At 65.7% G+C, this 57,000-nt stretch carries 52 protein-coding genes (2 of these 52 cut by a window edge); 21 read left to right on the top strand and 31 right to left on the bottom strand.

Going from position 1 to position 57,000, the window contains the following annotated elements:
- The 7 genes from GRI47_RS09380 to GRI47_RS09350 all read left to right on the top strand — a co-directional run.
- Positions 1-245, top strand: partial view of a rod-binding protein gene (locus tag GRI47_RS09380; protein WP_160660982.1) — the 3' portion only. 61 nt of this gene lie to the left of the window's left edge; the window shows 245 of its 306 coding nt (coding positions 62-306); the start codon falls outside the window, past its left edge; the stop codon is at positions 243-245.
- On the top strand, positions 245-1,582 hold the full coding sequence (gene flgK / locus GRI47_RS09375) for a flagellar hook-associated protein FlgK (RefSeq protein WP_160660981.1): 1,338 nt from the start codon (positions 245-247) through the stop codon (positions 1,580-1,582). The genes GRI47_RS09380 and flgK overlap by 1 nt, the downstream gene beginning before the upstream one ends.
- Positions 1,579-2,490 carry a flagellin N-terminal helical domain-containing protein gene (locus tag GRI47_RS09370; RefSeq protein ID WP_160660980.1) on the top strand — a complete coding sequence of 304 codons (912 nt, stop codon included), beginning with the start codon at positions 1,579-1,581 and terminating at the stop codon, positions 2,488-2,490. The genes flgK and GRI47_RS09370 overlap by 4 nt, the downstream gene beginning before the upstream one ends.
- A 34-nt stretch (positions 2,491-2,524) precedes the next feature.
- Positions 2,525-3,388, top strand: coding sequence for a flagellar motor stator protein MotA (gene motA, locus GRI47_RS09365; protein ID WP_160660979.1), 864 nt, complete (start codon positions 2,525-2,527; stop codon positions 3,386-3,388).
- 1 nt (position 3,389) lies between these two features.
- The gene (locus GRI47_RS09360) at positions 3,390-4,217 is read left to right on the top strand and encodes a flagellar motor protein MotB (protein ID WP_160660978.1); all 828 of its coding nucleotides are present in this window, start codon (positions 3,390-3,392) and stop codon (positions 4,215-4,217) included.
- Between the two features lie 73 nt (positions 4,218-4,290).
- Positions 4,291-5,175 carry an HpcH/HpaI aldolase/citrate lyase family protein gene (locus GRI47_RS09355; RefSeq protein ID WP_160660977.1) on the top strand — a complete coding sequence of 295 codons (885 nt, stop codon included), beginning with the start codon at positions 4,291-4,293 and terminating at the stop codon, positions 5,173-5,175.
- Positions 5,176-5,230: 55 nt separating this feature from the next.
- The gene (locus tag GRI47_RS09350; RefSeq protein ID WP_160660976.1) at positions 5,231-8,563 is read left to right on the top strand and encodes an amidohydrolase family protein; all 3,333 of its coding nucleotides are present in this window, start codon (positions 5,231-5,233) and stop codon (positions 8,561-8,563) included.
- Between the two features lie 39 nt (positions 8,564-8,602).
- Here GRI47_RS09350 and GRI47_RS09345 read toward each other — a convergent pair whose 3' ends face one another.
- From GRI47_RS09345 to GRI47_RS09305, 9 genes are all read right to left on the bottom strand, one after another.
- Positions 8,603-10,027, bottom strand: a complete 1,425-nt coding sequence (locus GRI47_RS09345) for a methyl-accepting chemotaxis protein (protein WP_160660975.1) — start codon at positions 10,025-10,027, stop codon at positions 8,603-8,605.
- A 60-nt stretch (positions 10,028-10,087) separates the two neighbouring features.
- Complete coding sequence (locus GRI47_RS09340; RefSeq protein ID WP_160660974.1) at positions 10,088-11,941, bottom strand: methyl-accepting chemotaxis protein; 1,854 nt, start codon at positions 11,939-11,941, stop codon at positions 10,088-10,090.
- Positions 11,938-13,536: a putative bifunctional diguanylate cyclase/phosphodiesterase gene (locus GRI47_RS09335; RefSeq protein WP_337190671.1), complete on the bottom strand. Its 1,599-nt coding sequence runs from the start codon at positions 13,534-13,536 to the stop codon at positions 11,938-11,940. The genes GRI47_RS09340 and GRI47_RS09335 overlap by 4 nt, the downstream gene beginning before the upstream one ends.
- A 153-nt stretch (positions 13,537-13,689) precedes the next feature.
- Positions 13,690-14,550, bottom strand: coding sequence for a CheR family methyltransferase (locus GRI47_RS09330; RefSeq protein ID WP_160660973.1), 861 nt, complete (start codon positions 14,548-14,550; stop codon positions 13,690-13,692).
- A 1-nt stretch (position 14,551) separates the two neighbouring features.
- A complete protein-coding gene (gene cheB, locus GRI47_RS09325) occupies positions 14,552-15,706 on the bottom strand; it encodes a chemotaxis-specific protein-glutamate methyltransferase CheB (protein ID WP_237452660.1) in 1,155 nt (384 codons plus the stop codon).
- 22 nt (positions 15,707-15,728) lie between these two features.
- Complete coding sequence (locus tag GRI47_RS09320) at positions 15,729-16,094, bottom strand: response regulator (protein WP_160660972.1); 366 nt, start codon at positions 16,092-16,094, stop codon at positions 15,729-15,731.
- 86 nt (positions 16,095-16,180) lie between these two features.
- Positions 16,181-16,615: a chemotaxis protein CheW gene (locus GRI47_RS09315; RefSeq protein ID WP_160660971.1), complete on the bottom strand. Its 435-nt coding sequence runs from the start codon at positions 16,613-16,615 to the stop codon at positions 16,181-16,183.
- On the bottom strand, positions 16,612-19,017 hold the full coding sequence (locus GRI47_RS09310; RefSeq protein ID WP_160660970.1) for a chemotaxis protein CheA: 2,406 nt from the start codon (positions 19,015-19,017) through the stop codon (positions 16,612-16,614). The genes GRI47_RS09315 and GRI47_RS09310 overlap by 4 nt, the downstream gene beginning before the upstream one ends.
- Before the next feature lie 68 nt (positions 19,018-19,085).
- On the bottom strand, positions 19,086-20,459 hold the full coding sequence (locus GRI47_RS09305; RefSeq protein WP_160660969.1) for an MATE family efflux transporter: 1,374 nt from the start codon (positions 20,457-20,459) through the stop codon (positions 19,086-19,088).
- Between the two features lie 103 nt (positions 20,460-20,562).
- Between GRI47_RS09305 and GRI47_RS09300 the strand changes: the two genes are divergently transcribed.
- Positions 20,563-21,105 carry a 2Fe-2S iron-sulfur cluster-binding protein gene (locus GRI47_RS09300; protein WP_160660968.1) on the top strand — a complete coding sequence of 181 codons (543 nt, stop codon included), beginning with the start codon at positions 20,563-20,565 and terminating at the stop codon, positions 21,103-21,105.
- A gap of 15 nt (positions 21,106-21,120) precedes the next feature.
- Here the strand turns inward: GRI47_RS09300 and GRI47_RS09295 are convergent, their stop codons facing one another.
- A complete protein-coding gene (locus tag GRI47_RS09295; RefSeq protein WP_237452659.1) occupies positions 21,121-23,157 on the bottom strand; it encodes a TonB-dependent receptor in 2,037 nt (678 codons plus the stop codon).
- 245 nt (positions 23,158-23,402) lie between these two features.
- Between GRI47_RS09295 and GRI47_RS09290 the strand changes: the two genes are divergently transcribed.
- Positions 23,403-23,747, top strand: a complete 345-nt coding sequence (locus GRI47_RS09290; RefSeq protein ID WP_160660966.1) for an arsenate reductase family protein — start codon at positions 23,403-23,405, stop codon at positions 23,745-23,747.
- Between the two features lie 7 nt (positions 23,748-23,754).
- Here GRI47_RS09290 and GRI47_RS09285 read toward each other — a convergent pair whose 3' ends face one another.
- Complete coding sequence (locus tag GRI47_RS09285) at positions 23,755-25,110, bottom strand: MFS transporter (protein WP_202387222.1); 1,356 nt, start codon at positions 25,108-25,110, stop codon at positions 23,755-23,757.
- 107 nt (positions 25,111-25,217) lie between these two features.
- Between GRI47_RS09285 and GRI47_RS09280 the strand changes: the two genes are divergently transcribed.
- Positions 25,218-25,853 carry a class I SAM-dependent methyltransferase gene (locus tag GRI47_RS09280; protein ID WP_160660965.1) on the top strand — a complete coding sequence of 212 codons (636 nt, stop codon included), beginning with the start codon at positions 25,218-25,220 and terminating at the stop codon, positions 25,851-25,853.
- A gap of 22 nt (positions 25,854-25,875) precedes the next feature.
- Here GRI47_RS09280 and GRI47_RS09275 read toward each other — a convergent pair whose 3' ends face one another.
- The gene (locus GRI47_RS09275) at positions 25,876-26,706 is read right to left on the bottom strand and encodes a glycerophosphoryl diester phosphodiesterase membrane domain-containing protein (protein WP_160660964.1); all 831 of its coding nucleotides are present in this window, start codon (positions 26,704-26,706) and stop codon (positions 25,876-25,878) included.
- 64 nt (positions 26,707-26,770) lie between these two features.
- Here GRI47_RS09275 and lipB point away from each other — a divergent pair, with 64 nt between their 5' ends.
- Together lipB and GRI47_RS09265 are read left to right on the top strand one after the other, a co-directional pair.
- Complete coding sequence (lipB, locus tag GRI47_RS09270) at positions 26,771-27,442, top strand: lipoyl(octanoyl) transferase LipB (protein ID WP_160660963.1); 672 nt, start codon at positions 26,771-26,773, stop codon at positions 27,440-27,442.
- On the top strand, positions 27,439-27,756 hold the full coding sequence (locus GRI47_RS09265; protein ID WP_160660962.1) for a hypothetical protein: 318 nt from the start codon (positions 27,439-27,441) through the stop codon (positions 27,754-27,756). Before lipB ends, GRI47_RS09265 begins: the two co-directional genes overlap by 4 nt.
- A 63-nt stretch (positions 27,757-27,819) precedes the next feature.
- Here GRI47_RS09265 and GRI47_RS09260 read toward each other — a convergent pair whose 3' ends face one another.
- Positions 27,820-28,911, bottom strand: a complete 1,092-nt coding sequence (locus GRI47_RS09260) for an alkene reductase (RefSeq protein ID WP_160661400.1) — start codon at positions 28,909-28,911, stop codon at positions 27,820-27,822.
- 54 nt (positions 28,912-28,965) lie between these two features.
- On the opposite strand from GRI47_RS09260, the gene GRI47_RS09255 reads away from it, so the two are divergent.
- Positions 28,966-29,865 carry a DMT family transporter gene (locus tag GRI47_RS09255; RefSeq protein ID WP_160660961.1) on the top strand — a complete coding sequence of 300 codons (900 nt, stop codon included), beginning with the start codon at positions 28,966-28,968 and terminating at the stop codon, positions 29,863-29,865.
- Here the strand turns inward: GRI47_RS09255 and GRI47_RS09250 are convergent.
- Positions 29,862-31,178 (bottom strand): DUF2254 domain-containing protein, encoded by a 1,317-nt coding sequence (locus tag GRI47_RS09250; protein ID WP_160660960.1) that lies wholly within the window; start codon positions 31,176-31,178, stop codon positions 29,862-29,864. The genes GRI47_RS09255 and GRI47_RS09250 overlap by 4 nt on opposite strands.
- Positions 31,175-32,539, bottom strand: a complete 1,365-nt coding sequence (locus tag GRI47_RS09245) for a DUF2254 family protein (RefSeq protein ID WP_160660959.1) — start codon at positions 32,537-32,539, stop codon at positions 31,175-31,177. Before GRI47_RS09245 ends, GRI47_RS09250 begins: the two co-directional genes overlap by 4 nt.
- 164 nt (positions 32,540-32,703) lie before the next feature.
- On the opposite strand from GRI47_RS09245, the gene GRI47_RS09240 reads away from it, so the two are divergent.
- Together GRI47_RS09240 and GRI47_RS09235 are read left to right on the top strand one after the other, a co-directional pair.
- Positions 32,704-33,570, top strand: a complete 867-nt coding sequence (locus tag GRI47_RS09240; protein ID WP_160660958.1) for a bacteriorhodopsin — start codon at positions 32,704-32,706, stop codon at positions 33,568-33,570.
- A gap of 77 nt (positions 33,571-33,647) precedes the next feature.
- Positions 33,648-34,394: a Brp/Blh family beta-carotene 15,15'-dioxygenase gene (locus GRI47_RS09235; protein ID WP_160660957.1), complete on the top strand. Its 747-nt coding sequence runs from the start codon at positions 33,648-33,650 to the stop codon at positions 34,392-34,394.
- A 65-nt stretch (positions 34,395-34,459) separates the two neighbouring features.
- Here GRI47_RS09235 and GRI47_RS09230 read toward each other — a convergent pair whose 3' ends face one another.
- The 5 genes from GRI47_RS09230 to GRI47_RS09210 all read right to left on the bottom strand — a co-directional run bounded on the left by GRI47_RS09230 (position 34,460) and on the right by GRI47_RS09210 (position 38,317).
- On the bottom strand, positions 34,460-34,759 hold the full coding sequence (locus GRI47_RS09230) for a GIY-YIG nuclease family protein (RefSeq protein ID WP_160660956.1): 300 nt from the start codon (positions 34,757-34,759) through the stop codon (positions 34,460-34,462).
- Between the two features lie 83 nt (positions 34,760-34,842).
- Positions 34,843-35,829: a quinolinate synthase NadA gene (gene nadA, locus GRI47_RS09225; protein WP_160660955.1), complete on the bottom strand. Its 987-nt coding sequence runs from the start codon at positions 35,827-35,829 to the stop codon at positions 34,843-34,845.
- Positions 35,830-35,918: 89 nt separating this feature from the next.
- Positions 35,919-36,692 (bottom strand): hypothetical protein, encoded by a 774-nt coding sequence (locus GRI47_RS09220; RefSeq protein ID WP_160660954.1) that lies wholly within the window; start codon positions 36,690-36,692, stop codon positions 35,919-35,921.
- Positions 36,693-36,767: 75 nt separating this feature from the next.
- Complete coding sequence (locus tag GRI47_RS09215; RefSeq protein ID WP_160660953.1) at positions 36,768-37,460, bottom strand: DUF4230 domain-containing protein; 693 nt, start codon at positions 37,458-37,460, stop codon at positions 36,768-36,770.
- A complete protein-coding gene (locus GRI47_RS09210) occupies positions 37,445-38,317 on the bottom strand; it encodes an MBL fold metallo-hydrolase (RefSeq protein WP_160660952.1) in 873 nt (290 codons plus the stop codon). The genes GRI47_RS09215 and GRI47_RS09210 overlap by 16 nt, the downstream gene beginning before the upstream one ends.
- 97 nt (positions 38,318-38,414) lie before the next feature.
- Here GRI47_RS09210 and GRI47_RS09205 point away from each other — a divergent pair, with 97 nt between their 5' ends.
- A complete protein-coding gene (locus tag GRI47_RS09205) occupies positions 38,415-39,878 on the top strand; it encodes a glycerol kinase (protein WP_160660951.1) in 1,464 nt (487 codons plus the stop codon).
- Positions 39,879-39,900: 22 nt separating this feature from the next.
- Here GRI47_RS09205 and GRI47_RS09200 read toward each other — a convergent pair whose 3' ends face one another.
- On the bottom strand, positions 39,901-40,359 hold the full coding sequence (locus tag GRI47_RS09200; RefSeq protein WP_160660950.1) for a DUF1465 family protein: 459 nt from the start codon (positions 40,357-40,359) through the stop codon (positions 39,901-39,903).
- 96 nt (positions 40,360-40,455) lie between these two features.
- A complete protein-coding gene (locus GRI47_RS09195; RefSeq protein ID WP_160660949.1) occupies positions 40,456-40,653 on the bottom strand; it encodes a YdcH family protein in 198 nt (65 codons plus the stop codon).
- Between the two features lie 179 nt (positions 40,654-40,832).
- On the opposite strand from GRI47_RS09195, the gene GRI47_RS09190 reads away from it, so the two are divergent.
- From GRI47_RS09190 to tilS, 5 genes are all read left to right on the top strand, one after another.
- The gene (locus GRI47_RS09190) at positions 40,833-40,988 is read left to right on the top strand and encodes a YdcH family protein (protein WP_160660948.1); all 156 of its coding nucleotides are present in this window, start codon (positions 40,833-40,835) and stop codon (positions 40,986-40,988) included.
- Positions 40,989-41,114: 126 nt separating this feature from the next.
- Positions 41,115-43,385: a phosphoenolpyruvate--protein phosphotransferase gene (ptsP, locus tag GRI47_RS09185; RefSeq protein ID WP_160660947.1), complete on the top strand. Its 2,271-nt coding sequence runs from the start codon at positions 41,115-41,117 to the stop codon at positions 43,383-43,385.
- A gap of 98 nt (positions 43,386-43,483) precedes the next feature.
- Positions 43,484-44,410, top strand: a complete 927-nt coding sequence (locus GRI47_RS09180; RefSeq protein WP_160660946.1) for a helix-turn-helix domain-containing protein — start codon at positions 43,484-43,486, stop codon at positions 44,408-44,410.
- Positions 44,411-44,515: 105 nt separating this feature from the next.
- Positions 44,516-45,445, top strand: a complete 930-nt coding sequence (locus GRI47_RS09175) for a tetratricopeptide repeat protein (RefSeq protein ID WP_202387221.1) — start codon at positions 44,516-44,518, stop codon at positions 45,443-45,445.
- A gap of 109 nt (positions 45,446-45,554) precedes the next feature.
- Positions 45,555-46,415, top strand: coding sequence for a tRNA lysidine(34) synthetase TilS (tilS, locus tag GRI47_RS09170; protein WP_337190670.1), 861 nt, complete (start codon positions 45,555-45,557; stop codon positions 46,413-46,415).
- A 9-nt stretch (positions 46,416-46,424) separates the two neighbouring features.
- Here the strand turns inward: tilS and GRI47_RS09165 are convergent, their stop codons facing one another.
- The 9 genes from GRI47_RS09165 to rimO form a co-directional block, all read right to left on the bottom strand.
- Positions 46,425-47,111, bottom strand: coding sequence for a L,D-transpeptidase family protein (locus GRI47_RS09165; protein ID WP_237452658.1), 687 nt, complete (start codon positions 47,109-47,111; stop codon positions 46,425-46,427).
- A gap of 96 nt (positions 47,112-47,207) precedes the next feature.
- A complete protein-coding gene (locus GRI47_RS09160; protein ID WP_160660945.1) occupies positions 47,208-49,991 on the bottom strand; it encodes a phosphoenolpyruvate carboxylase in 2,784 nt (927 codons plus the stop codon).
- The gene (eda, locus tag GRI47_RS09155; RefSeq protein ID WP_160660944.1) at positions 49,988-50,614 is read right to left on the bottom strand and encodes a bifunctional 4-hydroxy-2-oxoglutarate aldolase/2-dehydro-3-deoxy-phosphogluconate aldolase; all 627 of its coding nucleotides are present in this window, start codon (positions 50,612-50,614) and stop codon (positions 49,988-49,990) included. The genes GRI47_RS09160 and eda overlap by 4 nt, the downstream gene beginning before the upstream one ends.
- On the bottom strand, positions 50,611-51,594 hold the full coding sequence (locus tag GRI47_RS09150) for a glucokinase (RefSeq protein WP_160660943.1): 984 nt from the start codon (positions 51,592-51,594) through the stop codon (positions 50,611-50,613). Before GRI47_RS09150 ends, eda begins: the two co-directional genes overlap by 4 nt.
- On the bottom strand, positions 51,591-53,402 hold the full coding sequence (gene edd, locus GRI47_RS09145; protein WP_160660942.1) for a phosphogluconate dehydratase: 1,812 nt from the start codon (positions 53,400-53,402) through the stop codon (positions 51,591-51,593). Before edd ends, GRI47_RS09150 begins: the two co-directional genes overlap by 4 nt.
- 186 nt (positions 53,403-53,588) lie before the next feature.
- A complete protein-coding gene (gene zwf, locus GRI47_RS09140; RefSeq protein WP_160660941.1) occupies positions 53,589-55,031 on the bottom strand; it encodes a glucose-6-phosphate dehydrogenase in 1,443 nt (480 codons plus the stop codon).
- A 128-nt stretch (positions 55,032-55,159) separates the two neighbouring features.
- Positions 55,160-55,960 carry a transglutaminase domain-containing protein gene (locus tag GRI47_RS09135; RefSeq protein WP_160660940.1) on the bottom strand — a complete coding sequence of 267 codons (801 nt, stop codon included), beginning with the start codon at positions 55,958-55,960 and terminating at the stop codon, positions 55,160-55,162.
- A gap of 85 nt (positions 55,961-56,045) precedes the next feature.
- Entirely contained in the window at positions 56,046-56,696 is a 651-nt protein-coding gene (locus GRI47_RS09130; protein WP_160660939.1) for a DUF1345 domain-containing protein, read from the bottom strand.
- Between the two features lie 9 nt (positions 56,697-56,705).
- Positions 56,706-57,000, bottom strand: the 3' end of a protein-coding gene (rimO, locus tag GRI47_RS09125) for a 30S ribosomal protein S12 methylthiotransferase RimO (RefSeq protein WP_160660938.1). It continues 1,082 nt past the right edge of the window; the window shows 295 of its 1,377 coding nt (coding positions 1,083-1,377); its start codon lies off the right edge, out of view — the gene reads right to left on this strand; its stop codon occupies positions 56,706-56,708.

Here is a 57,000-nt window from a genome sequence, read left to right as displayed (position 1 = left end):
CTCCCGAGGAAGGCCTGAAGGAAGCCGCGCAGGCTTTCGAGGCGATCCTCCTGCGCCAGATGCTGTCCAGCGCCCGCGCCACGGATTTCGGCGGTAACGATTTATTCGGCGGTGAAGGCGAAAAGACCTTTGCGGAAATGCGTGATTCGCAATTCGCCGATATCGTCTCGCAATCGGGACAACTTGGTTTCGCCGAAGCGATCGAGCGCCAGCTCTCCCGCTTCCTGCCCCGGGATGACGACTGATGGCATCAGACCTCCTCTCCATTGCAGTCAGCGGCGCCCGCGCGGCGCGCGGCGCGCTCGACGTGACGGCGCAGAACATCGCCAACGCGTCGAGCGACGGCTATACGCGCCGCAGCCTGCGCCTTGAGGAGGTCTCGGCTGCCGGCGGGGTGGGCCGGGTGGGCGACATCTCGCTTTCGGGCGCGCGTATTGCCGAGATCCGGCGCAATGCCGATCCGTTTCTCCAGGGCGAGGTTCGCCGCACCGGCGGCGATCTGGCCCGCGCCAATGTCGAGCTGAAGGGCCTCAGCAACATGGAAACCGCGCTCGAGCAGTCGGGCGTCTACGATGCGATGGTCGAATTCGAAGCGTCGTTGCAGCAATTGGCGGGCGATCCCGTCGATCCCGCGCGCCGTGCCGCGGTGCTGGGCGAGGCGGAAACGCTGGCCAGCAAGTTCAACATCACCGCCAACGGTTTCGATGCCGTGCGCGACGGCCTTCAATTCGATGCCGTGGCCGAGGTCAGCGAAGCCAATATCATCGGCCAGGAAATCGCACGGATCAATCTGCGCATGAACCGCGCCGGGCCGGGGTCGAGCGATCGCGCCTCGCTGCTCGACCAGCGCGATCTGATGCTGGAAAAGCTTTCGGGCCTGACGTCCGTCACCACCAGCTTCGCCGCCGACGGGACCGTGGCGGTCTCGCTCGGCGATCCGGCGCGCAGCTTCGTCAACGGTGGCACGAGCTCCCAACTGACGATCGCAACCGCCGCCGACGGAACCCTGACCTTCGATATCGACGGGCAGGATATGAAGCCGACCAGTGGCAGCTTGGGCGGGGCCAATCTCGCGCTGACCGAACTCGCCAATGTGCGCAGTCGCCTCGACAAGCTCGCCGAATCCTTCGCGACCACGCTGAACGCCGCGCAGGCAAACGGCGCCGCGCTCGACGGATCGCCTGGCCAGCCGCTGTTCTCCGGCACTACGGCGGGTACGCTGAAGGTCGTACTTCAGAGCGGAAACGGTCTCGCCACTGCGCCGGCCGGTTCGCCTGCGGGCAGCCGCGATCCCGGCAATCTCGAGGCGCTTCGCCAGGCGTTGAAGGCGGACGATCCGATCCAGGGCGTCAGCAGCCTGCTGTTCGACGTATCGAGCAAGGTCGCGGGCCGCACCGTCACGCAGAATGCGCTGGAGACCATCGCGTCGACCGCGCGCATTTCGCTCGTACAGCAATCCGGTGTCGATCTCGACGCCGAGGCGGCCAATCTCATCCGCTTCCAGCAGGCCTTCCAGGCTTCGGGCCGCGCGATGCAGACCGCCAGCGACATCTTCGACACTCTGCTGGGAATCGGCCGATGATCAATCTTAGCACCGGGGCCTTTTACGAACGCAGTGGGAGCCAGATCGGAACGCTGCGCTCGCGCGCCGAATCCCTGCAGAAGATGATCGGCAGCGGCGAGCGCTTGGAACGATCATCCGACGATCCGGTGGCTGCCGCCCGCTTGCGCACATTGGCGCGCGGCGAGCGTCTGGCCGAAGTCGACAATCGCAATTCGCAGCTCGCCCAGGCGGACCTGCAACTGACCGACCAGGCGCTCAATTCGGTTGCCGATATCGTGATCCGCGTGCGCGAACTCGCTCTCCAGGGCTCGAACCAGACCTTGAGCGACGAACAGCGCGCCGCGATCGGAACCGAGATCGATAGCCTCCAAGAGAATCTGCTGCTGCTCGCGAACGGCCGGAATGCCGCCGGCCATGCGCTGCTGGGCGGGCAGGCACGCGGAGCGGCTTACGAAAACATCAATGGCGTGGCGACCTTCGTGGGGACGAATGCGGTCGATCCGCTCGAGATCGGAGAGGGCCAGTCGGTCACGCCCGGCCTGACAGGGCCGGAGATCTTCAACTTCTCCGACGCCAACGGCCCGACCGATCTGTTCCAGGTGCTCGGCAATCTGGCGGCAGCGCTGGCCGCCGGCGGCACGGCGGCTGCCGATGCCAGCTCCGCTGCGCTCGGATCGCTCGACGTGGGGCTCGAAAAGGTCACCACCGCGCAGACCGTTATCGGTTCGCGGCTGAACTGGGTCGACCTGATGGACGAGCGGCGCGAGAAGAATTCCGAACGCGTCGCCTCCGAAAAGGGCGATGTCGGCGGGGCGGACATCGCACTCACCATGACGCGGCTTCAGGAAACGCTGACCGTGCTCGAAGCCACCCAGGCGAGTTTCGTGAAGCTCGCCAATCTTTCGCTCTTTTCCATGATCCGCTGATCGCGGTCCGTACGACAATCAGGGGGTCTCAGACGTGTTTGCAGCAGCCGGAATAGTCATTCTGCTCTTGATGGTGTTCGGCGGGTTCGCCCTGACCGGCGGTGCCCTCGGCCCCGTGATGCACGCCGTTCCGCACGAAATGCTCATTATCGGTGGCGCTGCGATCGGCGCGCTGGTGGCGGGCAATTCGATGGATTCGCTCAAAGCCATCGGGCGTTCCTTCAAGCTGATCTTCAAGGGGCCCCAGCACACCAAGCAGGATCATATCGACGCCATCGCCCTGACCAGCCAGCTCATGAAGCTGCTCAAGAACGACGGCCCCGTCGCGCTGGAAAGCCATGTCACCGAACCCGACAAGTCGACGATCTTCGGTGCCTATCCCGCGCTTCTGGCGAACAAGCCGCTGGTCGCGTTGATCTGCGATACGCTGACGCTGCTGGTCGTGTCTTCGGGCACGCTGGAAGTCCATGCGGTGGAAGAGGTCATGGACAACACCATGAAGACCCATTTCCACGAATTGCACGAGCCGCAGCACGCGCTCCAGAACCTGGCCGACGCGCTGCCCGCGCTCGGCATCGTCGCCGCCGTGCTGGGGGTGGTGAAGACCATGGGATCGATCGACCAGCCGCCCGAAATCCTCGGTGGGATGATCGGATCGGCGCTGGTCGGCACCTTCCTCGGCGTTCTGCTCGCCTACGGGATCGTCAGCCCGCTCGCGGGGCGGTTGAAGCAGGTGCTGGAACATGACGAGCAGATCTTCCACGCGGTCAAGCAGGTCATCATCGCCTCGCTCTACGGCCATCCGCAGCCGCTGGTCGTGGAATCGGCCCGTTCCGGCCTCGGCCATCACGTGCGACCGGGCCTGAACGAACTGCTCGACGCCCTCCGGGGTCGCTGACATGGCCAGCAAGGCCGCAGGGCGGAACGATCCCGCCCCCATCATCGTCAAGAAGATTACCGTCGTCGAAGGCGGGCATCACGGCGGCGCCTGGAAGGTCGCCTATGCCGATTTCGTGACCGCGATGATGGCGTTCTTCCTGCTGATGTGGCTGCTCGGTGCGACCACCGAGGACCAGCGCAAGGGCCTCGCCGACTATTTCACGCCCACTCTGGTCAAGACCAAGGAACAGAGCGCCGGGGCGGACGGTATCCTCGGCGGATCGTCGCTGACCGATGTCGACAATTATCCCCATGCCGCAGGGCAGACCGGCACCAAGACGCTGACCGTGCCGCGCGACGCGACCGGCGGGCCCAAGGAAGGCGCCGCCAAAATCAAGCGGATACAGGACCGGGCGCAGGAACGGCTGGCGAAGAAAGAGCATCTGAAGAAGCTGATGCGCCAAGTCCGCATGGTCGACACGACCGAGGGGATCAGGATCGATCTGGTGGACGATGCCGATTTCTCGATGTTCTCGCTCGGCACCACGGTTTTGACTTCGGATGCGCGCGACCTGCTCTCGCTGATCGGCGAGGTCGTGGCGCCCGAAATGGGCGAGGTCATCGTGCGCGGCCACACCGATTCGCTGAAATATCGCCAGTCCACCCAGGTCAACAATTGGTCGCTCTCGGCGGGCCGGGCCGAGGCGACGCGCCAGGCGCTGATGCGGCAGGGCGTCGCGGACGGGCGCTTCCGCCGGATCGAAGGCGTCGCGGACACCGAACCGCTGATCAAGGACGATCCGTCCGATCCGCGGAACCGGCGCATATCGATCGTGATTGCCGACTGACGACGCGGCGCGGGCTGGTCATGCAGGGTCGCGCTTGATAGCGGCGGTTCTCCCTAGTTTCACGGAGACCGCCATGCCTGCCCCTGCCGCTTCCAAGATGCGTTCATGGCTGTTTGCCCCGGGCGACAGCGCCCGCAAGATGGAAAAGGCGGCGGGCGGCGCGGCGGATATCGTCATCCTCGACCTCGAGGACGCGGTGGCGATCCCGAACAAGCCCGAAGCGCGGCGGATGGTCGCCGAATTCCTGACCGCGAACGAGCAGGATCGGGACCGCCTGTGGGTGCGGATCAATCCGCTCGATGGAGAATGGACGGCGGATGATCTCGACGCCGTCATGCCGTCGCGTCCGGGCGGGATCGTTCTCCCCAAGGCCGAGGGGCGTCATCATGTCGAACAGCTCGATGCTTTGCTTGCTGAGCGGGAACGCGCCCATGGGATCGAACCCGGCTCGACGCCCGTGATGGCGCTGGTCACCGAAACCGCGGCGGCGATGTTCACGACCGGCGACTATCGCGGTGCGCCGCGGCTCGTCGCGATGAGCTGGGGGGCGGAGGATCTGTCCGATTCGCTCGGCGCGGCGGACAGCATGAACGATGACGGCAGCTATCGCCCGGTGTTCGAACTGGCGCGCTCGCTCTGCCTGCTGGGCGCAGCGGCTGCCAGCGTCACGCCGATCGAAACGATCATGGGCGATTTCCGCGATCTCGACGGTCTCGAGAAACGCGCCCGCATGGTCAAGCGTGACGGGTATCGCGGGATGCTCGCGATCCATCCCGCGCAGGTCGAGGTGATCAACCGCGCCTTCGCGCCGAGCGAGGAGGAAATCGCAGAAGCGCGCGAGATCGTGCAATTGTTCGCGGACAATCCCGGCGCGGGCACGATCGGCTGGCGCAAGGGTATGCTCGATCGCCCACATCTCAGCCGCGCGAACCAGCTGTTGGCGCAGATCGACGAGTGACTTTGCATCTCTTCCCGCTGCGCCTAGACCGGCGGCAACCCCAGGGGAGAGAGACATGAAAACCACCGTCGCCACCGTTCTTGCCAGCCTGTTCGTCGCGCAAGCTGCCTTCGCGCAGGCGCAGCAGCCGACGCCTTCGCCCAATCCGGTCGAGGAGCAGGAGGTCGACGCCTCGCAGTCCGACGAGGAACTGCCCGCGCAGGGCACCGGCGAAGCGGTGGAGGCGGCGCCCGCCGTGCCGCAGGCCGCGCCGGGTGCGGGTGAGGAGAAGTGGGACATCACCAACCCGCGCGGTGCCACCATCCGGCAGGTTCCGATCCGCACCGACGAAGGCACCTGGATCGATGTCGATGTCTCGCCCGACGGCCGCACACTCGCCTTCGCGCTTCTCGGCGATATCTACACCATGCCGATTGCGGGCGGCAGGCCCACGCGGATCGCCGAAGGTCTCGCCTGGGAAATCCAGCCGCGCTTCTCGCCAGACGGCAGCCGGATCGCCTTCACCTCGGACCGGAACGGTGCCGACAATATCTGGGTGATGAACGCCGACGGCTCCGACAAACGGCGCGTCACGAAGGAGGATTTCCGCCTCCTCAACCAGCCGACCTGGAGCCCGGACGGGCGCTATATCGCGGCGAAGAAGCATTTCACCACCGAACGCTCGGCGGGCACGGGCGAGGTCTGGCTCTATCACATTTCGGGTGGCGGAGGCGTCGCGCTGGTCGAACGCGCGAACGAGGCCTTGCAGAAGGAATTGGGCGAGCCGGTCTATGCGCCCGATGGCAGCGCGATCTACTACACCCGCAATGTCAGCCCCGGCGCGATCTTCCAGTATGCGCAGGATTCGCAGCAGAGCCTGTTCGAGATCGAGAAATACGATCTGGCGACGGGCGAGGTGACGACGGCGGTGTCCGGCTATGGCGGATCGGTCCGCCCGCAGCCTTCGCCGGACGGGAAATACCTCTCTTTCGTGCGCCGCGATCGCGACCAGTCGCAGCTCTGGGTCAAGGACCTCTCGAGCGGTGAGGAGCGGATGATCTACGGTTCGCTCGACCTCGATCTGCAGGAAACCTGGGCGGTCTACGGGGTCTATCCCGGCATGGACTGGACGCCCGACAGCCGCGAGATCGTGTTCTGGGCGGGCGGCAAATTGCGCCGCGTCCCGGCCATGGGCGGCGAGGCGCGGGTGATCCCCTTCGTGATCGACGATACGCGCAGCGTGGCCGATGCGCCCCATCCGGTGATCCCGGTATCGCCCGACAGTTTCGAGGCCAAGATCCCGAAATTCGCGGCGCTATCCCCCGATGGGCGCCGGATCGTGTTCGAAAGCCTCGGCAAGCTCTACGTCAAACCTGCCACCGGGGGCGAGGCGCGGCGACTGACGAATGACAGCGAGGCGATCGAAGCCTGGCCCGCCTGGTCGCGCGATGGCGAGCGGCTGGCCTATGTGCGCTGGACGGACGAAGGGCTCGGCCAGATCGTCACTCTGGACGCGAACGGCCGCAACCAGCGCACCGTCACCGAAATGCGCGGCCATTACGCCGTGCCCCAGTTCTCGCCTGACGGGCGCACCATCGTGTTCGAAAAGCGCGAGGGCGGCTATCTGACCTCGCCGGAATTCTCGGAGAATGCGGGCGTCTATCGCGTCCCGGCCAATGGCGGCACGCCGCAGCTCGTCTCGCGCGGGAACAGCGTGCCGCAGTTCGGCGCGGCGAACGATCGCATCTTCATGATGGGGCGCGAGGGGGGCAATCTCCAGCTGCTCTCCACGGACATGAACGGCGAGGCGAAGCGCGTCCACGCCCAGGGCGACCTCGCCAACGATTTCCGCGTCTCGCCGACGGGCGAGCATGTCGCCTTCAAGCAGAATTACGAAGTCTTCGTCGTGCCGATCCTCCCCGGCGGCCAGGCGGTGACGGTGGGCGAGAAGGCAAGCTCGCTGCCCGTGGTCAAGGCCAGCAAGGGCGGGGCGGACTATATCGGCTGGGCCGATAACGGATCGACGGTCTACTGGTCGATGGGGCCGGTGCTGTATCGCGCCACCACCGACGCGATGTTCCGCCGGGCGCCTGCGTCCGAGGACGCGCCGAGTTTCGTGCCCCCGGAAACCGGTATCTCGCTGGCGCGCACCGTGCGCGCCGCCAAGCCGACCGGCACGGTCGCGATCACCGGTGCGCGCATCCTGACCATGGCGGGCGATGATGCGGGCGTGATCGAGAACGGGACCATCGTGATCGAGGGTGACCGGATCGCGGCGATAGGCCCGGCGGCAAGCACGCCGGTGCCGAGCGGCGCACGCACGGTCGATGCGGCGGGCCGTACCATCATGCCCGGCCTCGTCGATGCACATGCCCACGGGCCGCAGGGCGTCGGCGACCTCGTGCCGCAGCAGAACTGGTCCACGGTGCAGGAACTGGCCATGGGGGTGACGACGATCCACGATCCGTCCTCCAGCGCCAGTTCGATCTTCGCTGCGGCGGAGCGGCAGAAGGCGGGCACCTTGCTTGCCCCGCGCATCTTCTCGACCGGCGAGATCATCTACGGGGCCAAGGCACCCAGCGTCTATGCGCGGATCGACGGGTACGAGGACGCGCTCGCCCATATTCGCCGGATCAAGGCGCAGGGCGGCATCTCGGTCAAGAACTACAACCAGCCGCGCCGCGAACAGCGCCAGCAGGTTGTCGCCGCCGCGCGGGCGGAGAATATGCTGGTGGTGGCCGAGGGCGGATCGCTGTTCGGGATGGACCTGAATCTCGTCGCGGACGGCAATTCGACCCTTGAGCACAACATCCCGGTCGACGTGATGTATGACGACGTGCTGCAATTCTTCAGCCAGAGCCAGACGAACTATACGCCGACTTTGGTCGTGACCTATGGCGGGCTCGCCGCCGATCCCTATTGGCGCCAGGCGACCGACGTGTTCGACAATCCGCTGCTGGTGCACACTCCGCCGCGGATGCTGCTCGCCGAAACGGCGCGCCGCACCAAGGCGCCGGAATGGGCCTTCGTCGACGACAATTCCGCGCGCGAAGCGAAGAAGCTGGCGGAGCGGGGCGTCAAGGTGTCGATCGGGGCGCACGGCCAGCAATCGGGCATTGCCGCCCATTGGGAATTGTGGAGCTTCGTGCGCGGGGGGATGACGCCGATCCAGTCGCTGCGCGCGGGCACGATCGAATCGGCCCGTTCGTTGGGGATGGATCGCGATATCGGGTCGCTGGAGGTCGGGAAACTGGCCGATCTGGTCATCCTGACCGCCGATCCGAGCGCGGATATCCGCAATTCGGACGATATCGAGCGGGTGATGCTGGGAGGTCGTCTCTACGACGCGCGCACGATGAACGAAGTCGTCACCGGCGATGCGCGCCGCTTGCCTTACTGGTGGGAATGATCGCCGAAAACGGACGCTGACGCCACAGGCGTGGGGAGGTCAGGCGGCGTCCCGGCTTCCCTCGCTCGCCCTGATTTCCGTGATGAAGCTGTCCAGCTTGCTGCGAAGCGTGTTGGCCTGGCTTTGCAGCTCGTCGGCGGAACTGAGGACCTGGCTCGCTGCGATGCCGTGCGCGGCTGTTCTGGTTCGGACGCGATCGACATGGTCGGCCACTTCCTCCGATCCGCGCGCTGCGGTGTCGATGCTGCGCGCCAGTTCCTGGCCTGCCAGTGTCTGCTGATCGACGGCGGAGGCGATCGAGACCGCGCTCGATTCAAGCTGCTTGATCTGGTCGTTGACCGTCCGCAGCGCGGAAACGCTGGCCCCGGTCGAATCCTGAATGGCGCGGATCTGGTTCGCTATGCTGTCGGTCGCGCGGCTGGTCTGGGCGGCCAGCTCCTTGACCTCGCTTGCCACGACGGCGAAGCCGCGTCCCGCTTCGCCACTGCGTGCTGCCTCGATCGAGGCGTTGAGGGCGAGCAGATTGGTGCGCCGTGCGATCGAATGAATCAGTCCGACAATCTCTCCGATCTGATCGGCGGAGGAGAGCAGATCCGAGACGGTCTGATCGGCGTGGCCCGCCGTATCGCTCGCCTGGCGCGCCAATTCGGCGGAGCTGGCGGCCTGGCGGCTGATTTCGCCGATCGACATGGCGAATTCGTCCGATGCGGCGGCGGCTGCGGTGGTCCCGCCGCGGGCATCGCGCACCGATTGCGCGACCTTGTCGGTCTGCACGGTCGTCTCTTCGAGAGTCGCTGACATCTCCCTCGCGGTCGACTGCAATTGCGTCGATGACGCGGCGACGCTCTGGACGATTTCGCCGATCGAGGACTGGAAGCGCACCAGCAGACCCTCGACGATTTCCTGCCGGACGCTCTGGGCAAGATTGTCGGCGTCGATACGATCGCGCTCGCGCTCCGCATCGCTTTGAGCGCGAGCGGCGATACTTGCGTCAAGCTGTTCGCGCGAGACGCGAAAGGCTTCCAGCGATCGTGCAATGTCGCCGATGAGGTCGGCTCGTTCGGTATGCCAGGGGCGAACATCCGCTTCGCCCTTCGCCATGCGCGCAAGATCGTTGGACAGGTCTTCGATCGGCGCGATGATGCGCTGTTCGATGAAACGCAGCGCCGTGAACCCCAGAATGCAGGCAGTCGTGGCCAGGATCAATATGAGGGGCGGGGCGAAGGCGGCGATCGCGGGACTGTTCAACCCCAGAAGGCCGACCAGCGCCACACTGACGACCCCGCCGAGCGTGAAGAGCGACGCGATCCTCGCCTGGGCGACGAGAGACTGGCGCATGAACCAGGCAGACAGGGCCGTTTCTTCCTGCGCAAGACTGTCTACGCGCGGATGCGAAATATCAGCCGCAACCGGACCTTCCTCGACATGCTCCGAGGGCGCGGTGAAGGTAGAATAGGCATTCATAAGCGCATGTTTCCCTGCCCCAAATTACGTATTTTGCTAAGGCGATATGGTTAAGATTTCCTATCCGGCGCGAATATGCGCCAGGAAGTCGTCTACCTTGCCGCTCAGCATATCCGCCTGGCCTTCGAGGTCGTTGGCCGATGCTAGGACCTGGGCGGCGGCATTGCCGGTCGCCAGCGATGTTTCCCTGACTTCGCCGACGAGCTCCGAAACCGCATCGGTCCCGCGCGCGGCGATATCGATGCTGCGCGCCAATTCCTGTCCGGCACGGGTCTGCTGATCGACCGCGCTGGCGATGGAGACGGCGCTGGTCTCCAACTGGGCGACCTGCGCGCCGATCGATCTGAGCGCGGTGACGCTGGCGCCCGTGCTGTCCTGCATCGCGCGGATCTGGTCGGCGATATCGCGGGTCGCGCGGCTCGTCTGGTTGGCCAGGTCCTTGACCTCGCTGGCGACGACGGCGAACCCGCGTCCGGCCTCACCTCCGCGCGCCGCCTCGATCGAGGCGTTGAGCGCGAGAAGATTGGTGCGCCGCGCGATCGACTGGATCAATTCGACGACTTGGCCGACCTGTTCGGCGGAAGCCGACAAGTCCGACATCGTCCCATCCGCCTGTTTGGCGGCGCGGGTGGCTTGGCGGGCGAGTTCCGCAGACTGGGCGGCCTGGTGCCCGATCTCGCCGATGGAAAGCGCGAATTCATCGGACGCAGCAGCGGCGGCGACGACGCCGCTGGCGGCGCGGTCCATTTCCCCGACGACCTCCCCGGTCCGATCGGTCGAGCGGTCGGCGGCGCTGGCCATGTGATTGGCGGTGGTCTGCAACTGATCGACCGCGGCGGAGACGCTGCCGACGACATGGCCGACAGTTGATTCGAAGGTCCGCGCAAGGTCGAGCAGGGCCCGCTCCTTCTGTTTGCGCCCATCTTCGCGCTCGCGCTCCATTGCGGCGCGTTCGACCAGTTCGTTCCGGGCGCGGACTGCCTCGGCGTCTCTCGCGGCCTCGAACTTCTTCGCCGCGCGGGCGAACAATTGCATCGCGCGGGCCATCTGTCCGATTTCGTCCTTGCGACGCAGGCCCGGAATATGGACGGTCAGATTGCCCTTCGACAGTTCGAGACCGCTGTCTGTCAAGCGCTTCAGCGTTCCAGACATGTCGGCGATGATCGAGCGGGAGGTCGCGAAGATCAGAGCGACCGCAATCGCTACGATGATCGCAAATCCGATCAAAAGCCATCGGACGACGTCAGATGATCGCTGGTTGTTTTCCGCTCCGATCGCGGCGAGCCCCGAACTTATCGCTTCGGCCCGGTCGATCAGATCCTCCCCGCTAAGGAAGTTCGCTTCGACGAGATCCTGGGTTCGGGCGCCCGTTCCGTGTTGTGCGTATGCGGCGGAAACGGCGCGCAGACTGGCCTGATAGTCGGCAATTCGTTCATCGAGGCTTGCGATTGCGGGAAGCTGCGCGGCGGCATACCGCTTCGCGCTATCGTCGAGCCCGACCAGATTTACGTGGGCATTCTCCAGGGCGGCGTGCGCGCGATCCATGTCCGCCTGCGCGCCCTTGAGCGCGAGGCGCTGACCAAACAGGCGGGCGCGTTCGACGTCGGTCACGATCCGGGCCGAGTGAAGCTGCGCATCCGCGATCGCCATCCGGGTTTCGCGCATGTCGAGAGCTATCGTCGCGGCGACGATCATCGTTGCGATGGTCAGCATGATCGCTGTGACGCTGGCCAAGGTCAGCCGACCGATCTTCTGCGCGACAGTCAGGCGCCGGTAACGGTCTTTCAGCGCTCCCTTGAGACGCGCGATAAATTTCGTCGCGGTCCGATCGCCATCGCGCGACGAGAGTTCGACCGGGGCGGGCGCGCCCTTTTCGGCGACCAGATCGCCAGTAATATCGGCAAGCGCGCTCATGCTACTTTGCTTTCAGGTTCATCGATGGAGTCCGGGAGACTATCGAGGACATAGGCGTCCGCGAACTGGGCGACCTTGTCGAGATGCTGGGGGATCGCTTCGGCGGGCATCGCCTTGAAATAGAGCCAGCCCTGGATCTGGTCGCAGCCAGCGGCGCGGACCATTGCGGCCTGTTCGCGGGTTTCGACGCCTTCCGCCGTCACATCCATCTTCATCGCGCGCGCGACCGTGATCGAGGACAGCATCATCGCGCGGCTTCCGTCATCGGTATCGGCCTGGGTGACGAGGCTGCGATCGATCTTGAGCTTTTCGAAGCGGAAGCGGCGCAGGAACCCGATCGAGGCGTAGCCGGTGCCGAAATCGTCCAGCACCACGCTGACGCCGAAGCCCCTGATCACCGACAGGCAGCGTTCGGCGACCACCGGATTGATGACGAGACAGTTCTCGGTGATCTCCAGCTCCAGCCGTTCGGGCGCGAAGCCGGTCTCTTCGAGGATATGACCCAGCTGGATCGGAAATTCCGGGTTCTTCAGCTGCACCGGCGACAGGTTGACCGACAGTTTGATGCCATTCCAGTCGAGCGCATCGACGCAGGCACGGCGCAGCGCCCAGAGACCAAGGGGATCGATCAGCCCGGATTGTTCGGCGACGGATACGAAGCGACTGGTCTCGATCCGTTCGCCATCGGGCCTGTTCCAGCGCAGCAGCGCCTCGACCCCGACGATCCGCTGGGTGTCGCAATCGACCAGGGGTTGGTAGTTCAACTGGAACTGCTCGCGCGCGAGGGCGCTGCGCAATTCCTCTTCCATCACCCGCGTTTCCTCGCGAGAGATGTCGGACTGGATATCGAACCAGCTGCAGCGAGCCTTTCCGCTGCACTTCGATTCGAACAGGGCGACGTCGGCGCGACGCAGCAATTCGGAACTGGAATGATCGCCGTTCGCACTCATGCGCGCCAAACCAATGCTTGCCCCGACGGTGAGACGCATTCCATCGACATGAACCGGCTTCGACATCCGGTCGACGATCTTGCGGGCCATGCCCTCGATCAGGGTCGCGGCCAGCGGACCAGCCTTCACCAGAGCGAATTCGTCACCACCCAGGCGATAGATCCGTGCCTCTTCGCCGCACAACTCGCCGAAGATTCCGGCGGCTGCGCAAAGCAGCTTGTCGCCGACGGCATGGCCGTGGCGGTCGTTTACGCTCAGAAACCCGTCGAGATCGATGAGCGCGAGGGCGATCTCTTCCGATCCGCTGGCATTGGCCGCGATGGCCGGATAGTCGGAATGCAGCCCCGCGCGGTTGGCAAGGCCGGTCAGCGTATCGCGCAGTGCGAAGCGTTCGAGCTTGCGGGCGTGCCGCAGCGACAGCGTAGCGAGGGCGATCAGGATCAGGGCCTGGACGATCCCGCCGCCCACGAGGATCCATCCGGGCACGCCCGCTCCGGGCGTAAGCGCAGCCGAAACGGCATAGGCGAGGGCGATCGCGATCGACAGTAGGGCGATACAGACGAGCGGCAGGAACGAGATGAGCGCACGGGCAACCGACCGTCCGGCCGGTGTCACGCCCGCTGATCTCTCCTGCAAGCTGCTCACGCGAATCCTCGTTCCGCCAAGCCGCGGAACGCGACCGGCGCCAGCTGTATGGGATCAGGCGCTAAGAAGCCGTTAAGCGGCGATTTACCGTGAAGACGAGCGTGCGAGACGCGCTCGGCGACCGTGTTGCCGGATCGTCGCGCCATTGCGGCGTCAGCCGACCTTCGTGGCACGCGCGCACTCCCTGGACACGGGCGCCGCAGCGCGGCGATAGAGGGCCGGTCCCTCGTCGGAGGTCTCGAACAGGGGCGTCTGGCCGAGCACGGTCTCGCCCGATCCGAGCATCAGCCATCCATCGAGCGCCATGCCCTGCGCCAGCCGCGCAAAGCCTTCGGCGCGCTTGGGCGCATCGAAATAGAGCATGACATTGCGGCACAGCACCAGATCGAAGCCGTGCGTGGCGGGCGGCGCGGAAAAGAGACTGGCTTGCCTGAAGCGGGTCAACGCCCGCAATTCGGGTTTGGCCTGCCATCCCGTCGCGACCTCGTCGAAATGGCGGAGCATCCGGTGGATATCCATTCCCCGCTGGATCTCGAATTGCGAATAGAGCCCGCTTTGGGCGACGCTGATCGCCTTGTGCGATATGTCGGTGCCGACGATCTCGATCGTCCAGTCACGCCAGCGATCGGGATCGTCCGCGAAGAGCATGGCGAGTGAAAGGGCTTCCTGCCCGGTCGAACATCCCGCCGACCAGATCGCGATGCGCCTGGTAGCCTTCCGGCGCTGGAAAATATCGGGGAGGACGGTTTCAGCCAAGCGATCGAAGAAAGCCGTGTCGCGGAAGAAATACGTCTCGTTGTTGAGCAGCGCTTCTACCACTTCGGTGGCAAGATCGCGCGCATCGGGTGCGGCCAGAAGGCAAACCAGCTGATCGACGTTGGAAATGCCGCGCGCACGGAACAGACCGGCGAGGGCCGAGGGCACCCGCCACATGCGCGCTTCGGACAGGTGCTGTCCGGTACGGGCGCGCAGGAGATCGGCAACGATGCGGTGCGATGCGTCCACGCCTGCCATGTCAGTTCTGCTCGGCAGGAGCCCGGACCGATTGAGCGATGGCATCGGCGAGCCCCATGGGCGTGGTGACCGCGCGTGCGAGGCCAGCTTCGCTGATGGCGCGGGGCATGCCCCAGACCGCACAGCTTTCCTCGTCCTGGGCATACAGGCTGCCTCCGGCGCGGGCGATCGCCTCGGCGCCGCTGGTGCCGTCGCGGCCCATGCCGGACAGGAGGACGGCGGCGGCATGGCCCCCATAGACCTCGGCGACGCTCTCGAACATCGGGTCGACGGAGGGGAGGCAGCCATTCGCAGTGCGATCATGCGCGAGGCCGGTCACGACACCGCTCCCCGCTGCGGAGGCGGGGCCGATCCGTTTGACGATCATATGCGCCGTGCCGGGCGCGATCACGATCCTGTTGCGGCGGATGGAGGTGCCGTCTTCGGCCAGAACCGCCTCGCGTCCGGCAGCCAGTTCCATCTGGCGCGCGAAAACCGGCACGAAGCTTTCGGGAAGGTGCTGCGTGATCAGGATCGGCAGGTCGAAATCGTGCGGCAAACGGCGCAGGAAGAGGTTCAGGGCGTGGATCCCACCCGTCGACGCACCGATGGCCACGATCTGTGGTGCAAGCGCTTCATGGGGCGCAGCGGGCTTCGCTTCCGATACGGCGCTCGCCTCGGCTTGAAGGCTAGGTCCTTCGGGATGGACATCGCATCCGCCAAGAGCCCTGATCTTCGTCAGCAGCGCGTCGCGATAGGCATCGTTGAATCCGCCGGGACGCGGTTTCAGCATGGTGTCGGCGGCACCGATCGAAAGAGCGGTGAGCGTGTGTTCGGCGCCGTCCTCAGTCAGCGAGGAAACGACGAGAACCTGCGCCGGCCTTGCCGCTTCGAGCAGCTTCGGCAGCGCTTCGAGGCCGCCCATGCCCGGCATTTCCAAATCGAGAAGGATGACGTCGACCTGCGTGGTCCTGAGCGCGAACAGCGCCTTTTCCGCCGTGCCCGCCTCGGCGACGACAGCCAGATCGTCCTCCTTGTCGATCATGCGCGAGAAGACGGTGCGAACCGTCAGCGAATCGTCGACCAGCATCACGCGCACCGTATCTTCGGTCACGCGCTTGGGCGCGCGAGCGGGGCGAGAGAAGGCGGGCGTGGTGGAGGGCAGAATGGCGGCCATCTCGAATCCTTTGCGCGAGTGTTCAGGCCATGCCGACGAGCTGGAGCTTGATCTGCAATGTTTCGTGGTCGAACGGCTTCATCACATATTCGTCCGCCCCGGCGCTGATCGCCTCGCGGATATGCGCGACGTCGTTTTCCGTGGTGCAGAAGACGACCTTGGGCTTGTCGCCTCCGGGCACCTGACGCAGCTGGACGATGAATTCGATCCCGGTCATGACCGGCATGTTCCAGTCGAGCAGGATCACATCGGGCATCGCCTCGGCGCATTTGTCCAGCCCGAGCTGGCCATTTTCCGCCTCTTCGACCGTGAAATCGAGCGATTCGAGGATATGTCGCGACACTTTGCGTATTACGCGCGAATCGTCGACGACCAGACAGGTTCTCATTGCAGGCGCCCTTGTATTTGCATGGTTTTACCATCTGACTTCGTTGTCATTTCGATCGTTCCTAGCACCGAAGCGTAAGCATTGTTTTAAGCCGCCTCAGGTTTGTCGAGGCCGAGCAGGGCCGGGATGTCGAGGATGATGGCGGGGCCTCGCGGCGTTTCCACCATCCCGACGGCGGCATTGGCCCATTGTGGGCCGAATCCCCCGCGAAGCTGCTGGATCTCGCCCTCGATCTCTTCGACGTCGGAAGCATCGTCGACCACGAGCGCATAGAGATGCCCGCCCTCGGCGATGACGGCGGCCCGACTGCCGACCGGATCGCCCGCGCTTTCGAAACCCAGTGCGACGCGGCAATCGATCACGGTCAGCGCCTGGCTGCGAAGGGCGGTCAGACCCGCGATCCAGGGCGCGGTTCCCGGAATCGGCTCGATGGCGTCGATTTCGATGACGGATCGGATCGCATGGGCGGGGATCGCAGCCTGTCGGCCCGCGATCGTGCACAGGAGCATCAGGCGTTTCATGCGGCATTCTCCCGGCGCAGCCTGGCAAGCGCGGCCACCAGGGCCTCGCGATCGTAACGGTAGATCGATGTGTCCGAAGCGTCTCTGGGGTCGCGATGGCTGCGCAGATGGAGCAGCGGGGTCTTCCTCTCGCCCGACGGCTCTGCATGGCCGTCGATTACGATGCTCAGATCGCTTTCGTCCTCCTCGCCGCGCAGGACCGTATAGCCCGCCGCGATCACCAGCGGTTCCAGGATCTTGCGCGCCCATTCGCTGTCTTCGGGCAGGCGGCAGGTCGGGCTGATGGTGTCGGTGACCGCGTCGGTGTCGGGCCGGTCATGTCGCGCAAACAGAGTATGCCCGTCGATCAGCGGGATCGGGTGGCCTTCGACCAGCGCGATCCCCTCATATTCGCTCTCCGCATCGGGCGCGCGCAGGTTTTCCGGCAAGTCGATCGCGTCGAGGACTTCGGCGACGATCAGCGCCAGCTCGCTGACCCCGTCCGACAGGCGCAGCAGACGGCAATCGCCTTCGGGAAGTTCGCTGCCTTCATGGCCGACGAGGGTGATCAGCCGATCGTCGATCACGACCTGGGCGCGATCGCCTTCGATATCGATGGCGCTGCGCTGGATCGTCTCGATGCGACGCACCAGGCCGAGCCGCACGGCCCGACGGCGTCCGTCGAGCCCTCGATAGAGCATGGCGTGGATCGTCGCTTGTGACGATCCGCCGCTTGTCGCACCTCCAACGGTCTCGCCACGGTCCGAGCGGCTGCGAGGTTGTTCGACGAGACCGAATTTGGCCGCGATGCTCGGCATATCGAGCAGCATCATCGGCCGTCCGTCATCCAGCAGGGTGGTTCCGGCATACAGCCCCGTCGCCACGATGGCGGGCGCGATCGGCTTGACCACCACATCCTCGTGATCGAGCACCTGATCGACGCCGAGAGCGAAGACGTCGCCGGTGGCGAGGCGTATCACGAGCAGTTTCTTGCGGCCCCAGTCGAGAGGCGCCGACGATGCGCCGAACAGGACGTCCTCGAGCGCGATGCAGGGGATCCGGCGGCCGCGATAGGTGAACATCTGGCTTTCGCCTGCCCGCGCCAATTCCTCCATATGCGTGCGCGCGAACGCGATCTCGTCGGCGAAGGAGCGGGGCAGGGCGAAGATCTGCCCCCTCGTCTCGACCGTCAAAGCGGACATCATGGACAGGGTCAGCGGCAGTTTGAGATAGAAGGACGTGCCATCCTTTGGCGTGCTGGCGACCTCGATCGATCCGCCGATCTTCAGGATGTTGGCGCGCACCACGTCCATGCCCACGCCGCGCCCCGAAACCGCGCTGACCTGATCGGCCGTCGAAAGGCCGGGTTCGAAGATGAGATCGAGCTTGGCGCGCTCGTCCATCGCCGCGATCTCCTGCGGCGTGCGCACGCCCGCTTCCACCGCCTTGGCCGCGAGGCGTTCGGTGTCGATCCCGTTGCCGTCGTCGGAAATGACGAGTGAGATCTGATTGCCCGACTGGCGCGCGGCGAAGCGCAGGAGACCGATTTCGCGCTTGCCCGCCATCTGGCGGTCGACCGGTTTCTCGATGCCGTGATCGATGGCGTTGCGCACGATATGGGTCAGCGGATCGCGCACCATTTCGACCATTTCGCGGTCGAGCTCGACATCGCCGCCTTCGAAGTCGACCATGACCTGCTTGCCGAGATCGTTGGATAGGTCGCGCACGAGGCGGGGGAAGGAGCCGAACAGATGTTCGAGGCGCTGCATCCGCATTCGCGTGGTGGAGTCGCGCACCCCGGCGAGGATGGCGGAAAGCCGTTCGAACGGCCCATCGAGCGTGGGCTGATTGCCCGTTTCGCGCAGTCGCCGCGCTAGATCGTTACGGGCCAGCACCAGATCGGAGACCCCCTTCATGACCTCGTCGAGTAGTTCGACCGGAAGGCGGATCGAGCGCTGGATAGCCTGCGTTGGCTGGGAGGTGGGCCGGTCCTTTGGAGCGTCCCCGGACGTCTCGGCAGCCGGAGCTTGGCTGGCGGGTGCCTCTCCCTCCGATTCGCCCTCTTCGAGCGCCGCGATCAGCGCATCGTCGCCGCCTTCTGGAAACTCACCACCCGCTTCGATCGCATCGGTCATCTCGCCGATCCGGTCGATGATGGCGAGCACGGCCGACACGAGCGCATTGTCGGGCTGGCGACGGCCTGCGCGCACTTCGGCCAGGGCATCTTCGGCCGCATGGCTCAGCCGCTCGAGGCGCGGGAAATCGAAGAAGCCGCAATTGCCCTTCACCGTGTGGACAAAACGGAAGATGGTATCAAGACGCGCGCGATCGGAAGGGTCGGCCTCCCAGGCGACGATCTCGCCGCCGCTGGCCTCCAGCATTTCGCGGGTTTCGGCGACGAAGTCCGCCAGAAGATCGTCCATTGCGCAGCATGCCCCTCTTGGTAGGGCTGCCTCTATGCCTGTCGATGGTTAACGAAGCGTAAGGGCGCTCAGGCCGGCCTGGCGCTCCCCTCTCCTTTGTCGCGCAGCACGCGCCAGCCGATATAGGCGCCGAGTGCTCCACCGGCGAGATTGGCGACCAGTTCGGCGGCATAGATCGCGTCCGCGCCCCACGATCCGCGCAGCAGCCAGGCAAAGGGCATCATCACGAGGAAAACGCGCGCGAAGCTCTGGAGCAGCGCAAGGCTCGCTTTGTCGACCGCGTTGAGGACACCATTGGCGGTTATCAGCAGGCCGAACCCGGCATAGCCCCAGACCGCGATCCTCAGATATGCATCGAACTGGGCGACGACTGCCGGATCGTCGCTGAACAGGCTGGCGAAGCGTTCGCCGAACCCGAACAGGACGAGGGCAATGGCAAGGCCATACACAACGCAGAAGCCAAATGCCCAGCGCACCGCGCGGCGCGCCCGTTCGTATTGCGATGCGCCCCAATTCTGCCCGACGATCGCTCCGATCGACCCCGACAAAGCGAGGAGGGGCACCGTGGCGAAGCTCTGCAAGCGTCCCGCTGCGCCGAACCCGGCCACCGCCGCCTGCCCCTCGATCGCGACGAGCGCGGTGAGGACCGACAGGCCGATGGGATTGATGGAGTTGGAGAACGCTGCGGGCGCGGCAACCCGCGCGATCGCGCCAAGGGGTGCGCCGATGCTGCCTTCGCGAATGAGCGCGGGGTTGAAGGGCAGGTCGGTCTTGCGGATGAGATAGAGGCCGAGCACGATCGCGATGGCCCAGCCGGTCAACGTCGCATAGGTCGCACCGACGATGCCGAACCCCTCGACGCCAAAAGCGCCGGTTATCAGGATCGGATCGAGCACCCAGTTCGCCGCCGCATAGCAGATCGAGATGTAGCTGGTCTTGCGCGCCTCGCCCTGGCCGCGCAGCGTCCCGTTGATCCCCATGATCGCCATCAAAAGCGGGAAGCCCAGCGCGAAGGGCTGCATATAGGCGCGGATATAGGGGAGTGTCGCCGCGTCGGCGTTCATCAAAGCGAACAGCGGACCGAGCAGGGCGAACAGCGCCAGGCCCAGGATCACGCCCACGCAGACCGCGAACACCATGCCGAAATTGGCTCGCCGTGCCGCTTTGTCCCAATCCCCTTCGCCCAGCGCGCGCGCGACCACCGAATTGATGCCCACCATCACGCCCACGCCCATGCTGGTGAGCGCGACGCTGATGGGGAAGATAAAGGAAATCGCCGCGAGTTCGGTCCGGCCCAGCTGGCCGATGAAATAGGCGTCGACCAGTCCGATCGACATGATCGCCGCGACCCCGATGATCATCGGGGTGGTCTGGGTGACGAGATGGCCCCGAATGCTGCCGCGCGTCAGCTTGCCGCGCGTGTCTTGGGCCGTATCGCTCATGCTGGGCGCCTAGCCGGGGCCAGGGAGATAGGGAAGCGGCGATCTTGCCCGATGGGCACGCGCCGTGCGAAAGCAACAAGGGCATTGAGATTGGGAGCGCGGCGTGTCGCGAATGACGGTGAACGGCCGACCGGTCGAATATCTGATGGATGAGGATACGCCGCTATTATGGGCGCTGCGCGATGCTTCGAACCTGACGGGCACGAAATATGGCTGCGGAAATGGCGATTGCGGGGCCTGCATGGTGCATGTCGACGGGGTTGCCCTGCGCGCCTGCCTGATCACGATCGCCGAGGCCGAGGGGCGCTTCGTGACCACGATCGAAGGCCTGTCGCGCGATCGCTCGCATCCCCTCCAACAGGCCATGGTGGCCGAACAGGCGATCCAGTGCGGGTTCTGCACGCCGGGGATCGTGATGGCCGCCGCCGCGCTTCTCGCCGACAATCCGGCGCCCGACGAGGCGGCGATCAAGGCCGCCATCCCCAATATCTGCCGCTGCGGCGTCTATCCGCGCCTGATCCGCGCGGTGGAGCGGGCCGGGCGAGTGGCGCGCCGTCAGGAGCGCGTGACCGCCGCGCCCGCTCCGGGTGTCGAGGCGGCGGACGCCGCGCGTGAGGAACCCGCGCTGACGCCGCCTGAGGCCTAGCGCGAGGCGCTGCGACTACATCTCGAAGCGCACACCGATCCTCGCCGTGAAGGGATCGCCCGGCTGGATGTTGTTGTTGCCGTGGGCGGAGGGGTAATAGTCCTCGTCGAACAGGTTTTCGATATTGAGCTGCACGCCGATCCGATCGGTCAGCGTCAGATAGGCGGCAGCGTCGACCCGCCAATAGCTCGGCAGGACCACCGTGTTGCTGAAGCTGGCGAATTGTTCGGACTGGTGGATCACGCCGAGGCCGAAGCCCAGTCTCTCGTTCAGATCGAAGCGGTTCCAGGCGGCGATCTGGTGCTTGGGAAGCTGCTGGAGCCGTGCACCCGCCGTTCCGAAATCGGAGGTGCTGCGCAATTCGCCGTCGAGATAGGTGTAGCCGATATTGGCCTGCCAGAAGGATGCGATCTCGCCCACGGCGGCGAGTTCGAACCCTTCCACCCGGCTTTCCCCCGCCAGGACGGTCAGGCCCGAACCGCTGGGATCGGGGGCGCGGGTCTTGGTGCGGTCGAGCCGGAAGATCGCCGCGGTGACGAGCAGGTCGTTCATCGGCGCGACCTTCACGCCGAGTTCGTAATTGGTGAATTTCTCGGGCTCGAACCGGCTGTCGCCGGGCGAGAGCAGGATGAACTGGTCGCCCGCCTGGGGCAGGAAGCTTTCGCCATAGCTGGCATAGACCGAGACGCGGTCGCTGGGCTTAACGATCAGGCCGGCGCGCGGGCTGACCTTCTCGTCGACCCGACTGCCGGGCGTGCCGGAGATCAGATCGCGCGTGTCGAGATCGAAGCGATCGTAGCGCAGCCCCGCGACCAGTTCGACCACGCCGCCGATCTCGAACTGTTCCTGCACATAGGCGGAGAGGGTTTCGAGCTTGCTGTCTCGCGAGCGCGAAACGGGGGCGAGTGAGAAGGCGGGCAGGGCGATCACATCGGCGAGCGGAGCGGTGTTGCCCGACGCGAAGGTCACGTTGCGGCGCGCGTTGATCGTATCCTGGCTCCCCGCCTCGACACCGAGCAGCAGGGTCGATGCAAAGCCTTCGCCCGCGGTCTCCCAGACGAGGTTCGCATGGCCGATCAGATTCTCGCGATCGGTCGCGTCCTCGTATCCGCCGAAGGACACGGTCGTGCCGTTCGTGCTGGAGGGGACGATATTGGCGTAGATCTTGTCGTAATCGGCATATTGCACGGTGGCGTTGGCGGACAGGCCGGGCGCAAATTCATGCGTTAGGCGCACGCGTCCGATATGGGTTTCGGCGCTGGCGCGGTTGAAATCGCGATCGCCGAAGAAGGTCTCATCATAGCCCGTCAGCGGCCGCCCGCCGAGGGAGGGGGCGCCGCGATCGGTGACGCGGGCATCGTCGTCATAAGTGTAGGTCGCGTAGAGACGGGTCTGCGGCCCGAGGGCGGCGGTCAGCGTCGGCGAGATGCCGATGAAGCGGCCTTCGTAGAAATCGCGATCATTGTCGAATTCCTCGTAGGTCGCATTGAGGCGCAGGGCGACATTATCGCCAAGCGGCTGGTTCGCATCGGCGAGAAGCGCGAAGGCGCCGAAATTGTCGACCGAGGCCTGTCCGCCGATACCCGAACGACCGAGCATCGCGGTCTTGGAGACGCGATTGACTGCGCCGCCGCCTGCGCCACGACCGAAGATCAACGCATTGGCGCCCTTCAACACCTCGACACGTTCGATGTTGTAGAGTGAGCGGTAGTATTGCGCATCGTCGCGCAGGCCATCGATGTAGAAATCGGCGGTCGATTCCTGGCCGCGAATGAACACCTCGTCACGGTGGCCTTCCCCGCTTTCCATGCTGACGCCGGGGACATAGCGCAGGGCATCGTTGAGCTGGCGGATCGACTGATCCTCGAGCTGGTCTTCGGTGATGAAGCTGACGCCCTGGGGCACGTCGATGAGCGGCGTCGGAGTCTTGGTGGCGGAGGATCCGTCCTCATTGCCGTAGCCTTCGCGCTCACCGCTCACGACGATCTCGGCGGGGAGATAGCTGCGCTCCGGTTGAGCGTCCGCCGCAGCGCTATCGGCACTTTCCGCCATAGCGGGAGAAGCAGCGAGGGCGGAGCCCAAGAGGAGGGCGGAGCGGAGGGCGATGTGCCGCATGAAGAAATATCCCGTCTGTAAGCTGTAACGAACGGCGGTCCTGCTATTGCGAGCTATTCGCATTTGCAAGTGGCGTGATGATCAGTGGCGCGGGAAAACTTCGCTTAATGCTCTTTCAGTGATCGGCTGGCTCGATTAGGTGCGCTGATATCTGGAGCCCGACGCAGACCAAGGAGAGCACGATGAAGGCGACGATCTGGCACAATCCGAAATGCGGCACCTCGCGCAAGACGCTGGCGATCCTCGAAAACATGTCGAAGGTCGAGTTGACGGTAGTCGAGTATTTGAAGGACCCGCCCACGGCGCAGAAGCTGGCGCAGCTTTACAGCGATGCGGGGCTTACGCCGCAGGAAGGCTTGCGCCTGCGCGGGACCGATGCCGAGGAGCGCGGCCTGCCCGATGCATCAAGCGAGGCCGTGCTCGCGGCGATGGTGGCCGATCCGATCCTGATCGAGCGTCCCCTGGTCGAAACCGAGCGGGGCGTCAGGCTCTGCCGCCCGCAGGATCGCGTGCTGGAAATCCTCTAGCGCGCTGTCACCGGTTGCGGGTCAGGTCGCTATCCCGCTGGAGCGCCAGCGCGCCATAGGCGAACACGATCACGCATAGCGCCACGATCAGGCCGAAGCCCAGCCAGTCGGAATGGCCGTAGAGATAGACGCCCAGCGCGGGCGCGTAGATATAGCTCGCCCCCGCGACCGAGGCGGTGATTCCCGATGCCTGCCCCTGTTCGGCGCGCGTTACCGCGAGCGAGGTGCCCGATGTCGATCCGGGGCGGAACAGGCCAAAGCCGAGCGAGGCGATGGCAAAGGCCAGCGCGATCGTGTGGATCGAGCCCGCGACCGCCAGCATGGCGGTTCCGAACCCGGCAATGGCGATCCCTGAAAGGGTCGCGGCGCGCGGGCCGAGATTGAAGCGCGGGATCAGGCCCCACTGGGCCAGCAGAGTGGCGATCGCGCCCGCCATCAGCACGAGACCGATCGGCCCCGTCCCCTCGTCCGGCGTAGCGCGCAGGCCCAGCCGGTCGAGCACGAGGAAGCCCGCGATCCCAAGCACCATCGCCTGCGCATGGCCGCCGATCAGGCCGGTGATGACCCATGGGCGCAGGCGCGGTTCGAACCAGCGCAGCTTGTGCGGCTCGACGAAGGGTTCGTCCTCGTCTTCTTCCGGCGTCGCCACCGGATCGGCGGTCGGGCTGCCCGAATAGGGGGTTTCGTAGGCCGTTCCCTTGGCGGCGAATTGCGGCTCGTCGTTCGGCAGGCGCAGGCGCAGGGCGATGAGCGTGGCGACGCCCATCAGTGCGAAGATCACGAAGGGGCCGGTCAGGCCGACGCCGGGCAGCACCATCAGAGGCGCGAGCGCGGGGCCGATCACCGTGCCGAGGCCGAAGCTCGACGCGATCAGCGACAGCGCCTGCGTCCGCTCGGCCCGCGGCGTCCGGCTGGCGACATAGGCCTGCACCGCAGGCGGTGCCGCGCTGCCGAAGCCGCCGTAAAGGCTGCGCGCGGCGGCGAACAGGATCAGCGCCCAGAACGCGGTGAGATAGCCCGACAGCCCCAGCCAGAGCATCAATCCGCACAAAGAGAAGCTGACCGCGAAGCCAGTGAGGCCCAGCGCCATCATCGCCTTGCGGCCCCTGCGGTCGGACCGGCCCGCCCAGAACGGCGCGCAGATCACCCACAACAGCGCCGACCAGCTATAGGCGAGGCTGATCCACACATCCGCAATGCCCAGCGCCGTGCCGATGGACGGCATGACCGATTGCATCGCGGTGTTGCCCGCTGCCGTGGTCAGCATGACCATGAACAGCAGCGCCATCCGCCCCTTCGGGATCGAGCCCGGCATGGCGGGCGGGGGAGGGGTTGCGGAAGGGCCGCGATCGCTGTCGGACATGGGCCGAGGCGCTACGCCCGGCGGGCCGTGCTTGCAATGCCGCATCGAAACTGTATCGCTGCGCGCCGGTCGGGGCCGAGCCCCGTGCGTCGATAAGGGTCTTTTCTTTGAGCGACAATTCCGCAGCCCAAGCGCTGAACCGTGGCGACATCAAGCGGCGCGCCGCGCGCCTGTTCGGCCAGTGGGGCGTGTTCTTCCGCGGCTTCCTTCAGCATCCCAAGATGGTCGGCTCGATCATCCCGTCCTCGCGCTTCACCATCGAAAAGATGCTGGCGCCGGTAAAATGGGACGAGTGCGACCTGTTCGTGGAATACGGACCCGGCGTGGGGACGTTCTGCCAGCCGGTGCTGGACCGCCTCAAGCGCGACGGCGCGCTGATCGTGATCGACACCAATCCGCTCTATATCGACTATCTGAAGAAGACGATCCGCGACAGCCGCTTCCACGCGGTGCTGGGATCGGCGGCCGATGTCGAGGAGATCGTCGCGGCGCATGGCCACGATCATGCCGATTACCTCTTGTCCGGCCTGCCGTTCTCGACATTGCCCGAAGGCGTCGGCCCCGCGATCGCGGCGGCCACCCACCGGGTTCTGCGCGTCGGCGGCGCGTTTCTGGTCTATCAGTTCTCGGACCGGGCGCGCGATTTCATGGCGCGCCATTTCCGCCACATCGACAGCGGGTTCGAACCGCTCAACGTGCTGCCCTGCAAGCTGTTCTGGGGCTGGAAGCGCGCGGACGACTAGGGTGCGCCCTCCCCGCGAGCGATCAATCCTCGCTATGGGTGACCGGCACGCTCGGCGAAGGGGCGGCCAGCCGTTTGTGGAGGGAGGCCAGCACGGCATAGGCGACACAGGCGAAGCCTGCATTGATGAGCCCGGCGACCAGGCTATTTCCGATCAGCGCGGCATGTTCGCCGCCGAGCGCGAACACCAATCCACCGATCAGCGAAACGATCGCCGAGACGATCACGAAGGCGATCAGCAGCAATAGGTAGAACGCGAACAGCCGGAAACTGTTGCCCCTGGTCAACCGCCAGGACCGGCGCAGCGCCGCGATCGGATTGATCACGCGCTCGATGGCGATGGCGGGCGAACTCATCGAGAACTTGACGATCAGATACAGTCCGATGGGGATGCCCAGCAGGCCAAGGACGGTCGCGATGGCGGGCGATCCGGTCGCCGCGCCGATGCCGATCAGCAGGATCACCGGCACTATCGCCGCCAGCCCGGCCAGGATCTGGGCCGCGAATTGCGTGGGGAGCAGGCGTACCCCGCGTCCGACCGCATCGCCCACGGTAGGACGTTCCCCGTCGCCGAGCATCGTCAGCACCGCGATCGCGCCCACCGACTGGATCAGGCTCAGAAGCAGCAGCGCCCACCAGTATTGGCCGTAGAAGGCGACGATCTGGGCGGACATCGCGTCCATGTCCGGTTCCGCCCCGGCGGCGCCTGCCTGGGTCATGGGGTCGGGCAGGAAGAGCGAGAAAGCGAGATAGGGCACCAGGAAGAACACGCCTGCCAGCACCAGCACCATCTCGCGATTGGCGGCCAGCATCTTCATCGCGCCGTCCCATGCGGCGCTGAGATCGAGTTTCATTGCGTAGTTCCTGCCTTGCGTTTCCCTCTTGATAAGCGCCCGATGTGCCGCCACGCAATCGCCGATGTCCGCAAGCTGGCCCGAAACCGTCGAAATCCGCCGCGAGAGCGCGCAGGTCCCCTATCGCGATGCGTTGACGCGGATGGACGCGCGCAATCGCGCCATCGCGGCTGGCGAGGCGCGCGAGCTCGTCTGGCTGCTCGAACATCCGCCGGTCTACACTGCCGGAACCAGCGCGGATGCGGGCGAATTGCTCGATCCGCGCTTCGAAGTGGTCGAGGCGGGGCGCGGCGGGCGCTACACCTATCACGGGCCGGGGCAGCGGATCGGGTACGTCCTGCTCGACCTGACCAAGCGGGGGCGGGACGTGCGCTGTTTCGTCCACGCGCTGGAAGGCTGGGTGATCGCGACATTGAGCGATATCGGGGTCGAAGCGTGGCGGGCCGAAGGCCGGATCGGCATCTGGTGCCACGACCAGAACGGGCGCGAAGCCAAGATCGGCGCCATCGGCGTGCGGTTGCGCCGCTGGGTGACGATGCACGGCTTCTCGGTCAATCTCGCCCCTGATCTTGCGCATTTCACCGGGATCGTGCCCTGCGGGATAGAGGAATTCGGAGTCACCAGCCTCGAAGCGCTCGGCATCGCGCTTGCGCCCGGGGCGTGGGATGAGGCATTGCTCGCGCGCGGCCCGGATTTCCTTGCCGCGCTCGAAGGAAAGGCCTGCTCGCTGCCATGAAAACCGCTCTGTTCGCGAAGGTCTTCGCCCTGCTGGCGACCGGCGCCGTTCTCGCTTCCTGCGAAAGCGAGACCGCGCCGCCGCCCGCGCAGGACGAAGGGCGCGCCGCCAAGGGCGAGGTGCTGGGCGGTACGATCAGCGACGATATGCTGCCGCTCGACACGCTGCGTTCGCAATCGCCCCCGCAGCGCGCCGCAGCGGGGGGATCGGGGCGAAGCGACGCGGAAGAAGGCGATGACGCCGTCGAGGTCGAAACCGACGCGCCAACCGAACCGGCAGAGGTGACCGAAGCCGAGATCGAGAGCGCGGAGTAACCCTCCGCTACCCCTCAAAGGGTTCCCCACCGGGGGTGGCCCGGCGGGGAACGGTCTTCCCGCTTATTCGCCCAGTTTCGGGTAGTCGATATAGCCCTCAGGCCCCTGGCCGTACCAGCTTTGCGGCACGCCCTTGTTCGGCGCGATCTCCGCGCCGGTGCGGAAGCGTTCGGGCAGGTCGGGGTTCGAAATGAAATCGCGGCCCCAGCTGACCGCGTCGCAGCGTCCGGCCTCGATATCCGCTGTGGCCTGCTCGGCGCTGTAATCGCTGTTCAGCACCAGCGCGCCCGAATAGATATCGCGGATCAGCGGGCTCTGCTTGGGCACGTCGGTATTGCCGAACGTCCCTTCGGGGCCGGGTTCGCGCAGTTCGAGGAAGGCGAGGCCGAGATCCTCGACCACGCGGGCTGCCGCGCCAAAGGTTTCGGCCGGATTGCTGTCGTCGCACCCTTGCGTCTCGCCATTGGGAGACAGGCGCACCCCGGTTCGGTCCGCGCCCCAGACGCCCACCAGCGCTTCGAGGACTTCGCGCAGGAAGCGGGTGCGGTTTTGGGCGCTGCCGCCATATGCGTCCTCGCGAAGATTGGTCGAATCGCGCAGGAATTGGTCGACCAGATAGCCGTTCGCCCCGTGCAGCTGCACGCCGTCGAAGCCCGCCGTCTTCGCGTTTTCGGCGGCCTTGCGATAATCGTCGACGACGCGCGCGATCTCACCGGTTTCGAGCGCGCGGGCCGCTTCGTAATCCTTGCGGCCTTCGAAGGTATGCGCATGGCCGGGAGCCTTGGTGGCGCTGGCCGAAACGGGCGGATTTCCACCGAGGAAATCGGGATGCACCAACCGGCCCATGTGCCACATCTGAAGGACGATCTGGCCGCCCTCATCATGGACGGCCTTCGTCACCTGTTTCCAGCCCTCGGTCTGTTCCTCGCTCCAGATACCCGGCGCGGCGGGCCAGCCCAGGCCCTCCACGCTGATCCCCGTCGCTTCGCTGATGATGAGCCCCGCGGTGGCGCGCTGGCGGTAATAGGTCGCCATCATCTCGTTGGGGATGGAGCCGGGCTGGGTGGAGCGTCCGCGCGTCAGCGGCGCCATCCAGATACGGTTCTTCGCTTCGAGCGCGCCGAAGCGCAGCGGTTCGAACAAGCTGTCATGCATTTCGACCAATTCCTTTTTGCTGGTCATGTCTGGCAGGGGAGCTAGGGGCCGGGCATGGGCCAGACAAGCGACGCGGCGGACAAGAATGCCTTTCAGCCCGGTGCATGGCATTTCGTCGCCCTGATCGGCGGCAATGTCGCGCTGGCTCTGGGGCCGTGGCTGGTGCGACTGGCCGATACGGGTCCGGTGAGCGCCGGTTTCTGGCGCCTCCTCCTGCCGATCCCGCTGATCGCGCTCTTCGCCTGGCGAGAACGGGCGCGGCACAGGATCGATGGGCGGATCGCGCTGCTCGCGGTCGTTGCGGGCATCTTCTTCGCGCTCGATCTCGCCAGCTGGCATCTGGGGATCGAGCGTACGCGGCTCGGCAATGCGACGCTGTTCGGCAATGCGGGCAGCGTGATCCTGATGGTGTGGGGCCTTATCGCCCTGCGCCGCGCGCCGACGCGGCGCGAGGGTCTGGGGATAGCGGCGGCGCTGGCGGGCGCGGCCATCCTCTTGGGCCGCAGCCTCGAAATCTCGACTCAGAGCGCGCTCGGCGATCTGTTCTGCGTGTTCGCGGGTATCTGTTACGCCTTTTACCTGCTGCCCGCCCAGAAGGCGCGGGCGCGGGTGGGGCAATGGAGCGTGCTGCTGCTGGTCTGCATGACCGCGGCACCGCTATTGCTGGCGATCGCGCTTCTCATGGGAGAGCCGGTCTGGCCACAAGACTGGACCCCGCTCGTCGCGCTCGCGATATCGAGCCAGATCGTCGGCCAGGGGCTGCTGGTCTATTCGCTCGGCCATTTCTCCCCGCTGATAATCGGGCTGGCGCTGCTGACACAGCCTGCGATCGCGGCGGCGGTGGGGTGGTTCGCCTTCGGAGAGACTTTGGGCGCGCTCGATATCGTCGGGATGATCCTGGTCGGGACAGCGCTCCTGCTGGCGCGCACTGCGAAGGCCAATCCCGCGCGCTAGCGTTGCACAGCGTTCCTGAAGATCTGAAAACGCGCCTCGACGGCCAGCAATTCCGGCCCGGCAAGATGTTCGCGGGCCTGGCGGACCAGCCTTTCCCCCTCCCGCCGGATCGCAGCGCGGCGGGTCTCGTCGTCCAAGGTCGTCGTCGCATCGACCAGCGCATCGAACATCACCAGCGTCGCGATGCGATTGGTGGCGACGCCGCTGCGCATCGCGCCGAAGCCGCGCGCGAGATAATGTTCGAAATCGTCGTCCAGCGGGACGAGATGCGGCTCCTCCCCCTCTTCGGCGAAGCTGCGCGTCAGATTGCGCCGTGCCAGTTCGGCGGTCGCCGCGCCCAGCCAGTGGACCGCGGTTACGGCGGTGAAGGGGTCGTTGATCCCCGGCGACAGCGCGCGCAGCCCGATCTCGACCAGCTCGTCGATCAGGAACTGCATGTCCTGGGCAGGCGTGCGCATCGCGCCCGTTCCGAAGCAGGCGCGCACCTTGTCGTCCGGACAGTCGTCGATCGCATCCCTGTCGGCCCAGTAGGCGAGCGCGACCGAAGGATGGACGAAATCGCCGGTGCGCACCGCGAGATTGAGCTTGCCATTCTCCTTGCGCGCGAGCCGCTCCAGCGCTTCGAACTGGATCGACTGGATGTAGCCCGTCTCCTTCGCGATGATCGGCGTGCCCGTGGGGCGATTGGCGGAACGCTCGCCGCGATTCTCGTCCGGGAAAATGCGCTTGATGTCCCTGAGCAGTCGCGCGCCGATCCCCTCCAGCACCGCGTTGACGCGGATCGAGGCAGGAATGTGGTTGAGGAAATAGACCAGGACCGCGATCGACAGCAGCATCAGGACGAAGGCGGCCAGCAGGCTGATCTGCGGCACGAAGCCGGACATGGTGTCGGCGCCGGTGGCAAAGAGCGGGGTCTCTTCCGCCTTCCTGACCGCGCGCAGGACCGTGATCGCATAGACGAAAGTGCCGATGAAGGTCGCGAGGCTGAACTGGTTGCCGCGATCCTCCATGAAATTGGTCAGGAGACGCGGCCCGTAATTGCCGCTGGCATAGGCGACCGCGGCGATGGTGATCGAGAAGACGGTGGAGGCGACTCCGATCATCGTGCCCGCGATCACGGTCAACATGTTGATCGCCCCGTCGGGCCGGGCGGGCTGAAGCCAGCTCGTCTGCGAGACGGCATCCGACCAGCCATTGCGGTCGAACCACAAGGTCAGCGTGGCGAGAACGAGCGCGAGCAGGGAGAAGATCGCGGGCAGGAACCAGTAGCTGGCATTTACGCTCTGCCAGATCGACTTGAACTTCGCCATCATCGGACAGGCGCCCTATCGCCCGAGCCGTCGTCGGAGGGAGCATGGAACCGGGCCTCCCGCGCGTTCGTGCGCATGGGGCGGAACGCCTCGAACGCGGCTTCGATATCGCGCCGGTCGCTGCGATGCTGCGCACGGTCGGCGGCGTGTTCGGAGAGACGCTTGGCTTCGTCGTAGAGAAAGTCGATCAGGCCCTCCTGGCGATCCTGCGGTTCCTGTGCAAACAGGGGTTCGCAGATGCGGCGGTAATTGTCGATCATGCGGATCGCAACCGAGGGATAGTCGGCCGCCGCCTGACGAAACGCGGCAAGCGGATCGCGGAACAGGCCGTGGAAATCCTGGCCCGGCAATTCGAAACGCGGGCAGTTGCGGGGGACGGGCACCAGCCCCGGATCGACGCAGTTATCGGTATGGCCCGCGATCACTTCGGTCAGCGCATCGGCCGCCGCCAGGGCGGTGTAGAAATCGTTGATCGCGGGGGAGAGCGCACGGGCCGCGACTTCAACGAGGAGGCGGACCTGGAAGACCGTGCCCTGGCTGTTGCTGCGGAATGGACCGATCGGAATGTTTGTCGTCAGGTCGTGCAGCTTGTCGAGGGCGTGTTCCAGCGCGGCAATCGGCTCGCCCTCGAGGACGTGCTGGCCGGGCGCGACGCAGATGCGGATCGTGCCGGGATGGTGCTTCAGGCGCTTGTCCATCTCGTCGAGGTCGACACCCTCGACATATCCCGAAAGCGGTGCGGGCACCAGTTGGACGAATTCGCCCGTGAACGGCTCTGCCCCTTCCACCTCCAGCGCAGGCGTGCGCGCATCCTTGCCGAGGCTGTCGATCGCCTTGTCGATGAACATGGTCCGCCCGAGATCGTGCAGCGCCACGGCCAGCATGGCGAGATTGACCGCCAGCAGGACGAGCATGACGATGATCGTGCCCAGCGGGGTGTCGATCAGGTCGGCTTCGGAATCGATCGCCGCCAGCGTCAGCACGGAAAACAGCGTGGTGAAGGTCAGCCCGGCGATCGACACCTGGACGAGCCGCTTGCTCAACCAGCGATCGATCAGGCGCACGCCCAGATTGCCTGCCGCCAGCGTGAGGACGAGGAGCGAGATCGAGAAGAACAGGGTCAGCAGCGCAGCATCGATGCCGGCCACGATGCCCGCCGTCTCCTTCGCGGCATCGGCGGTCGCGACGGGTGCGAGATCGCGGTCGAAGATCCAGCCGGCCAATCCGTGGCGATCGAAATATAGCATCGCCCCGAAAGCGAGCGGTGCGGTGACGACGGCCCACAGAGCCAGGAACCAGTAACTCGCCACAAGGCGGTGCACGATCCACCCGAACAGCCCGATTACCGGATTTCCCTTACCCACCAATGAGCCCACCCATCGATCCCCTTTTCCAAGTTAATACCGGAACCTAACCGCGCAGGGATGATTTGGTTGCCGCGTACCCTGTGTCTCGTCCTCGCTCGGGGCGGCCTTCGGTGGGAAGGCACGCGGTCCGGTATTGATCACTCCTTGTAGAGGACACTGTCATGATATCATCGGATATCGCCGGCCAGTTCGGCAGCATCGAAAATCTAGTTTCTCTCACTGCGGGCCAGTATACTTCGGGATCGCTGATCCTGATGGTCAGCTACGGCGCGCATTTCGCCTTCATTCTCTTCTTTTTGGCGATGGCCTGGCAATTGGCGCCGCGCTATCGCATCGTGCCGATCATGTCAGCTGTGGTCATGGCATCGGCCGGCCTCAGCCTGATGCGCGAATTTTCGCTGTGGCAGGAAAGCTATGAACTGGTGGGCACGATGTATCGCCCGCTGGCCGAAAATTCGAGCTTCACCAACGCGTTCCGCTACGGGAACTGGACCATCACGGTTCCGATTCTGCTGACGCAGCTCGCCATCGCCTTCGGCCTTCCGCGCCCTGAATTGCAGAAGCGCGCGGCGCGCATGATCGTCCCCGCCGTGCTGATGATCTGGACCGGCCTTTACGGCCAGTTCGGCGAGACCGGCGACTGGAGCCGCCTGAACATCTGGGGCGTCATCTCGACCGTGTTCTTCGTCTGGCTGATCGTGGAAGTGCGCGGCGTGATCACGCGCGGCGTGCAGACCAGCCCGGCGCAATTGCAGGCCTGGCCGAAGAACATCTGGTGGTTCTTCCTCGCCACCTGGGGCCTCTATCCGATCGCCTACGCCCTGCCGCAGCTGGGCTTCACGGGCGACGTGGTGGTGGTGCGCCAGCTGCTGTTCTCGATTGCGGATATCTCGTCCAAGCTGATCTACGGCATCATCCTCAGCCGCTATGTCCTGCGCCGCAGCGCGCTGGAGGGCTATGTGCCCGCGGCCGAGGCGCTGGAGACCTCGCCGCTCGGGTCGAGCGTCGCGTCGAGCCGCGGCGACTGACCGGCTTGCGGCTCGTCCGCACTGCAAAGTCGAAGGGGCCCTGGCACGATGCCGGGGCCCTTTTGTCGTGGGCGGCGGTGACCCTTGCCGTGATCGCGCAGATAGCCGGGGAGACCTGGGCTGTCGTGGCGGGCCTGGTTTTCTTCGTCATGGGTCTGGCGCACGGCGCGGGGGACGAGAACGAGGGCGGAATCGCGCGGATCAAGCTGGTCCATGCCGCCGCCTATCTCGTGACCGGCGCGGCGGTGGCGGGCCTGTTCCTGTTCGCGCCGCTGGCCGGACTGGCGCTGTTTCTCGCCCTGTCGGCCTGGCATTTCGCGCGCAGCGATTGTGCCTTTGCGCCCGTCACCCGCTACGCGATCGCAGGCTTGGCCGTGGGCGGCAGCGCGCTGTTCCGACCGGGCGAGACCGGCGACGTGTTCGCGGTAATCGTGGGTGCAGAGACGCCCGCGCTGGTCGTGCGCGTCTTGGCCTTATTGGGGATGGCCGGGGCGGCTGCGGCGGGGTGGGCGCTGCTGAAGGGTTTGCGCGGCTTCGGCCACGCGGTGATCGCCTTGGCCGCGACCGTGTTCTTCAACCCCGTGCTGGCAGTGGGCCTGATCTTCCTCACCGCGCACGCGATCCCCGTCCAGCAGCGCCAGATCGCGGTTTACGGACGCGGCACGGTGTGGCGCGCCGTCGCTTTGCCGACGCTGATTGCGACTTTCGGTGCGCTGCTTATCGCGGCGCTGGTCTGGACCAGCAATCTGGCACTGCCGATCGCCATCGCGCTCGCCTTCGGCATGGCGACCCCGCACATGCTGACCGAGCGGTTGGAGCGGTAGCACGGCAATTAGGGACGCCGATCACGGTCTCGTCTTTGCGAGCGAAGCGAAGCAATCCAGGGCGGTCAGGCGCAAACTTGCTCGAAAAGATCCTTCCATTGCGGATTGGACCGTTCGATCAGCGCGAGTTTTTTAGACCGCGAACCGCCCTTTATCTGCTTCTCGCGCAGAATAGCCTGTTCCATGGTCGCATGAAGCTCGAACCAAACCAGCAGTTTGCAACCGTATCGTTTGGTGAAACCATCCACGACGCCCTCGCGATGCTGAAAGGCCCGCTGGGGGAGGTTTGAGGTTACGCCGACATAGATTGTTCCATTACGGCTGCTCGCCATGATGTAGACGCAGGGTTGGAAGTGGCGCTGCATCGCTCCGGATTGCTTCGCTTCGCTCGCAATGACGAAATTCGGGTATTAACGGCCCCGATCGGGTTAAAGGCCGCTTGCCGGCGTCAAACCTTCCCCAGATCGCCCTTGCCGATCGTCCCGCTCGCCATTTCGAGCATCTTGTCGAGGCTCTGCTTGGCCTTGAGGCGCAGGCCTTCCTCGATCTCGATACGCGGTTCGAGATCGCGCAGGCAGGTGTAGAGCTTTTCCAGCGTGTTCAGCGCCATATAGGGACAGATATTGCACGAACAGTTCCCGTCCGCGCCCGGTGCGCCGATGAAGGTCTTGTTCGGCAGCGCCTTTTCCATCTGGTGGATGATGTGCGGCTCGGTCGCGACGATCAGCGTGTCGCCTTCGAACGTCTCGGCGAACTGCAGGATGCCGCTGGTCGATCCGACGTAATCGGCGTGGTCGATGATGGTCGGCGGGCATTCGGGGTGCGCGGCGATCGGGGCGTCGGGATATTGCTGTTGCAGTTTCAGCAATTCGGTTTCGCTGAAGGCTTCGTGCACGATGCACACGCCCGGCCACAGCAGCATATCGCGGTTGAATTTGCGGCTGAGATATCCGCCCAGATGCCGGTCCGGGCCGAAGATGATCTTCTGGTCTTCGGGGATCTGGCTGATGATCGTTTCCGCGCTGGAGCTGGTGACGATCACGTCAGAGAGCGCCTTCACCTCGGTCGAGCAGTTGATGTAGGTCAGCGCGATATGGTCGGGATGCGCCTCGCGGAAGGCCTTGAACTTTTCCGGCGGGCAGCTGTCTTCAAGGCTGCATCCGGCATCCATGTCGGGCAGGACGACGATCTTCTCGGGCGAGAGGATTTTGGCGGTATCGGCCATGAACTTGACCCCGCAGAACGCGATCACGTCCGCATCGGTCTCCGCCGCCTTGCGTGACAGTTCGAGGCTGTCGCCGACGAAATCGGCAAGATCCTGGATCTGCGCGGACTGGTAGTAATGCGCCAGGATGATTGCATTCTTCTCCTTGCGGAGGCGGTCGATTTCGGAGAGCAGGTCGGTTCCGGTCGGTAGAGTGGTTTCGGCGGTCATGGATCGTCCCGTGATATTGCGTTGAAGCGCTTATACATCCAACGGGGCGGCAGGCGAGTGCGTTCCGGGCCGGATCGCACCTGTGCCTCTTACATCGCGAAACCGGGCGGCAGAAAGGCTTCCATCGGGCGTTCGGCCCCCGGCGTGCCCGCAATCACCCAGTCGGTGATCGCATAGCCGAGCGGCGAATAGGCGAGCAGCAGCGAGAGGATGAAGGTGCCCGCATAAAGGCCCGTGCCCCACCAATAGGCAGGGTGCACATGACCCAGTCGGCGCCTGTCGGCGATCATGCCGATGACGGGAAAGATCATCGTCGCCGCGATCGTGATCGTCCAAGCATTGGGGATCATCAACGGCATCGGCAGCAAGCGGCCCAGCCCCGGCCCGGTCAGCACCGCCATCGCCACCAGCATCAGCCGCCTGTGCCAGCCAGTGTAGCGCTGGCTCTTAAGCGCCCAGATCGCCAGTCCCCCGAAGCAGAGCAGCATCGCCAGATTGCTGATGAGGAATTCGTTTACGTCGAAGAAGAACGGCCCGCCCGTGCGCCTCGCCACCACCACCATGATGACGCTGCCCATGACGACCATGGCGGGCACCCAGACCCAGGCAAGCTTGCCCAGCGCGCCGTGCAGCGCCCAGTTCTGCGCCGATGCGGTGACATGCTGCGCCAGATAGAGCGCGATCCAGCCCATGAAGATGAAGGCATGGACGTGATAGGAAAGCGGCACGTCGAAAGTGGACCGGCCCATCGCCAGATTGAGCGAAAAGCCGGCCACGATGACGGTCGCCATGACGAAGGCCATGATGGTGAAAAAGCGCGTATTGCCGCGGATCGCGGTGTCGCGCGGAGCGATGGTTGCCATGGTCGAATTCTCCCCCCCGAGGAATTGCGCCACCCGTATGCCGACTGGCGTTTTATTCGCGGGAAGATCAATTCGTCAATTGGCCCCTTCGTCTTCGAAGCGTACGTCCACGCTCACATCGCCATAGCCCGCGACCTGCAAGGGGATCGTCAGGTTCTGGCGCACCGCCTCGCGCGCGGCCTGGCGGGCGAGAGCGAGGATTTCCGGGTTCTTGGCGAAGGCGGTGGCCTTCCTCTCGGCCTGTTGCGAATTGTTGCGGGCAAGATCCTGTGCCGCATCGCGCGTCACGTAAGCGCCTTCGGTGAAGACCCGCGCCGCGCCTTCGTCGATATTGGGCCGGCTGGTCTGCAATTGCGGCAAGGTCACGGTCAGCCGGTCGCCCGCCTCGTCCCAGACGAAATCGCCGCGATCCATGCCCGACAGGTCGAGCCGGTATTCGACGGTCGCGGGCACGATGGTCGCCTGGCGCGAGCGCAGGACCGGCACGCCCATCACCCCGCGCGTATCCTCGCTTTCGGCGACGACTTCGAAGCGCGAGCTGAAGACGGTGAGCGAATTCTGCCGTTCGAAGGCGAGCATGGCGCTGCCGACCGGGTCGCCTTCCTCCTGATAGAAGAAGGCGCGCCAGGTGAGGAAGGCGACGGCGGCCAGCAAGCCGATCACGATCAGCCATGGCACGGCCTGAACCCTTGCGAGGTTCTGCTCGCGCGTCACGCCGGGTCGGAGGTCGGTGTCGCGCGCATCGCGCGTCTTCAAATCGTTCGCCATTGTTCGTCAGAACGTGCGACCAGCCCGCGCCGTTCCAGATCGATCAGATGCGCGGTCACCGACATTTCGGCGGCCCTGTGCAGCTTTTCGTCGAGCCCCTTATACATGACGGGGACGAACTCCGCGGCGCTGCGCGGGCCTTCGCCGAGAAGGCGCAGGATTTGGTTTTCGCGCTGGCGGCGATGGCCGATCATGCCGCGCACCAATTGGCGCGGCTTTTCCACCGCCTCGCCATGGGCGGGGTAATAGATGCGATCCTCGCGCGCATAGAGCTTGTCGAGGCTGCGCATGTAATCGCCCATGTCGCCATCGGGCGGGATGACGACGCTGGTGGACCAGCCCATCACGTGATCGCCGGTGAACAGCGCGCCGGTTTCTTCGAGCGCGAAACAGAGGTGGTTCGAGACATGGCCCGGCGTCGCGATCGCGGTGAGCGTCCAGCCGGGGCCGGTCATCGCCTCGCCATCCTCCATCACCCGGTCGGGTGCGTAGTCGCGATCGAAGGCGGCATCGGCGCGCGGGCCGGTATCGGAAAGGACCAGCGGCGCGCAGCCAATCACGGGCGCTCCGGTGCGCGTCGCCAGCAGGCGCGCGGCGGGCGAATGGTCGCGGTGGGTGTGGGTGCACAGAATGGCGAGCACTTTTTCCTCGCCGATCGCGGCCATCAGCGCATCGACGTGATCGGGAAGGTCCGGCCCCGGATCGATCACCGCGCAGCCTTCGCCCGCGCCCACGATAAAGCTTTGCGTGCCGGTATAGGTGTAGGGCGAGGGGTTGGGGGCGAGGACCCGGCGCACCAGGGGTTCGAGCGTCATCGCTTCACCGGTGGGCCAGGGTTTGGGGGGCGGGCCAGCCATGTCCCTGCCTATGCCGATGGGGACCCGGCGTGTCGAGTGCGGCGGGACCTGTCTTCGGTGCTTGTCGAGCGCGCGCTCTGCCGCCACAACGCGCTTCATGGGAGAAAACATCCTCGTCCTCGATGCGGGCACGACGTCGACGCGCGCCATCCTGTTTGCCGCCGATGGCGCGCTGATCCGCGTGGCGCAGCGCGACCTGACCCAGCATTATCCGCGCCCCGGCTGGGTGGAACACGATGCTGCCGAGATCTGGGACAGGACGCTGGCCTGCGCGCGCGAAGCCATCGGCGATGATGCGGACTCGATCGCCGCGATCGGCATCACCAACCAGCGCGAGACCGTGGTGGCCTGGGACAAAAAGAGCGGGAAGCCGCTGGCCCGCGCGATCGTCTGGCAGGACCGCCGCACCGCCGAGTTTTGCGCGGACCTAAAGAATCAGGGGCACGAAGCGGAGGTGCAGGCGCGCACCGGCCTCCTCCTCGATCCCTATTTCTCGGCCACCAAGATGCGCTGGCTGCTCGATCATGACGAGGCGGTGCGCGGCGCGGGCGAGCGCGGCGACCTCGCCTTCGGAACGGTCGAAAGCTGGCTGGTCTTCAATCTCGCGGGGCGCGCGCATGTCAGCGATGCGAGCAATGCCAGCCGCACGCTCCTGCTGCCGCTCGACGAAGAGCAGTTCGATGCGGGGCTATGCGACCTCTTCGGCGTGCCGCAGGAAAGCCTGCCGCGCGTCGTCGATACGCACGGCGCGCTCGCCGAATGTTCCGAGGAATGGTTCGGGCGGGCGATCCCGATCTGCGGCCTCGTCGGCGATCAGCAATCGGCGACCATCGGCCAGGCCTGCCTCGAATTCGGGCAGACAAAGGGGACTTACGGGACCGGCGCCTTCGTCCTGACCAATAACGGCAAGACGATCCCGCGCTCGACCCATCGCCTGCTCGGCACGGTGCTGAGCCAGCGCGATGGCGGGCGGGTCTATGCGATCGAGGGCGCGGCCTTCGTCGCCGGAAGCCTGATCCAGTGGCTGCGCGATGGGCTGGACCTGATCGAAAGCGCTGCGGAAACCGAGGACCTCGCGCGCTCCATCCCCGATAGCGGCGAGGTGGTGATCGTCCCCGCGCTGGCCGGTCTTGGTGCGCCACACTGGCTGCCGCAGGCGCGCGGCGTGATCGCGGGGCTGAGCTTTGCGAGCGGACGCGCCCAGCTCGCGCGGGCGGCTCTCGAATCGATGGCGCATCAGACCCACGATCTCGCCACCGCCTTTGCCGCCGATGGCGCCCCCTGGTCGATGCTCAGGATCGACGGGGGGATGGCCGCAAACGACTGGATGGCGCAGGACCTGGCCGATATGCTGGGGATCGACGTCGAACGCCCCGATTTCGTCGAGACGACCGCGCTCGGCGCGGCGTTCTGCGCGGCGGTCGGTGCGGGGCTGTATCCTTCGCTCGAAGACGCGGCCCAGGCCATGCGGGGCAAGACGCGGTGCTTCCGTCCGCGGATCGACGAGGATGCCCGCGCCGAGCGGCTGGCACGATGGCGCAAGGCCCTGGCCGCAGCCTGACGCCTGCCCTTTTCGCGTTCGCTTATCCGGCAAAAGCCCTTTCGAGGCGGCCCTGCATCGCGCCGACCGGGCTTTGCTCCGTCTCGCTTCGGGCGCGCCAGTCGCGATCAAGCCGTTCGACCCGCTTATAGAGGTCGAGACTCTGGCGGATCAGATCCTGCGTATGCGGATCGAGCCGCCGCATCATGCCGGGAAGGGCGGGCCGCTCTGATGGGAGGGCGCCATGCTGCCGCAATTGCATGTCGCTCAGCTCGCCATCGAGATAGGCACGCTGGTTGAGCAACCAGGCGAGCAGATGCATCAGGCGGGTGGTCGTGCGCAGGCCTTCGACGGAGAGCGCCACCTTGACGCCTTCATCCATGTCCTGCGGGATCCGGCTGGTCCGCGAATCGAACGCCGCGCGCACCTCGTCCGCCAGGATCAGCGCCTCATGATAGACATCTTCGATGATCTGGCGTGTCGCGCCCGCGGAAATCGTCATGAAGTCGAAATAGGGGCCGGTGCCGAGAATAGCTATCATTCTTGCAGAGCGCGTCCCCGAATTGGACGCGCCTGTCGCGCTACTGAGGTCGGGCAATCAGGCGATGATGTCGGGTATCAGATGATCCTCGACCACCGCGATCTGGTCGCGAATGCGCAGTTTGCGCTTCTTCAGCCGGGCGATCTGCAACTGGTCGACGGACCCCGCATCGCTCAGCGCATGGATCGCCGCGTCGAGATCGCGGTGTTCGCTGCGCAGGGCCTCCAGCCGCTTCCTCAGCTCCTGCTCGGTCATCGCGACACCCCTTCATCCGCCCCGCACGCTTCGCCCGCCAAATCGGACGGCTCGGCCAGTTTTGCAATATAGCGGGTTACCAAATTAAGATTCGTGTGTTTCATTCGCATGGCGCGGCTCGCTCCGCAGGGACGAGTCGGCGCCGTAATGGCTTTGCGACCCTGAAAGGAAACGGCCCTATGAACACATCCCATCTCGATGCCCTTCGCACCAAGCATGCCGGTCTGGAAGCGAAATTGCGGCAGGAGCAGGCGCGGCCCGCCCCCGACGAGACGATGGTTCAGCAATTGAAACGGCAGAAGCTCAAACTGAAGGAAGAAATCGCCGCCTGTTGAGCGATCCCGTGCGATAGCGCGGCGGCGGGCTCGATTTTCTATGCCCGCTCTGGGACGAGATGCTTTCAGTCAGCATCTTTCCAACCGGTACTTTCCAACCGGCAGGGCGTGTTATAGCAGCAAGTCATGACCGCCGCCGCCAGCGCCCGCCAGATCCTTACCCGCCTGCACGAGGTGATGGCCTCGCGAATGCACGCGCAGGGCAAGCTCGACCAGGTGGTCGAGATCATCGGCGAAAGCCTCGATAGCGAGGTCTGTTCGATCTATCTTCTGCGCGAAGGCGTGCTCGAACTTTACGCCACGCGCGGCCTCAACCCGCAAGCCGTTCACGTGACCAAGCTGGGCCTTGGCGAAGGGCTGAACGGGATCATCGCCTCGAATATCGAGACGCTGAATCTCGCCGAGGCCAAGGCGCATCCCGACTTCCTCTATCGCCCCGAGACGGGCGAGGAGAAATTCCACAGTTTCGCCGGCGTGCCCATCGTCCACCGCGAGCGCGCGGTGGGCACTTTGTGCGTCCAGCACGTCGATCCGCGCCGCTACGAAGATGTCGAGATCGAGGCCTTGCAGACCACTGCGATGGTCCTGTCCGAACTGATCGCGAATGCCGAGATGGTGGACGAGGAACACGCGCTGCTGCTGGGCGAAGTCGATACCGGCCCGGAAATCATCGAAGGGCTCGCCTTGGTGAAGGGGCTGGGCGGGGGGCAGGCGGTGTTCCACCAGCCGCGCATCCAGATCACCCAGGTCGTCGCCGACGACACCGAGGCGGAGCGCCAGCGCGTCTACCGTGCTTTCGACAAGATGCGCGATCAGATCGACGCGATGGGCAAGGAGCCCGAATTCGGCAAGGGCGGCGAACATGTCGAGGTGCTCGAGACCTATCGCATGTTCGCCTATGACGAAGGGTGGAGCCGCCGGATCAACGAAGCGATCGATTCCGGCCTGACCGCCGAAGCGGCGATCGAACGGGTGCAGCAGCGCACGCGGATGCGGATGCGCGAGATCGACGATCCGCTGCTGGCGGACCGGATGCACGACCTCGAGGATCTGTCGAACCGGCTTCTTCGCATCGTCTCGGGCCAGATCGGCACCGCCGCCGGGCAGGGCCTGAGGCGCGATTCGGTGCTGGTGGCGCGCAATCTCGGCCCGGCCGAACTGCTCGAATACGATCGGCGCCGGTTGAAGGGGGTCGTCCTCGAGGAAGGATCGCTCACCGCGCATATGGTGATCGTGGCGCGCGCGATGGGGATACCCGTGGTCGGGCGGGCGAAGGGGCTCTTGCGCCGCATATCCGATGGCGACGAGATCTTGGTCGATGCCGATAACGGCACGGTCACGCTGCGCCCGTCGCCGCAGATGCGCGAGGCGTTCGACATGCGCTTCGCCAAGACGCGCGAGCGCCAGGCCGCCTATGCCGAATTGCGCGACGTCGAGCCCTTCACCCGCTGCGGCACGCGCATCACGGTGATGATGAATGCAGGCCTGCGCGACGATATGAGCGCGCTGGCGATGACCGGCGCCGATGGCGTCGGCCTGTTCCGCACCGAATTCCAGTTCCTCGTCTCCTCGACCCTGCCCCAGCGCGATCGCCAGACCCGCCTCTACAAGGACGTGCTGGACGCGGCGGCGGGCAAGCCGGTGATCTTCCGAACCGTCGATATCGGCGGGGACAAGGCGGTTCCCTATCTCAGTTCCGACATCGCGGAGCATGACGAGAACCCGGCGCTGGGCTGGCGCGCGCTGCGGCTGGCGCTGGAGCGCGAGGGGCTGATGAAATCCCAGGCCCGGTCCCTGCTGGAGGCTGCCGCCGGACGCACGCTCAATGTCATGTTCCCGATGGTCAGCGAACCGTGGGAATTCGATACCGCCAAGTTGGTTTTCGACGAACAGCTCGACTGGCTGCGCAAGCAGAGGAAACCGCTGCCCGAGGAGATACGCTACGGCGCGATGCTCGAAGTGCCCGCCCTTGCCGAAGTGCTCGACGAATTGCTGCCGCGCCTCAAATTCATGTCGATCGGCACCAACGACCTCACCCAGTTCCTGTTCGCCGCCGACCGCGCCAATCCCAAGCTCGCCGAACGCTATGACTGGTTGAGCCCGGCGATCCTGCGCTTCCTCGCCCGCGTCGTGCGCGGCACCATGGGCCACGAGATCGACCTTGCCGTGTGCGGCGAGATGGGCGGCAGAAGGCTGGAGGCGCTTGCGCTGATGGGGATCGGGATCCGCCGCCTGTCGATCACGCCCGCCTCGGTCGGGCCGATCAAGGAATTGGTGCGCAAGATCGATCTGGCGGAGATCACCGCCGCGATGCAGGGCTGGCTCGCCAGCCCGCCGCCCGACATGCGCGCCGCGCTGCGCCATTGGGCGTCCGAGCGCGAGATCGACACTGATTGACGATCGGCGGGGCCTTCGCGCGCGACTGCGCTTGACTTGATGGCGTCCGCACCGCTTTGTTAGGAGGCAACGGGGTCACACCGTCTATCGGGGACGAAATGCAGGACGAAACACGCGCCGGGCTTGACGGCGACGGACACGATCATGGCGAATTGCCGCCGGAAACGGCGCAAAGCGGCGCACCGCAGACTGCGGGCGGGCAATTGCGCGCCGCGCGCGAGGCGCGTGGGCTCGATCTGTCGCAGGTCGCCGCCGAAACCCGCATTCCCCAGCGCCATCTCGAAAATATCGAGGCGGGCGAATACGGCAATCTGCCTTCGCGCACCTATGCGATCGGGTTTGCGCGCAGCTATGCCCGGATGCTGGATCTGGACGAGCGATCCATCCTCGACCAGGTGCGCGCCGAACTCGCACAGGACGAGACGCAGGGCCGCGCGGCACCGGCCAAGTTCGAACCGGGCGATCCGGCGCGTGTCCCATCGGGCAAGCTCGCTTGGCTGGGCGCGCTCGCGGCCGTGCTGCTGCTGGTCGGCGGCTTCGCGTTCTATCGCACCTATTTCTCTCCCGGACTGGGTCCGGCCCCGCTTGCGGAGGAAACGCAGGTGGCGGCTGCGGAGACCGGAGCGGCTCCCGATGCGCCCGCCACACCGGCGATCGATCCGAATGCGGAGGTCGTATTCACGTCGGAAATGCCCGATACCTGGGTCAAGTTCTATGATGCTTCGGGCGCCGAGCTGTATCAGGCGCAGATGGGCGAAGGGGAAAGCTTCACCATCCCGCGCGACGCCGAAGGGCCGCAGGTCTGGACCGGCCGGCCTTATGCCCTGGCGATAACGGTCGGCGGGCGTCCCGTGCCCAAATTGTCGGAAGAGGACGAGATCGTCCGGGACGTGCCGGTTTCCGCGGAAGCGCTGCTGACGCGCGGCCAGGCCGGTTCGGCTGCGCCGGGCGCGACCCCGTCTCCGGCCACGTCTTCGGGCCCGACTCCTGCGGGAACGCCGATCGCCACGCAGACGGGCACGTGATAATCGCAAGGGGCTAAAGCGGGTGGGATAAGCCGCTTCATCCCCTCGACAGCAAGGCGCGGATACGGCACCGCTTCGTTTACCATTCTGGCTGGAGGGAAATTCATGGCCTCGATCGCGCGCATTACGCGCTATCTCACCGTAGGGGCGGGTGCGCTCGCGGTCCTCGCTGCGCCGGTCCCGGCGTTTGCGCAGGACAACAATGACGAGGCGCGGCTGCGTAAGCTCGAAGCCGAGGTCCGCGCCCTGCAACGGCGTGTGTTTCCCGGCTCCGAGGGGCGGTATTTCGAGCCCGAGATCACCGGCCAGCCGCGTCAGAATCAGGCCACCGTCGCAACCCCTTCGACCACGGCGGTCACCGATATTCTGTCGCGACTCGATGCACTGGAAAGCCAGATCCAGCGGCTGACCTCGCAATATGAGGAAGGCTCCTTTGCAGTGCGCGAACTGACGGCGCGGGTGGAAGCGCTGGAAAATCGCGGCGCGGCGGCGTCACCGGCTCTGTCCGCTCCGTCCACCACTGGCGCGTCCCGCCCGGCTGGTACGGTTCAAAGCGGGGCCGCCACGCCGACGCCTGCCGCCGCGGCGCGGCCCGATCCCGCGCGCGTCGCTGCGGTGCAGGCGATCGCCAAGCCGCAGACCGACGATCCGGGCGACGACGAATATTCCTACGGCTTCCGCCTGTGGGACGCGGGCTTCTATCCCGAAGCGCAGCAGCAGCTGACGATGTTCGTCGAAAAATACCCCAACCATTCGCGCGCCACCTATGGCCGCAACCTTCTGGGGCGCGCCTATCTCGACGATGGCAAGGCCAAGGAGGCCGCGCCGTGGTTCCTGCGCAATTACCAGGCCGACAAGGCCGCGGCGCGCGCGGGTGACAGCCTGCTCTATCTGGCTGAGACCATGATCGCACTCGATGATCAGAGCCGCGCGTGCATCGCGCTTGCCGAGTTCAACGAAACCTATCCGGCCCTGGCGGCAGGTCGCCTGAAGAGCCAGTACGACGCCAATCGCGGCAAGGTCACCTGCAATTGATAGCGGGCCTGATCGCCGACAGCTAGACCGGTTCGCGCGCGATCTTTCGGCCCTTTGGAAGGGGGCGGGGGCCGGGGCTGGAGCGGGGCGCGAGCGGATCGGCATTGCGGTGTCGGGCGGGCCCGACAGCCTGGCCCTGCTATTACTGGCGGAAGCAGCCTTTCCCGGCATGGTTGAGGCGGCGACTGTCGATCATGGGTTGCGACCGGAAAGCGCGGACGAGGCTCGGTTTGTGGCGGGTCTCTGTCGCGACCGGGGCATCGAGCACACAATCCTGACCTGCGCGGTCGCGGATGGGAACCTACAGGATCGGGCGCGCTCGGCCCGCTATGCGGCGCTCGATCAATGGGCGAAAGGGCGCGAACTCGCCGCGATCGCCACCGCACACCACGCCGACGATCAGGCAGAGACCGTGCTGATGCGCCTCAATCGGGGCAGCGGGCTGTCGGGGCTTTCCGGCATCCGCGCCTCGACCTGCATTCCTGGCAGCGATACGCTGCTGCTGCGTCCGCTGCTGGGATGGCGGCGCGCCGAATTGGCGCAGATCGTCGCGGCGGCAGGGGTCACGCCCGTCCGCGATCCGTCCAATGACGATCCGCGCTTCGACCGCGTTCGGATGCGCAGCGCGCTAAGAAATGCCGCGTGGATCGATCCCGCCGCGCTCGCCCGCAGTGCTGAGCATATGGCGGAAGCGGAGGCGCTTGTCGGCGCCTGTGTGGACCGCGAATGGGTCGACAATGTCCGACAGGAAGATGCGGCGATCCATTACCAGCCCACCGCACCCACCCTAATTCGAAAACGCGTCGCCCAGAAGATCGTGGCCGCGCTGGGTGGCCAGACGGACCTGTCGCAAATCGCCGAACTGGTCGATCGGCTCGAAGCGGGGCAGGGCGGCAATCTGGCGGGAGTAATGGTCCGTCCGCGATCGGGCGTCTGGATCTTCGAACCCGAACCGCCCCGCCGCGCTTGAAAGCGCGCGTCAGGCGGCGATGGAATCGCCCACGCCGATGCGCTCGCCATTGGTGATGATGACCGTATCGCCCTTCTTGGCGATGTCGAACAGTTTCGACACGAATTCATCCGGCACCGCGATGCAGCCATGGCTGGCATAGCCGTTCTCGACCTCCGACCCGCCATGGATCGCGATCCCGTCCCAGGTCAGGCGCAGCGTCCAGGGCATGGGCGCATTGCCGTATTTCTCGGAGACGTTGTGGCGTTCCTTGGTCAGGATCGGGAACTTGCCGGTGGGCGTGGGGTGCAGTTCGGTCCCGAGCATCGCCACCGCCGCGCCGATTTCATGCCCGTCGCGGAAGACGGATACGGTGCGCGCCTCGAGGTCCACCGTCACCACCAGCTTGCCCGTTTTGGGCGCGGTATCGGTGTTCCAGTGCCATTCGCCGTATTTCATCGGCCCTTCGATCGGCAGAATGCTCTTGATGACGAAGGGCTCGTTGGCGCGTCGTTCCGCATCGGCGAGGGTCTTGGCGGCCAGCGCGCCGTGCACGCCGACGGGTTTCACCGGAGCGGGCGCGGCGACGACCGGCGCGGTCTCTTCCGCAACGGCCGGACTGTCCATCAGGGTGCTGCCGAACGCCAGCGCGCCGAGCCCGAGGCCCAGAGCGAGCGTTCCGCCGCCGATCCATTTCAAACTCGCGTCCATGCCCATGATATAGCTCTTAACCCCGCGCGAATCCAGATCGCGCGAGGAATAGGACCATGGCGGGACACCAGCAACCGCACGGTTACCGGACAGGGTTAAGATTTATCCGTGCGCTCCGAACAGATTGGCGATCGCGACCCCGATCCTGAGATTGAGGCCATGCGCCCGCTCGATCGGGTCGATATAGTCGCGACCGATCTGGCTGTAGCCTTCGCCCGCCCCATCGGGATAGTCGCTGGGTGCGTCGAGTGCGAAATCGTCGGGCCGGGGGAAGCTGGTCGGATAGGCACGGCGCAGTTCCTTCAACGCCTCGTCGATCCGCAGAGTGAACACCATTTCGAGAACGTCGTTGCGATCGACATCGTTGGCGCGGCTGAAAACCGGAATCGCGACCGCGCGCAGGAACATATGTTGCAACAGCGCGAGGCGCAGCGCCTGGAGCGCGCCGATGATGCGCCTGACATCCTCGCGGTCCTCCAGCGGGTTTTCGTCGGGCAGCATGGCGAGCAGCCGGTGCAGCTTCAATCCATCCACGCGCAGGCGCGAGACGAGGCGGCGGAACACCCCGTTGCGATCGTCCTTCGTCAGATATTCGGCCAAATCCTCGCAAGCGGCGGCCAGATGCGGCTCGGTCCCGCGATAGGGGCGGCTTGCCCAATAGGCGGAATTGAACAGCTCGCCATAGGCGGCCATGGTCTTGATGCTGGCGAGCGCGTTGGAAGCGCGCACCAGCCGGACGATCTGGCGCCCGCGTGCGCTCGATGTCAGCAATTCGGCGATGGCCTCGTAATTCCCCTCCGCCGCGCTGCCGATCCCGGCGATGATGTTCACCGGATAGCCCAATTGCTGGAGGATGGCGTTGTGCGGGATGGCGCGGATCTGCCTCAGGCTCATCTCGCGATCGCGCGACAGATCGCCCTGGCGGCGCGAGACGCGGCTCCCGGTGCTGTTCAACAGGCCGAGGCCGAACGCCGTCACCGCACGGGCATAGGTGCGGCTTTCGAGATGATCGCGCTGATGGCTGCGGATCGCGCGGTAGAAATCGAGGCTGAGATCGGTGCGGCGATAGAAGGGATCGGCCGGCACGTCGGGATCGGTTTCGGAAGGCCGCAGTTCCGCGATGCGCGTGAGCGTGGCCAGCGCCAATTCGGGGGTCGCGAAGAACAGATAGCCGTCGCCGCCCTGAAAGCTCGCTTCGGGCTCCAGCCGGATTCCTGCGCGCACGAAGCGGCGGCGCGCCCATTCGCTGAGCGGCCAGGCCAGCCGGTCCTCGTAGGACGAGGGATGCGCCCCGCGCCCCATCCCTTCGCCATGCGTGTTGAAGATCAGCGCCGCGGTATCGGTCAATCCGTTGGCCGCCATGGAATCGGCGAGCCGACCCTGCAACCGCTCGATCGCGAGGCTGGCGGGCACCTGCCCCACGAAGCGGCCCGCATCGGAGAAACCGGTCTGGATGCACACCCGCCCCCGTGCCCGCGCATAGTCGCGATAGGCGTCTTCGGCGAGCAGGGCGTCGAGGAAGCGTCCGCCATGTTCCAGCGCGCTCTCGGTCTCGAACAGGGGCGAGACATCGACCTTGTCCGCGATCCCGAACAGGCGCGCGAAATAGAGCGCGGCGAGGACGGTGGCGGGCTGTTCGCATTCCGCCACCAACATGCGGATCGGGGCATCCGCATCCACATGGTCGAGGATCTGCGCCATCGCGAGGAATTGGCGGATCGCCGTGCTGCTCTCGATCGCGAGGGCGCCGAAATTGCTCTTGAGCGGTTTCACCTCGGCGAGGATATCGCGCAGCACCGCCATCGCGCCCTGGCTGGCGAGGTCGAGCGTGTTGTCGGGGTCGATCCGGCGGCGGATGGCGTTGTGGAGCTGGCTGGCATTCACGCGGAAGTGAATCCAGCCCATGCCGAGCCCGTCCGCTCGCATCGCGGCGGCAAGTGTTTTGAGCGCGATGGCGCGGTTCCGGTCGGAATCCTGCGCCTCTGCCTCCAATCGCGCGATGATCGGCGCGAGACTGGTCAGCTTGTCGGGGTGGTCCGCCGTCAGCCGGTTCGCGGCGGCGGAGAGCGCTTCGGGTTCGGTCAGGTCGCTGGCGAAGTCCTCGGCCCGCGCGCGCGCCTCGCTTGCCGCGCGGTCGAGCGTGGCGACGAGTTCGTGCTCGCTATCGAAGCCGCGCAGCGAGCTGGCATAGCGTTCCAGCCGCTCGGCCTTTTCCGCCAGCCGGAACCCGATCGAATGATACCATTTGATGTCGGTCCGCCCGTCCATGTCGTAGCCGACCCAGCTGGCGAAGCGGAACGGCATTGGCTGGAGCGCGCGCCATTCCTCGCTCCAGCGATCCGCCGCTTCGCCTAGCACCGTGCCGACGATCCGGTCGCGCGCATCCTGCGCCCGCGCGATCGCGGCCATGGCTTCGGAATGTTCATATGCGAGCGTGATCGCCCGCCGCTCGGTCGAGGCTGCGCAAGGCGCGTCGGAGATCGGCGCATCGCTGCTCGCCGCCTGCGCGACTGCATGGGTCTGTGCCGGGGGGAGCAGGAAGGTCGGGTGGGCGGTAAAGACGGCGTGAAGCGCGGGATTTTCCCACCGATCGCGAAAGCTGGCGAAATCGGCGGTCTCGTACTTCAGCGCCGCGTCATTGGCCTCCAGGGGCATCGGCGCAACCAGCGCACGCAGCCGCCCCGCGCGGCTCTTGATCGATTCGCATTCGAGCTCGCCCAGCAGCGTCTCGCAATCGTCCAGCGAGAGATCGCCCGATTCGATCGCGCGCGACAGGTCGAGCGAGAGCTGGAATACCGGGTTGAAGAGCGGGGTTTCCTGCGTGCGCTGGTGCAGTTCGCGCAGGCGCGCGGCGAGATTGGCGACGGTTTTCAGCTTCAGGCTCATGCCACCAGCCCCGCCGCCTCGCGCGCCATCGCTTCGATTGTGACGCTATCCGGCTCACCGCGCGGCGCGACCCAGCTCCCGCCCACGCACAGCACGGGATCGAAGGCGAGCCATTCGGCAGCGTTGTTCAGCCCGATCCCGCCGGTCGGGCAGAAGCGGCACTGGTGGAACGGCGCGGCGAGCGCTTTCAGCGCGGGCAGCCCGCCCGAAGCCTCCGCCGGGAAGAACTTGAAATGGTCGAGCCCCAGATCGAGCCCGCGCATGATGTCGCCCGAATTGGCGATACCGGGGAGGAACGGAATGCGCTCGCGCGCCGCGGCCCTGGCGAGCGGTTCGGTGAGGCCGGGCGAGACCACGAATTCCGCCCCCGCTTCGATCACCGCCGCCAGATCTTCCTGGTTGGTGACCGTGCCCGCGCCGACCACCGCGCCATCGACCTGCTTCATCGCCCGGATCGCATCGAGCGCGGTCGGGGTGCGCAGCGTGACTTCGAGCGCGCGCAATCCGCCCGCGACCAGCGCCCGCGCGAGGGGGACGGCGTGCTCCAATTCGTCGACCACGATCACGGGCACAACCGGGGCGAGGCGCATGATATCGGCGATAGTGCGGTCGGATGATGTCACGAAACGGTCTCCAGATGCTGTTTGGCAAAGGCGGCAGCGGCGCCGAACAGGCCGGGTTGGGGGTGGACGATCAGCTTGACCGGGATGTCCGCCATCAATTCGGAGAACCGCCCCTTGGCGCGGAAGCGCTCGGCAAAGCCCGAACGGGGCAGATGCTCGCGCAAACGGTATCCGAGCCCGCCCGCGATCACGACGCCGCCGAACCCACCCTGCGCCAGCGCGATATCGCCCGCCACGCTGCCGAGCGAGAGGCAGAACCGATCGACGGCGGCGGCGGCGAGGCTGTCCCTGTCTTCCATCCCGCGCGTCCACAGGGTTACGTCGTCCTCTTCGGTCACCGGGCGGCCCTCCATCGCGGCGAGCGTCTGGCGAATCGGGCCGATGGCGGGGCCGGACACGACGCGCTCGATCGAGACGCGGTTGTGCGACTTGCGCAGGCGAGCGAGGATCGCGTCCTCGATCGAATCGAGCGGGGCGAAGTCGATATGCCCGCCCTCGGTCGCGGTTACGCGGTATTCGCTGCCCGCGCGCCAGAGATGGGCGACGCCCAGGCCGGTGCCGGGGCCGATCAGGCTGATCGTGCCCTCGCTCGCCAGTGGACGATCGGGGCCGGTGATGTGCAGGAACTGGTCGTCGGGCGCGCGCGCGACCGCATGGGCGACGGCGGCGAAATCGTTGACGATGGTGAACTGGTCGACGCCCAGCTTGGACTGCATCAAAGACGGACGGATGATCCAGGGATTGTTGGTGAAGCGGATCACCTCTCCGCCGACCGGCCCCGCGACCGACAAGGCCGCGCGCGGGGGCAGGGTGCCGCCCTGGCGTTCGCGGAAATCCTCCCACGCGGTCTGGAAGCTGGCGTGATCCTTGGTGTGGAGCGTTTCGGGCTCGCCCAGAGAGATGGTGCCATCCGCACCCACGCTGGCGATGACGAAGCGGGCATGGGTCCCGCCGATATCCACGGCAACGAGATCGGTCATAGTCCTGCCATCGCCAGCATCGACGATCCTCCCTGTTCGGCCCCATCGGCGTTCATCCGGAACATGGCGAAGAGTTCGCGGCCCACGCCGGTCTGATCGTCCGTGTGCGGCGCGGGTTCGCGCGACGAGAGATCGGCGGTGGTCGAAAGCTCGCCCGTCTCGGCGCAGACGCGCACCATATCGCCATCGCGCAGAAGCGACAGCGGCCCGCCACCGAGCGCTTCGGGCGTGCAGTGGATCGCGGCGGGCACCTTGCCGCTCGCGCCCGACATGCGTCCGTCGGTAACGAGGGCAACGCGATAGCCGCGATCCTGCAAGACACCCAGAGGAGGGGTCAGCTTGTGCAGTTCGGGCATCCCGTTGGCGCGCGGGCCCTGGAACCGGACGACGACCACGACATCGCGGTCCAGCTCGCCCTTCGCAAAGGCTTGGGAGACGGCGTGCTGGGTTTCGAAGACGCGGCAGGGCGCCTCGACGGTCCAGCGTTCGCGCTCCACGGCGGAGGATTTGAAGCAGGCGCGGCCGAGATTGCCCTCGACCAGCCGCATTCCGCCATCGGCCTGGAACGGATCGCTGGCGGGGCGGAGCATTTCGGCATCGCCACTTGTCCCCGGATCGCGCCATTCGACGGCATCGTCAGTCTCGACCGGTTCCTTCGCATAAGCTTCGAACCCGCCGTCCCACACGGTCAGGATGTCGCCATGCGCCAGTCCTTCGTCGAGCAGCGTGCCGATGACATAGGCCATGCCGCCCGCAGCGTGGAAATGGTTCACGTCGCCCGACCCGTTGGGATAGACCCGCGCGACGAGCGGCACGACGCGGCTGAGGTCTGCGAGGTCGTTCCAGTCGAACGCGATTCCCGCCGCCCGCGCCATGGCGGGGATGTGGATCGCGTGATTGGTCGATCCGCCGGTCGCGAGGAGGCCGATCGCCGCGTTGACGATCGCCTTTTCGTCGACGACCCGCGCCATCGGGCGGTAATCGTCTCCGCCGCGCTCCATCGCGGCGAGGCGATGCACCGCCGCACGCGTGACCTGTTGGCGCAGGGAGACGCCCGGCGGGACGAAGGCCGCGCCGGGAACGTGGAGACCCATCATCTCCATCATCATCTGGTTGGAATTGGCGGTGCCGTAAAACGTGCAGGTGCCGGGCGAATGATAGCTGGCAATCTCGCTTTCGAGCAATTGCGCCCGGTCCGCCTTACCCTCCGCATAGAGTTGCCGCACCGCCTGTTTCTGCTTGTTCGGGATACCGCTCGGCATGGGGCCGCTGGGCACGAAGATCGCGGGCAGATGGCCGAAGCGCAGCGCGCCGATCATCAGGCCGGGCACGATCTTGTCGCAAATGCCGAGCAGCGCCATCCCGTCATACATCTGATGGCTGAGGGCGATGCCGGTGCTGAGCGCGATCACGTCGCGGCTGAAGAGCGAGAGTTCCATCCCGTCCTCGCCCTGCGTCACCCCGTCGCACATCGCCGGAGTTCCGCCCGCAACCTGCGCGGTCGCGCCGACCTCGCGCGCCCAGATTTTCATCCGTTCGGGGTAGCGGGCATAGGGCTGATGGGCGGACAGCATATCGTTATAGGCAGTGACGATGCCGAGGTTGGGGCCCTTGGCCGCCGTCAGCGCGCTCTGGTCCTCCGGCACGCCGGCATAGGCGTGGGCGAGGTTGGAGCACGAAACCTGCGTGCGATCGGGCTGGCGATCCGCCTCGCGCTCCATCAGCTCGAGATAGCGCCCCCGGCTGTCGCGCGAATTGGCGATGACGCGCTCGGTGATGCGGTGGATGGTGTCGTTGAGCGGCTTCATGCGGCGGCGCTCCTGTTTGGAAAGAAGATTTGGCGCTCACGGAGGCATGGAGGCACGGAGGAGTTCGCTGTTGCGGTGAAGCCGCGTTCCATCCTGGCGAGCATGCCGGGCGAACGGAGGTTCGAATAAAGCGCCTGCGGTGCGGACAGACGCCCTGCGCCTCTGTGCCTTTGCGAGCGAAGAACCCTACTCGTCATGCCAGCTCACTCCGTCGCGTTCGGCAAGGGCGATCGCGGCGCTGGGGCCCCATGTGCCGGCGGTGTAGGTCTTGGGTGGTTCGCCGCTTTCCTCCCAGCGTGCGCGGATCGCGTCGATCCACTCCCACTGCGCTTCCACCTCGTCGCGGCGGACGAACAGGGTCTGGTCGCCTTCGATGAGGTCCAGCAGCAGGCGTTCGTAGGCGATCCGCCGGATCTTGTCGGAAAAGGCGTGCGGCATCGTCACGTCGAGCGGGACCTGGCGCAGCCTCAGCCCCTCGCGATCGAGGCCGGGAACCTTGGCCATGAGCGAGAACTGGATATTCTCTTCCGGCTGGATGCCGATCACGAGCCGGTTGGGCATGGTCTTCGCCCCGCGCCCGGCGAAGATCGAATGCGGGATGCAGCGGAACTGGACCACGATCTCGGTCACGCGCTCGGGCAGTCGCTTGCCCGTGCGCAGATAGAACGGGACGCCCTTCCAGCGCCAATTGTCGACATGGGCCTTGATGGCGACAAAGGTCTCCGTATCGGAGGGCTTGCCCAGCTCGTCGTCGTAACCGGGCACCGCCGCGCCGCCTACGGCGCCGGCGCGGTACTGGCCCGTCACCGTGTCTTCCGATCCGACCGGGCGCAGGGCGCGCAGGACCTTGACCTTCTCATCGCGCACCGCAGTCGCGTCGAAACTGGTCGGCGGCTCCATCGCGACGAGGGCGAGCAATTGCAGCATATGGTTCTGCACCATGTCGCGCAGCGCGCCGCTGTCGTCGTAATAAGCGACCCGCGATTCCAGCCCGACCGTTTCCGCCACGGTGATCTGCACGTGATCGATATAGTTGGAATTCCACACCGGCTCGAACAGGATGTTGCCGAAGCGCAGGGCGAGGAGGTTCTGCACCGTCTCCTTGCCCAGATAATGGTCGATGCGGAAGATGCGGTCCTCGCTGAACTCCGCCGCCACCGCGTCGTTGATTTCCTGGCTGGAGGCGAGATCCGTGCCGAGCGGCTTTTCCAGCCCGATCCGCGTCCGATTGCCCGTCAGCCCCGCCTGGGAGAGGCCGGAAATGGTCGGTTCGAACAGGCTCGGCGCGGTGGACAGGAAGATGGCGAGCCCTTCGCTTTCGCCCTCGACCTGCTTCGCGAGTCGGTCGTAGCCTTCCTGCGTGGTCGCATCGACCGCTTCGTAGCTCAGGCGGTTGAGGAACGTGCCGACCCCGCCGCGTCGCCCCGCGGGAAGGTGTTTTTCCAGCGCCTCGCGCGCGAAATTGCGGAATTCGGACGTGCTCAATTCCGAACGGGCCGTGCCGACGATCTTGAGCTCTGGCGCCAGCAAATCATCGGCATGGAGCGCGCAGAGGGATGGGAGCAGCATACGCTGCGACAGGTCTCCGGTCGCGCCGAACAGAAGCAGCCGGTCCGCTGTGAAGCCCATGTCGTATCTTCCCCTTCCTTACCGCCCCTACACCAAAGGGGCTATCAAACCCGTCCTATAGAGGCCAGCGCGCCGCATACATATTCATCGCTCCCACCGGGGAGTGCTCCCGCCGTACAGGCTGGTCGTCAGTCCTCCCGCGATACTTTGACCGAACTGCGCCGGAAATTGTTGGGGCCGAAACTTGTGAGGAAGCTGACATCGGCGGCATCGCGCCCGACGCCGATCTTCACTGTTTCCGCCGGATCGGCCATTCCGGTGGCATCGACCAATTGCCAGGTGCCGCCGCCTTCGGTCTCGGGATCGCTCAGGAAAACCTCCGCGATGGCGTGAAAGTCCGGCGGTTCCACGCCCGGCGCATAGCAGGCGACATAGCGCGCCGGGATGGTGCTTGCGCGCGCCATCGTCACCAGGACATGCGCGAAATCGCGACATATCCCGCGTCGCTCCACGAAACTGTCGAGCGCATCGGTGCGCGCGTCGCTGACGCCGGACTGATAGGTGAAATGGCTCTCGATCCATTCCTTGATCGCCGCGATCCGCGCGCCGCCCTGGGTCCCGCCGAATTCGGCCTCCACGAAGGGCTGGAACTTGTCCGCGGGGCAATAGCGGGAATCGAACAGATACTGGACCGCTTCGCCCGGCATGTCGTGGGGCAGGATCGGCTGGAGCGTTTCGAGCGCGGCCAATTGGCGGATCGGGCGGACCCTCGCTTGATAATCGACCTCGAAATCGCCCTGGGCGCGCAGCCAGATCCGGGTGCCGATATCGTCCTGCGCCGGGACATGCGCGCGGTGCTCGGCCTCGGTCATGTCGAGCGAACTCGACAGGATTTCATGCTCGGGAATATCCGCCGCTTCAAATTGCAGGAGGACATCGGTCGGCTTGTCGAGCGAGAAGGCGAAGCGGGTGTGGATGGAGATGGTCACGCTTGGGTTACGCGTGAGGGGGGATAGGGTTTCGTCCGAACCCGAAAGATAACGGTCCGGCGTCCCGGCAGCCTGTCTCCCTCGGCTAGATCGAGGCGAGGGCGTTCACGGCAAGAGCGAGGATGCCAAGGTTGAAGGCGAAGGCGAACAAGCCGTGGAACGTCGCGACGCGCCGGATATGCGCGCCGGTAATGTTCACATCCGCAGTCTGGCAGGTCATCCCGATCACGAAGGCGAAATTGACGAAATCGGAAAAGCCTGGCGCCGCATCGCCGGGAAACTGCAACCCGCCCTGTTCGCCGGGCGGTGCGTCTTCAGGCCCGCCATCCGGCCGGTCCCCGTCGCTCCAGTAGAGGCGGACGTAGTGGAAGGTGTAAACCAGATTGGCGAAGCACCAGGTCGCGATCAGCGTGGCGACCATCAGCGCGATTTCTCCTGCCGACAGGGAATTCTTGCCCAGCAGCAGAGTGGACAGCGCACCGGTGACGCTGGCGCAGATGAGCGCGGTGATGAACAGGAGGCCGATCCCGCCGACATCGTTCGCCCGCGCCTCGCGCCGCAACATTTCGGGGCCGCCATGCCGCCACACTCCGATGCAGGACAGGATGAAGGCGAGAACGCCGACATCGAATGCGATCAGAAGCGCGCTGGCCCATGGGACGAAGGCGAGCGCGGGCCACAAGGCTATCGCCATCACCACGAGGAACAGCAGATACCGTTTGTGGTGCAGCCTCATGGGGCGGTTCTAGCCGATGGCGCCAAACAGGTCGTGGGCATCGGCGTCCTCGATCGTGACGTCGAGAATGTCGCCGGGCGCGATATCCGCTCCGACATCGCGCAGGAAGACCTGTCCGTCGATTTCGGGCGCGTCGGCCTGGCTGCGGCCGGTCGCGCCGATATCGCCGTCCTCGTCCGGTTCGCCGACCTCGTCGATAATGACCTTGAGTGTCCTGCCGATCTTGGCCTGGAGCTTGGCGGTCGAGATGCGCTGGGTCACTTCCATCAGGCGGGCATAGCGCTCTTCCTTGACCGCTTCGGGC

The organism is Qipengyuania pelagi, assembly GCF_009827295.1.
In the GTDB taxonomy this organism is placed as follows: domain Bacteria; phylum Pseudomonadota; class Alphaproteobacteria; order Sphingomonadales; family Sphingomonadaceae; genus Qipengyuania; species Qipengyuania pelagi.
The sequence above is the reverse complement of the archived record's forward strand: the minus strand, read 5'-3'. Positions and strand labels throughout refer to the sequence as shown.

Coding starts and splice junctions, on each gene's coding strand:
- GRI47_RS09130 (WP_160660939.1), bottom strand. CDS start 56,696: ATGAGGCTGCACCACAAACGGTATCTGCTGTTCCTCGTGGTGATGGCG.
- GRI47_RS09210 (WP_160660952.1), bottom strand. CDS start 38,317: ATGGCTGGCCCGCCCCCCAAACCCTGGCCCACCGGTGAAGCGATGACG.
- GRI47_RS09310 (WP_160660970.1), bottom strand. CDS start 19,017: ATGGACGATCTTCTGGCGGACTTCGTCGCCGAAACCCGCGAAATGCTG.
- GRI47_RS09200 (WP_160660950.1), bottom strand. CDS start 40,359: ATGACGATTTCCGCGGGCGCGACACGCCAGATCATCGAAGATGTCTAT.
- GRI47_RS09260 (WP_160661400.1), bottom strand. CDS start 28,911: ATGCATGACAGCTTGTTCGAACCGCTGCGCTTCGGCGCGCTCGAAGCG.
- GRI47_RS09250 (WP_160660960.1), bottom strand. CDS start 31,178: ATGATGGCGAAGTTCAAGTCGATCTGGCAGAGCGTAAATGCCAGCTAC.
- GRI47_RS09190 (WP_160660948.1), top strand. CDS start 40,833: ATGAACACATCCCATCTCGATGCCCTTCGCACCAAGCATGCCGGTCTG.
- GRI47_RS09220 (WP_160660954.1), bottom strand. CDS start 36,692: ATGGCAACCATCGCTCCGCGCGACACCGCGATCCGCGGCAATACGCGC.
- GRI47_RS09370 (WP_160660980.1), top strand. CDS start 1,579: ATGATCAATCTTAGCACCGGGGCCTTTTACGAACGCAGTGGGAGCCAG.
- GRI47_RS09330 (WP_160660973.1), bottom strand. CDS start 14,550: ATGGCAGGCGTGGACGCATCGCACCGCATCGTTGCCGATCTCCTGCGC.
- GRI47_RS09355 (WP_160660977.1), top strand. CDS start 4,291: ATGCCTGCCCCTGCCGCTTCCAAGATGCGTTCATGGCTGTTTGCCCCG.
- GRI47_RS09160 (WP_160660945.1), bottom strand. CDS start 49,991: ATGAGCCTGAAGCTGAAAACCGTCGCCAATCTCGCCGCGCGCCTGCGC.
- GRI47_RS09265 (WP_160660962.1), top strand. CDS start 27,439: ATGAAAACCGCTCTGTTCGCGAAGGTCTTCGCCCTGCTGGCGACCGGC.
- GRI47_RS09165 (WP_237452658.1), bottom strand. CDS start 47,111: ATGGGCATGGACGCGAGTTTGAAATGGATCGGCGGCGGAACGCTCGCT.
- GRI47_RS09295 (WP_237452659.1), bottom strand. CDS start 23,157: ATGGCGGAAAGTGCCGATAGCGCTGCGGCGGACGCTCAACCGGAGCGC.
- GRI47_RS09275 (WP_160660964.1), bottom strand. CDS start 26,706: ATGAAACTCGATCTCAGCGCCGCATGGGACGGCGCGATGAAGATGCTG.
- GRI47_RS09180 (WP_160660946.1), top strand. CDS start 43,484: ATGCAGGACGAAACACGCGCCGGGCTTGACGGCGACGGACACGATCAT.
- zwf (WP_160660941.1), bottom strand. CDS start 55,031: ATGGGCTTCACAGCGGACCGGCTGCTTCTGTTCGGCGCGACCGGAGAC.
- GRI47_RS09305 (WP_160660969.1), bottom strand. CDS start 20,459: ATGAGCGATACGGCCCAAGACACGCGCGGCAAGCTGACGCGCGGCAGC.
- GRI47_RS09150 (WP_160660943.1), bottom strand. CDS start 51,594: ATGACCGATCTCGTTGCCGTGGATATCGGCGGGACCCATGCCCGCTTC.
- GRI47_RS09195 (WP_160660949.1), bottom strand. CDS start 40,653: ATGACCGAGCAGGAGCTGAGGAAGCGGCTGGAGGCCCTGCGCAGCGAA.
- ptsP (WP_160660947.1), top strand. CDS start 41,115: ATGACCGCCGCCGCCAGCGCCCGCCAGATCCTTACCCGCCTGCACGAG.
- lipB (WP_160660963.1), top strand. CDS start 26,771: ATGTCCGCAAGCTGGCCCGAAACCGTCGAAATCCGCCGCGAGAGCGCG.
- GRI47_RS09255 (WP_160660961.1), top strand. CDS start 28,966: ATGGGCCAGACAAGCGACGCGGCGGACAAGAATGCCTTTCAGCCCGGT.
- GRI47_RS09340 (WP_160660974.1), bottom strand. CDS start 11,941: ATGAGCGCGCTTGCCGATATTACTGGCGATCTGGTCGCCGAAAAGGGC.
- GRI47_RS09360 (WP_160660978.1), top strand. CDS start 3,390: ATGGCCAGCAAGGCCGCAGGGCGGAACGATCCCGCCCCCATCATCGTC.
- GRI47_RS09240 (WP_160660958.1), top strand. CDS start 32,704: ATGATATCATCGGATATCGCCGGCCAGTTCGGCAGCATCGAAAATCTA.
- cheB (WP_237452660.1), bottom strand. CDS start 15,706: ATGGCCGCCATTCTGCCCTCCACCACGCCCGCCTTCTCTCGCCCCGCT.
- GRI47_RS09345 (WP_160660975.1), bottom strand. CDS start 10,027: ATGAATGCCTATTCTACCTTCACCGCGCCCTCGGAGCATGTCGAGGAA.
- edd (WP_160660942.1), bottom strand. CDS start 53,402: ATGAAGCCGCTCAACGACACCATCCACCGCATCACCGAGCGCGTCATC.
- GRI47_RS09320 (WP_160660972.1), bottom strand. CDS start 16,094: ATGAGAACCTGTCTGGTCGTCGACGATTCGCGCGTAATACGCAAAGTG.
- GRI47_RS09350 (WP_160660976.1), top strand. CDS start 5,231: ATGAAAACCACCGTCGCCACCGTTCTTGCCAGCCTGTTCGTCGCGCAA.
- GRI47_RS09315 (WP_160660971.1), bottom strand. CDS start 16,615: ATGAAACGCCTGATGCTCCTGTGCACGATCGCGGGCCGACAGGCTGCG.
- GRI47_RS09285 (WP_202387222.1), bottom strand. CDS start 25,110: ATGTCCGACAGCGATCGCGGCCCTTCCGCAACCCCTCCCCCGCCCGCC.
- nadA (WP_160660955.1), bottom strand. CDS start 35,829: ATGACCGCCGAAACCACTCTACCGACCGGAACCGACCTGCTCTCCGAA.
- GRI47_RS09230 (WP_160660956.1), bottom strand. CDS start 34,759: ATGCAGCGCCACTTCCAACCCTGCGTCTACATCATGGCGAGCAGCCGT.
- GRI47_RS09290 (WP_160660966.1), top strand. CDS start 23,403: ATGAAGGCGACGATCTGGCACAATCCGAAATGCGGCACCTCGCGCAAG.
- GRI47_RS09215 (WP_160660953.1), bottom strand. CDS start 37,460: ATGGCGAACGATTTGAAGACGCGCGATGCGCGCGACACCGACCTCCGA.
- flgK (WP_160660981.1), top strand. CDS start 245: ATGGCATCAGACCTCCTCTCCATTGCAGTCAGCGGCGCCCGCGCGGCG.
- GRI47_RS09175 (WP_202387221.1), top strand. CDS start 44,516: ATGGCCTCGATCGCGCGCATTACGCGCTATCTCACCGTAGGGGCGGGT.
- GRI47_RS09205 (WP_160660951.1), top strand. CDS start 38,415: ATGGGAGAAAACATCCTCGTCCTCGATGCGGGCACGACGTCGACGCGC.